The organism is Streptomyces sp. NPDC101151 (assembly GCF_044768335.1).
Lineage (GTDB): Bacteria > Actinomycetota > Actinomycetes > Streptomycetales > Streptomycetaceae > Streptomyces.
Map to the genome: position 1 here is coordinate 400,160 of NZ_JBIWPP010000004.1, position 55,575 is coordinate 455,734.

Here is a 55,575-nt window from a genome sequence, read left to right on the forward strand (position 1 = left end):
GCCGGTCGTCGGCCGCCTCCCGCAACGCCTTCAGGTACGCGCCGCCCGCAACCTCCCGGTCGCCCTGCTCCTCGGCCCGGCGGGCGGATCGGAGGAGGTCCTCGATCAGGGCCAGCCGCTCGGCAAGTTCCGTCCGCAGTGCGGCCATCGCCGGGTCGCCGCCGTCCGGGGGTATTCGGTCCAGCAGCGTACGCAGCCGGTGCAGCCGCAGCTGCTCGCGGGCGTCGGCGAGGGACTCGGCGGCAGCGCGCCCGCGCCGGTCGAGGACGGGCCGCAGCCGGGCGGCCGCCACCAGACCCGGGATCTCGTCGCGGTGCAGCCCCGACTCGGCCGCGGCTCGGGCGCGCTGGGACGCGGGGAGGTCCTGCAGCAGGCCGATCAGCTGGTAGAGGACGATCCGGCGCAGGGCCTGCGGATCACGCCGGTGCAGCCCGGCCAGCAGCGCCGCGAGCGGGGCGCCCGGGCCCGCCCCCTGGGCGAGACCGTCCAGGAACAGCCCGTCCACCCGGTGCCGGCCCCGCGGCCCCGCGGACACATAGAGCCCGTCCAGGACCCGTAACTCCCCGAGGGGGGCGCCCAGGACCTCGCCGAGGTGACGTAACCCCGCCGCGTGCTGGGCGGCGGCGAGGGTGCCGTAACCGGGCACGAGGGGGCTCAGCGGCAGACCCGAAAGGGCCCTGGGCAGCCCCAGGTGATGCCCGAACTCCTGACCGGCCACGCGAACCGTTCTCCCCCGATAGTGCTTCGAGGGACCATCCCAGCAGATCCGGACGGGACCAGGAAGGGGTTTCGGGGAAACCGAGCAGGTCGGGGCGTACCGCGACCGGGCGGGCGGCGATCAGGCGCCGATTGCCGCCCGTACCGGCAGGCTCGCCGCGTCGTACCGCTCCAGCAGCAGCCGCGCCACCTCCGGCGCCGGGCCGAGCACGTCCGCCAGCACGTTCGCCCCGGCCGCGCCGCGCGCGATGCGGTCCGGCAGGAAACCGGGGGCCAGCACGTAGGGCGCGACGGCCACCCGCTCGCAGCCGAGGGCGCGCAACTCCCGTACCGCGTCCTCGGTGCGGGGAAGAGATGCGGAGGCGAACGCAGGCCGCACGGCGCACCAACCGGTGTGCCACCACTCCCGCGCGATGTCGGCGATCACTGCGATCGCCTCCGGGTCGGAGGACCCCGCCGAGGCCAGCACGACCCCGGTCGAGGACTTGTCGGCGGGCGTCAACCCCGCCTCGTACAGACGCCGTTCCAGGGCTGACAGCAGCAGCGGGGACGGGCCGAGCACTTCCGCCTGACGGATGCGGAGTCGTGGTGGCGCGTCCCGGAGCACGGCCGGGATGTCGGCCTTCGCGTGGAAGGCGCGGGTCAGCAGCAGCGGCAGGGCGACGACGTCCCGCACGCCCTGCGCCGCCAGCGACTCCAGCACCCCGTGCACGGAAGGGACGTTGAAGTCCAGGAAGCCGGTCTCCACGCGCAGCCCGGGCCGCAGCGACCGTACGCGCTCCACGAGGGCGTGCACGGTCGCGGCGTGCCGCGGGTCGCGGCTGCCGTGGGCGATGACGAGGAGGACCGGCTTGCTGTGCATCATTTTTTCAGCTCTTCACCAGCAGACCGCGGCTGCGCAGCACCCACCGCTCCAGCGGGCTGAAGATGAGCAGGTCGATGGCGATGCCGACGAACAGGATCAGCAGGATCGCCTCGAACACCATGGCCATGTCGAGGGCGTTGCGGCCGTTCTCCAGCAGCTGGCCGAGGCCCACACCCAGGTCGGGGAAGGACGCGATGATCTCGGCCGCCATCAGCGAGCGCCAGGAGAACGCCCAGCCCTGCTTCATGCCCGCCACATAGCCGGGCAGCGCCGCCGGCAGGGTGACGTGCCAGACACCCCGCAGGCCGGAGGCGCCCATGGTGCGGCCCGCCCTCAGGAACAGCGGCGGCACCTGGTCGACACCGGACACCAGGCCGTTGGCGATGGAGGGGACCGCGCCGAGCAGAATGACGGCGTACATCATCTTGTTGTCCAGGCCCAGCCAGATCACGGCCGGCGGCACCCACGCCACCGACGGCAGCGACTGGAGCCCGGACAGGATCGGGCCGATGGCCGCGCGCACGAACTTCACCCGCGCCACCAGCAGCCCCAGTGGGGTGCCGATGAGCAGCGCGAAGAGGAAGCCCAGCAGACCGCGCGAGACGCTGGTCCAGATGTAGCCGAGGAGCTTGCCCTCCAGCCAGTCCTTCTGGATCGCGTGCCACACCGCGGAGGGCGAGGGCAGTTTGGTGGGGTCGTCGACGATCTTGAGGGATATCAGGCCCTGCCAGACCGCCAGGACCACGAGGATCGCGGTGATCGGCGGGATGATCTTGTCGACGAAGGTCCTGCGGAACGGCGTACGGCCGGACTGCGCGGTCTCCAGAGCGTCGAGGCCCGCCTCCACGCTCCCCGTCTCGGGAGCGGTCGTCGTCTCAGTGCTGGCCATGGCGGCGGATCTCCCCACGCAGGACTTCGGTGATCTCGAGGGACAGTTCCGCCACGGGCGCGTCCTCGATGCGGCGCGGCTGCGGAATGTCGACGCTCCACTCGCGGGCCACCCGGCCCGGACGGGAGGACAGCAGCACCACGCGCTGGGCGAGCCGCACCGCCTCGCGCACGTTGTGCGTCACGAACAGCACGGACACACCGGTCTCCGCCCAGATGCGGGTCAGCTCGTCGTGCAGCACGTCCCGGGTGATGGCGTCGAGGGCCGCGAACGGCTCGTCCATCAGCAGCAGGTTGCTCTCCTGCGCCAGCGCGCGGGCCAGGGCGACGCGCTGCCGCATACCGCCCGACAGCTCGTGCACGCGCTTGCCGTGGGAGCCCTTCAGCCGGACCAGTTCGAGCAGCTCCTCGGCCTTGCCGCGTCGCTCGCCCTTCGGAACTCCCCTGAGTTTCAGGGCGAGCTCGATGTTCTTCCCCGCGGTCAGCCAGGGGAACAGAGCGTGCTCCTGGAACATCAGCGCGGGGCGGCCGTCCCTGGCGATGGATCCGGCGGTGGGCCGGTCCAGGCCCGCCACCAGGTTCAGCAGCGTGGACTTTCCGCAGCCCGAGGCCCCCAGGAGGGTGACGAACTCGCCGGGCGCGACATCGAGGCTGATGTCGTCCAGGACGAGCTGCTGCCCGCCCGGTCCCGCGAAGGACTTCGAGACGTGCTCAAGACGTGCGGCGTACTCGACCGACTGGTCGGCCTTGACGAGAGTCGTGGCCATGGTCGTCACCTCCTGGGAACTCATCGGGGACTTGCGTCAGCTGGTGCCGAGACCGGCGGCGTCGAACGTGCTCTCACCCTCGGCCTTGAGGACCTTGTTGAGGATCGTCAGGTCGTAGATCCCCTTGAGGTTCGGCTTGTCCAGCAGGCCGGCCTTGACCGCGTGCTCCGCCTCGGTGTTGAGGGTGGAGGCGAGGGGGTCGTCGGTGATCTGGATGGACTTCCACGCCGGGTCGAGGACGTTCGCCGGGAGCGCCTTGCCGGAGTCCGACTCCAGCTGCTTGTTCGCCGCCGCCTTCGCCTCGTCGGGGTTGGCGTTGATCCACTTGTTGGTCTCGACGGAGCCCTTCAGCACGGCCTCGACGACCTTGGGGTGCTCCTTGAGGAACTTCTGCGACACGATGATGTTCGTGATCACGAACTTCTTGTCGGGCCACAGCGCCGACTCGTCGAGGATCTCCTTGCCGCCCTCGGCGACCAGCTTGGACGCGGTCGGCTCCGGCACCCAGGCGCCGTCGATGGACCCGGCCTTGAACGCGTCCGGGGTGACCTTGTTGTCGCTGCGGACGACCGTGACATCGCCCTTGCCGCTCTGCGGGTCGACCTTCCAGCCCTGCTCCGCGGCCCAGTTGAGGAACGCCACGTCCTGGGTGTTGCCCAGCTGAGGCGTGGCGATCTTCTTGCCCTCGACGTCCTTCAGGGACTTGATCTTCTCCGGGTTCACGATCAGCTTGACGCCGCCGGACGCCGAACCACCGATGATCTTCAGGTTCGTACCGTTGGACTTGGTGTAGCCGTTGATCGCCGGGGACGGGCCGATCCAGCCGATGTCGATGGAGCCGGAGTTCAGCGCCTCGATCTCGGACGGGCCCGCGTTGAAGGTGGCGTAGTCGGCCCTCGTGGCGCCGAGCTCCTTCTGGAAGAAGCCCTTCTGGTTGCCGACCAGCGGGGTGGCGTGGGTCAGGTTGCCGAAGTAGCCGATCTTGACGGAGCCGAGGCCCTCGATCTTCTTGGACCCGGCGGCGACCTTGGCGGTGCCGTCCTTGTCGGCCTCGGAGCCGTAGCCGCAGGCGGCGAGGGTCAGCAGGGGGAGTGCGGCGACCGCGGCGATGCCGCGACGGATGAGCGTGGAGCGGTTGGCAGGCACGGGAGGCTTTCCTCTCGTTGGCCCGGCGGTCACGGTCTCTCAGGTCGTGGCCGGGAGGTCGGCAGGTCTTCGTCGTCGCATCCGGGACGTCGGGTGGGGGGACGGGGCGCGCAGGCAGTGCGCGTACGTCAGCACACACATCGCGCCACTCCGCCCTGCCCGCTGCCGAGGGCGCCGCTGCCGACGCGGCCGCCCTCCTTCGCGAACGTGGAGTAGAAGTCGTCGGAGTTCATCTCAGAAGTCCCAACCGTCGTCTTCGGACTCGTCCTTGACCGGTTCGGGGGCCGCGAACGACTCGCCGACCATGCCCGCGGTGAGCGTGGTGCCGTCGCTCGGGTCGATCAGGATGAAGGAGCCGGTGCGGCGCGAGTCGGCGTAGGAGTCGACCGGCAGCGGCTCGGCGGTGCGGATCTTCACCCGGCCGATGTCGTTGGCGACGAGCTGTCCCGGGTGCGGATGCAGGGACAGGTCGTCGAGCGTGAGCCGGGACGGGATGTCCCTGACGATCGCCTTGACCGTGCGGGTGCCGTGCTTGAGCAGCACCCGGTGCCCGACCGTCAGCGGCTGGTCGGCGACGTGGCAGACGGTCGCCTCCACATCCTGCGTGGTGGCCGGCGCGTCCTTGGTCGGCACGATCAGATCGCCGCGCGAGACGTCGATGTCGTCCGCCAGCAGCACGGTCACCGACTGTGTCGTCCAGGCCACGTCGACCGGCTCGCCCAGCAGGTCGATGCCGGAGACCGTCGACGTACGGCCGGACGGCAGGACCGTGACCTGTTCGCCCACCCGGAACGTACCGGCCGCGATCTGGCCCGCGTAGCCCCGGTAGTCCGGGTGCTCGGCGGTCTGCGGCCGGATCACGTACTGCACGGGCAGCCGGGCGTGGCAGTGCGCCAGGTCATGGCTGACCGGGACGGTCTCCAGGTGCTCCAGGACGGTCGGGCCGCCGTACCAGTCCATGTTCGCGGACGGCTCCACCACGTTGTCGCCGGCGAGCGCCGAGATCGGGATCGCGGTGACCTCGGGGACGCCCAGTTCGGTCGCGTACGCCGTGAACTCCTCGGCGATCGCGGCGAAGACGGACTCCCGGTAGTCGACGAGGTCCATCTTGTTGACGGCGAGAACCGCGTGCGGGACGCGCAGCAGCGCGGCGATCGCCGCGTGCCGGCGGGTCTGCTCGACCACGCCGTTGCGGGCGTCGACCAGGATCACCGTCAGCTCGGCCGTGGAGGCACCCGTCACCATGTTGCGGGTGTACTGCACATGGCCGGGTGTGTCGGCGAGGATGAAGCGGCGGCGGGGTGTGGCGAAGTAGCGGTAGGCCACGTCGATGGTGATGCCCTGTTCGCGCTCGGCGCGCAGGCCGTCGGTGAGCAGCGCGAGGTCCGGGCCGTCCTGGCCGCGGCTCGCGGACGCCCGCTCCACGGCCTCCAGCTGGTCGGTGAGGACCGACTTGGAGTCGTGCAGCAGCCGTCCGACGAGGGTGGACTTGCCGTCGTCGACGGAGCCGGCGGTGGCGAACCGCAGCAGGGTGGTGGCCGAGAGCGTCTCGGTCGTGGTCGTGCTCATGGCTAGAAGTACCCCTCGCGCTTGCGGTCTTCCATCGCGGCCTCGGAGATCTTGTCGTCGGCGCGGGTGGCGCCGCGCTCGGTGAGCCGGGAGGCGGCGATCTCGGTGATGACGGCGTCCAGGGTGGTCGCGTCGGAGTCGACGGCACCCGTGCACGACATGTCGCCGACGGTGCGATAGCGGACCTGTCGCTTCTCGACGGTCTCGCTCTCCTTGGGCCCGCCCCACTCGCCGGCCGTCAGCCACATCCCGGCCCGCTGGAACACCTCGCGCTCGTGCGCGAAGTAGATCTGCGGCAGGTCGATCTCCTCGCGGGCGATGTACTGCCAGACGTCCAGCTCAGTCCAGTTGGACAGCGGGAAGACGCGGACGTGCTCGCCGGGGGCGTGCCGGCCGTTGTACAGGTTCCAGAGTTCGGGGCGCTGGCGGCGCGGGTCCCACTGGGAGAACTCGTCCCGCAGGGAGAACACCCGCTCCTTGGCCCGCGCCTTCTCCTCGTCGCGCCGGCCGCCGCCGAAGACGGCGTCGAACTTCTCGCTCTGGATCTTCTCGGTCAGCGGAAGCGTCTGCAGCGGGTTGCGGGTGCCGTCGGGGCGTTCCTTGAGCACACCGCGGTCGATGTAGTCCTGTACGGAGGCCACATGGAGGCGCAGCCCATGTGCGGCCACCACACGGTCCCGGTACTCCAGGACCTCGGGGAAGTTGTGTCCTGTGTCCACATGGAGCAGCGAGAAGGGGATCGAGGCCGGGGCGAACGCCTTCAGCGCGAGGTGCAGCATGACGATGGAGTCCTTGCCGCCGGAGAACAGGATCACCGGGTTCTCGAACTCGCCCGCCACCTCGCGGAAGATGTGCACCGCCTCGGACTCCAGCGAGTCCAGATGCGAGAGGGCGTACGGGCTGTCCGTCCCCTCGTCGCCGTCCGTGACCTTGGCGACGGTCGTCATGCCAGTCCCCTCTCGCTGAGCAGGGCGAACACGGAAGCCGCGGACTCCTGCACGGTCTGGTGCTGCGATTCGATCCGCAGGTCGGGCGTCTCTGGCTCCTCGTAGGGGTCGTCGACCCCCGTGAGGCCCGACAGCTCGCCGGCGGCCTGCTTGGCGTACAGCCCCTTCACGTCCCGCACCGAGCACACCTCGACCGGGGTCGCCACGTGGATCTCCACGTACGAGGTCCCGTTCTCCTCGTGCCGCCCCCGCACCGCCTTGCGGCTGTCCGCGTACGGCGCGATCACCGGGACGAGCGCCTTGATGCCGTTGCGGGCCAGCAGTTCGGCGAGGAAGCCGATGCGCTGCACGTTGGTGTGGCGGTCCTCGCGGCTGAAGCCGAGGCCCGCCGAGATGAACTCGCGGATCTCGTCGCCGTCGAGCACCTCGACGCGGTGGCCCTCGGCCCGCAGCCGGCCGGCCAGCTCGTACGCGATGGTGGTCTTGCCGGCGCTCGGCAGACCCGTGAGCCAGACGGTGGCTCCGGTGGTCACGTGGTTCTCCTGTGTCTGGTCGTCCGTCATCCGTGCAGTCCGCACTCGGTCTTGCCCCGGCCCGCCCAGCGGCCGGCCCGCGCGTCCTCGCCCTCCAGGACCCGGCGGGTGCACGGGGCGCAGCCGATGGAGGCGTAGCCGTCCATCAGCAACGGGTTGGTCAGTACGCCGTGTTCGGCGACGTAGGCGTCCACGTCGTCCTGGGTCCAGCGGGCGATCGGGGAGATCTTGACCTTCTGCCGCTTCTCGTCCCAGCCGACCACCGGGGTGTTCGCCCGGGTCGGGGACTCGTCGCGGCGCAGGCCGGTCGCCCACGCCCGGTAGCCCTTCAGGCCCGCTTCGAGGGGCTGGACCTTGCGCAGCGTGCAGCACAGGTCGGGGTTGCGGTCGTGCAGCTTCGGGCCGTACTCCGCGTCCTGCTCGGCGACCGTCTGCCGCGGTGTCAGGGTGATGACGTTGACGTCCATCACGGCCTCCACGGCGTCCCGGGTGCCGATGGTCTCCGGGAAGTGGTAGCCGGTGTCGAGGAAGACGACGTCCACGCCCTTCTGCACCCGGGAGGCCAGATGGGCGACCACGGCGTCCTCCATGGAGGAGGTGACGCAGAAGCCCTTGCCGAACGTGTCCACCGCCCACCGGAGGATCTCCAGCGCGGTGGCGTCCTCCAGGTCACGGCCCGCCTGTTCGGCGAGCCGCTTCAGCTCCTCGCTCGTACGCTCTTCCTGAGCCGTCGTCATATCCGGTCGTCCCCTCCGTTGTCGGCTCGCTGAAGACCCCGGGAGAGCAGCCCGAGGAACTTCAGCTGGAATGCGCGGTTGCACGCCCCGCACTCCCAGGCGCCGTGGCCCTGCTCGCTCGGACGCAGGTCCTCGTCACCGCAGTAGGGGCAGTAGAAGGGCGCGGCCCGCTCGCTCACGACAGCGCCTCCTCGGAGGCCCGCGCGGCCCACGTGGCGAACCGCTCGCCGGCCTCGCGCTCGGCCTGGTAGCGCTTGAGGACGCGCTCGACGTAGTCGGGCAGCTCCTCCGAGGTGACCTTCAGGCCGCGGACCTTGCGGCCGAAGCCCGGCTCCAGGCCGAGCGCGCCGCCGAGGTGCACCTGGAAGCCCTCGACCTGGTTGCCGTCGTCGTCCACGACCAGCTGGCCCTTGAGGCCGATGTCCGCCACCTGGATACGGGCGCAGGCGTTCGGGCAGCCGTTGATGTTGATGGTGATCGGCTCGTCGAAGTCCGGGATGCGGCGCTCCAGTTCGTCGATCAGGGAGATGCCGCGTGCCTTGGTCTCCACGATGGCGAGCTTGCAGTACTCGATGCCGGTGCAGGCCATGGTGCCGCGCCGGAACGGCGACGGGCTGACGCTGAGGTCCAGCGCCTCGAGACCGGCCACCAGGGACTCGACCTGTGCCTCCTCGACGTCGAGCACGATCATCTTCTGCTCGACGGTGGTGCGGACCCGGCCCGAGCCGTGTCCCTCGGCGAGGTCGGCGATCTTGGCCAGCAGGGCGCCGTCGACCCGGCCGACACGCGGTGCGAAACCGACGTAGAACCGCCCGTCCTGCTGCCGGTGCACACCGACGTGGTCGCGCCAGCGCTCCACGGGCTGCGCGGGCGCCGGACCGTCGACCAGCTTGCGCCCGAGGTACTCGTCCTCCAGTACCTGACGGAACTTCTCCGCGCCCCAGTCGGCGACCAGGAACTTCAGCCGGGCGCGGGTGCGCAGGCGCCGGTAGCCGTAGTCGCGGAAGATCGAGATGACACCCTCGTAGACGTCCGCGACCTCGTCCAGCGGGACCCAGGCGCCGAGCCGGACGCCGATCTTCGGGTTGGTGGACAGGCCGCCGCCGACCCACAGGTCGAAGCCGGGGCCGTGCTCGGGGTGGTCGACGCCGACGAACGCGACGTCGTTGATCTCGTGCGCCACGTCCAGCAGCGGCGAGCCGGAGATCGCGGACTTGAACTTGCGGGGCAGGTTCGAGAATGCCGGGTTGCCGATGATCCGGCGGTGGATCTCGTCGACGGCCGGGGTGCCGTCGATGATCTCGTCCGCGGCGATGCCGGCGACCGGCGACCCGAGGATCACACGGGGCGTGTCGCCGCAGGCCTCGGTGGTGGACAGGCCGACCGCCTCCAGCCGGTCCCAGATCGCCGGCACGTCCTCGATCCGGATCCAGTGCAGCTGGATGTTCTGCCGGTCGGTGACGTCCGCCGTGCCCCGCGCGAACTCCTGCGAGATCTCGCCGATGACCCGCAGCTGGTCCGTCGACAGCCGCCCGCCGTCGATCCGCACCCGCAGCATGAAGTACTTGTCGTCCAGCTCCTCCGGCTCCAGGATGGCGGTCTTGCCGCCGTCGATCCCGGGACGACGCTGGGTGTACAGCCCCCACCAGCGCATCCGGCCGCGCAGGTCGTTCGGGTCGATGGAGTCGAAGCCGCGCCTGGAGTAGATCGTCTCAATGCGTGTCCGCACATTGAGACCGTCATCGTCCTTCTTGAACTGTTCGTTGCCGTTGAGCGGGGTGAAGTGACCCGCGGCCCACTGACCCTCACCGCGGTGACGGCTCACCTTGCGGCGGGGCGCGGACGCAGCGGGATTCTGCGGGGTGGCGGCCATGGTTCTACGTCCTTCGGACAGGCGGAAAGCGGCTCTGACCTGCGCATGCGCGCGCACGCGGGCATGCGTGCGCGTCCTTGCGCAGCAGGAAACAAGTACGGGAAGTCGGCAGTGCTGGGGCGGTCAGCTCGCCGGACAGATGGCGCTGGACATGCGGCCGAGGTCGACGTGCCGCCGACTCACCAAGGCAATTCCAGTTCCAGACATGACGGAAGCGTGGCACGGAGATCTGGACACAGTCCAGCTTTGTCCATCATGCGGACACCCTTGTCCCGAGATGTGGAACAAGGGTGTCGTCGGTCACACGCGCTGCGCGAGAGCTTGTCCCGGCAGGTCAGGCGAGGTGGGCCCCGGGCCAGGGGCCGGGCGTGGGTACCTCGGCCTCCTCCTCGACCTTCGTGTCGAACAGCTTGAACCCCCGCCGCAGGTAGTTGTCCATGGCGAACTCGCCGTCCTTGCTGCACGTGTGCAGCCACACCCGCTTCGTCGGCGTCCGCTCGGGCCACCGCTCGCCCAGGTCCCAGGCGCGGGCCGTGCCGGACGCGAGCAGATGGCCGCCGATGCGGCGGCCGCGGAAGGCGGGGACCAGGCCGAAGTAGACGATCTCGACCACGCCGTCGTCCTGTGGCTCCAGCTCGACGTATCCGGCGGGGGTGCCGCGGTCGTAGGCCACCCAGCTCTCCACACCGGGACGGTCCAGGTGTTCCTGCCACCGGGCATAGGTCCAGCCGAGCCGGTCCGTCCAGCGGATGTCGCCGCCGACCGAGGCGTACAGGTAGCGGCTGAACTCGGGGGAGGGGACCTCGGCGCGGACGATGCGGACGTCGCCCTCGGGGGCGGCGGCCGGCAGGAGATCGGCCGGCGAGGTCTGTTCCAGGGACCAGGTGGTGACGGGCGCGCTGCTCATGCGGGCCAGGGAATCATCCCGTCCGGCCGTCTGTCGATCGCCCAGGTCACCCCGGCCGCCGCCGCGACGGCCGTACGGTCCGCCCGCCCATCGCTCAGCTCAGCGAACGGTCGAGCACCGCCAGGGGCACCGCGAACAGCATCCGGTCCGACAGGGACCACACCTCGCCCGTCTCCTGCCAGTAGGACAGGGAGCCCGCGGACGCGGCCCAGCAGCGGTGTGAGGCGTCCGAGCCGCACCGTGCCGCCTTCGCACCCTTCGTGTCCTGCCGCCACAGTCCGCCGTGGCCGTCCACGGAGCCGGACACGCGTCCCACATACCAGGACGATCCCGCGGCCCCGGCCCGCCGGTACGACAGCACGCCCCGGATCCCGGCCGCCCGGGTCCGGTAGGACTCGATGGCGTCCACCCGCCCGGCGGTGCCGGTGGCGAGCAGGCCGCTGCGTGCGGGGTCGGTGCTGAACGCGTACCGCCACAGCCGGGCGCGCCGGTCGCTGCCGGGGGCGGTCCGCTCACCGGCGACCAGGCTGTCGGGTGCCGTGCCGCGGTCCAGGGAGAGGGCTGCGGTGCAGGGCGGGCCGGCGGCGGTGCAGCGGCCGGCGGCGAAGCGGTAGGAGCCGACGGCGGGCATCACGTACCGGTAGCCGTCGGCCGACCAGCCGCCGGGCACCCGGCCGATCGCGGTGGTGCCCACCGTGGTGCGCTGGATGCGGTCGAGGTCGTAGACATGGAGCGCGTCGGCACTGCCGGTCGTGGTGGTGACCAGGAGCTTGTCCTGGTACCAGACCATGCCGGAGATACGGGAGGCCAGTGCGCGGTAGTCGCGGCCGCCGTCGACGGGCACCACCAGGAGCACCCAGCGGTAGACCGGGCGGCCGGGGTCGTCGGCGTCGACGAAGGCGACCCTGGCCAGGCCCCGCTCGGCGGCGGGCCCGGTGGTGGTGCTGTGGGTCCAGCCGGTGAGGATCACCCGGTGGGCGCCCCAGACGCCGTCGTCGTCGGCGTCCCCCGACGTGGTCACCGAGGCCGGCCGCCAGGCGCCCGTGGCCGCATCGGCCCGGTCCCAGCAGTAGGCGCGGGTGGCGGCCGGGGAGACGGGCAGGGACGCGCGGTCGTCGGAACTGCAGTCGGCGCCCACGCGCAGCGTACGGTCGGCGCTCTTGAGTACGGCGTCCACGCCGACCGGCCGGCCCATGGAGGTGGCGAGCCGGTTCAGCGTGCGGGCGGGCACGAGGTGCTCCTGGAGCCGCAGCGGGCGGGTGTCCGCCGGGGAGGTCATCGGCTTGAGCGCGCCGGGGCTGTCGGGGACCGTGGCCTGTGAGGCGCTGATCAGTGTGGCGGCCGCGGTGAGCGCCAGCGCGGTCCCGGTGAGGACCGCGCGCAGGGCCGCGCCCCGCCTGCGCCGGCGATGTCTGCCGCGATGCTTCATGTTTCCTCCCGGGGCGGGCCAACTGCGCCTGGTGGTCCGTGCGTTGACCAAGGAGCAGGTGGGGAGGCCCACAGGGATGCTACGGCAGTAACGGGCGCCGTACCCCCAAGACCCGCAAATATGCGGAAGACACCCGCCCGAAGGGTGCCCGCGGGGAACGCGGCCCGTCAGTCGGCGCCCGGCTGCGCCCTGCGCCGTGCCACGGCGGGTGCCGTCGACTGGGGGAGCAGGTCACGGGGGTTGTCAGGGAGGAGCACCTCGATCTCCGTCTCCTCGCAGAAACGATACGGCCGATGTTGCAGAAGGTCTCCGAGATACCGGCGAATTCTGGACATTTCCGCCCTTACGGTCACGGTTCTGGAGGGGTCGCCGAACAAGTCCTCGGCGAGGCCGGCCGCACCCCGACCGGACCGGTGTTCGGCGAGCAGATAGAGCAACTCGGCGTGCCGGGGGCTGAGTTCGCGGGACCAGGTGCCTGTCGCGCGGGCCACGGTCACCGAGGTGTGACCCGGCCGGCTCAGGTCCAGCAGGATCCGGGTGGCGCCGGTCGGCAGCGGTTCGTCGGCCACCCGCAGCAGCCAGCCCCCGGCCAGCGGCTCCACCGCGCAGGTGCCGAGCGCGGGCAGCCACCGGCGGCCCGGCGTCAGGGACTTGGGCAGCGCAAGGCGCCGCAGGTACGGCATCCCGGTCACGGTCGCCGTCCAGCCGTCCCGGTCCACCACCAGCGCCCTTCCGTCCAGCCGGGCCAGTACCGGCGCGGCCACCGCGCGCAGTCGCTCCAGCGAGGCCAGGTGCAGCTCCCGCAGCCGGGCCTCGGCGAGTTTGGCCACCGAGTCCACCCACGCGAGGGTCGCCGGATGCATGGTCTCCAGCGGGCCGCTCACGTCCACCACTCCGATGAGGCGGCCGTCCCTGGGGTCGGTGATCGGGGCGCCCGTGCAGGTCCAGGAGGCGTGCGAGCGGACGAAGTGCTCGGCGGCGAAGACCTGCACGGGCCGCCGGACGACCGCGGGGGTGCCCACGCCGTTGGTGCCGACGACGTCTTCGCGCCAGTCCGCGCCGAGTTCGAAGCCGAGTCCGTCGGCCTTGCGCAGCACCGGCGCGGATCCCTCCCGCCACAGCACGCGGCCCTCGCCGTCCGCGACGACCATGATGTGCTGGGCGACGTCCGCGACCGAAAGCAGACCCTGGCGCAGCACCGGCATGATGTGCCGCAACGGTGACTCGTCCCGTCTGCGCCGCACCTCGTCGGCGGGCAGCGGGCTGGATCTGAAGTCGTGGTCGGGATCGACCCCTCTGCGCAGCATCCGCCCCCAGGACTGCTCGATCACCGGCCGGGGCGCGATCCGCCCACGTTGTCCGGCGAGTGTGGCCTCGCGCAGCTCGCTCAGCACCCGCGCCGCCTGCGCCGCGTCCACGGCGACCAGGCGCGCCACGTTCATCGGCGGGTTCACCACTGGGGTCCTCCCGGAAGGGGCAATCGAACAGGCTTGTCAAGTCGTCCCGGGGGCGGTTTCCGGTCCGGCTGTTCCTCACATACTGCCGTTTGGCGCATGCCGGAGGCACAGAGTCCGTGCACTGTCACCAACAAGTTGCAACCCCCTGCAACCCTGGTGAATCGCACGAGGGTGGCTGAGACTTGACGACGACGCCGCCTTCGAGCGGCGTTCGTGGCCTCGAACGGGCCCATGAGGCGGGGGTGGTGCCGTGTCGGCGCAGCACCACCCCCTCCGGGCGGCGGCGCATCCGCGACAGGGGGATGCGGTCTGAGGCGTATCGGCGTCTGCGGGTCCATGGTGGCTGAGTGCCCCTGCGCGGTGGAATTGCACATGCGCTGCGCGGCTTCGGCCGGGACATCGTGGCCTGTGCTGGTTGCGGCGGCATTGGGTGACACCGGGCGGGTGTGTTGCCGGTGTCGGTGTCAGGACCGGTGCGTCGGGGGGTGCGGTCTGGTGTGGGGTGGCGCGCGGCGGTTGTGTGTGGCTGGTCGCGCAGTTCCTCGCGCCCCATTGGGCGGAAGATCGTGGCCTGTGCCGCGTTGTGGGTGTCATGGCGGTGGTGTCTGGCTGGTCGCGCAGATCCCCGCGCCCCTTCGGGTGAGGCGTCTCAGGACACTGGGCGGGCCCGTTCCACCACTGATGTGAGGTCCAGCGCCGTCGGCAGGGTGCCGAAGGCCGTGCCCCGGTCGGCGCCGAAGCGGGAGGCGCAGAAGGCGTCGGCGGTCTCCGGCGGGGCGTGCCGCACCAGGAGGGACCCCTGGAGTACGAGGGCGAGGCGCTCCGCCACTCGCCTGGCCCGGCCCTCGATGCCGTCCAGGTCGGCGAGTTCGGTGAACAGGTCCTTCACCGCCCGGTCCAGCCGGTGGTCGGCGCCGTGCGCCTGCCCGATCTCGGTGAGGCAGGCGTCCAGCGCGCCCGGCTCGCGCTGCAGTGCCCGCAGCACATCCAGCGCCTGCACGTTTCCGGCGCCCTCCCAGACGGAGTTCAGCGGCGACTCGCGCACCAGCCGGGGCATCCCCGACTCCTCGACGTACCCGTTGCCGCCCAGGCACTCGGCAGCCTCCACCACCACCGGCGCGCACCGCTTGGTGATCCAGTACTTGGCGGCCGGCACCGCGAGACGCAGGAAGGCGCGCGCCTGCTCGCCGCCGTCGTCGTAGGCGGCCGCGAGCCTCAGGGTCAGCGCGGTCGCGGCCTCGGACTCCAGCGCGAGGTCGGCCAGCACATTGCGCATCAGCGGCTTGTCGATCAGCTTCCCGCCGAACGCCTCCCGGTGGTCGCAGTGGTGGACGGCCTGCGCCACCGCCTGCCGCATCAGCCCGGCCGAGCCGAGCGCGCAGTCCAGCCGGGTCGCGGCGACCATCTCGATGATGGTGCGCACCCCACGCCCCTCGTCGCCGACCCGCTGCGCCCATGTCCCGTCGAACTCGACCTCGGCGGAGGCGTTGGACCGGTTGCCCAGTTTGTCCTTGAGCCGCTGGACGAGGAACACATTGCGGGCGCCGTCGGCGAGCACGCGCGGGACGAGGAAGCAGGTGATCCCGCCCGGGGCCTGGGCCAGGACCAGGAAGCCGTCCGACATCGGCGCCGAACAGAACCACTTGTGCCCGGTCAGCACGTACGTCCCGGCCTCGGCGAGCGGCCGGGCCTCGGTGGTGTTCGCCCGTACGTCGCTGCCGCCCTGTTTCTCAGTCATGCCCATGCCGAAGAGGGCGCCGGGCTTCTGCGCGGCGGGCCGCAGTCCGCGTTCGTAGATCGTGGACGTCAGCCGGGGCTCCCACTCGGCGGCGAGCGCGGGGTCGGTCCGAAGCGCGGGCACGGCCGCGTGGGTCATCGACAGCGGGCAGCAGTTCCCTGCCTCGACCTGGGTCCAGACCAGGAACGCGGCCGCCCTGCGCACATGCCCGGACGGCCGGGTCCAGGCGCTGGTCAGCCCCGCCGAGACGCCCTTGCCGAGCAGCCGGTGCCAGGCCGGGTGGAACTCGACCTCGTCGATCCGGTGGCCGTACCGGTCGTGCGTGCGCAGCCGCGGCGGGTGCTCGTTGGCCTGCACCCCCCACTCCTGCACCTGCGCCGAACCCGCGGCCCGGCCCAGCGCGGACAACTCGTCGCGCACTTCGTCCAGCACGCCAGGACCGGTGTGCCGCTCGACCGCCTCCATGAGGGCCCGGTCGGCGGTGAAGAGGTCGTATCCCACCAGCCAAGGCGGCTGGTTCGTCACGGTGTGGGTGGAGTTGCCTGCCATGATTGCGAACCTACCCGGGATGGCGGCGACGGGGCCTCCAGAGTCGCACAGGACCCCCGCGGGCGCGCCGTTCCCGGCCACGGGCCCCGGAAGGTGAGGGCGGTCCCGTACGGCGGATACCGTTAGGTCGTGCAGCCAGGAAGTGAAACCCCCGAGCGGCCCGCCGGCCGACTCCACCGGGCCAGAGCCCTCTATCGGAACGTCTCCAAGCGCAGGACGGTCTGGCTGCTGCTCAAGGACACCGTCAACTCCTGCATGGAGTACCGCATCCTGGGCCTGGCGGCCGAGGCGGCGTTCTTCACGCTGCTGTCCGTGCCGCCCCTGCTGCTGAGCCTCATCGGGCTTCTCGGCTACGTGGATGCCTGGACCGGCGCGGACACCATCCGGAGCCTGGAGAACAACATCCTGGAGGCGTCCCGCACGGTCCTGTCGGACAAGGGCGTGAAGGAGATCGCCGAGCCGATCCTGCACGACGTGATGAGGGGCGGCCGGCCGGACGTCATCTCCATCGGCTTCCTGTTCGCCCTGTGGTCGGGCTCCCGCGCGGTGAACGTCTTCATCGACACGATCACCGTCATGTACGGCCTCGACGGCGTCCGCGGCATCGTCAAGACCCGGATCATGGCCTTCCTGCTGTTCATCGTGGCCCTGCTGATCGGCTCGGTCGCGCTGCCGCTGATGGTGGCAGGACCGGACGCGGTGGTGCGGTTCGTGCCCTGGTCGGAGACGGCCGTCCAGGTCCTGTACTGGCCGGTCGTCATCGTCCTGTCCATCGTCTTCCTGACGACCCTCTACCACGTGTCCGTGCCCGTCCGCTCGCCGTGGATCGAGGACGTGCCCGGAGCCCTGGTCGCGCTCGCCATGTGGGTCCTCGGCAGCTTCCTCCTGCGGATCTACCTCACCAACACCATCGAGGGCGCCACGATCTACGGCTCCCTCGCGGCCGCCGTGGCCGTCCTCCTGTGGATCGGCGTGTCGGCCTTCGCCGTGCTCGTCGGCGCGGCGGTGAACGCCGCCATCGACCGGGTCTGGCCGGCCGCCGCCACGGCCGCCGCCCGCGCGGCCAACGAGCGGGTGCGCGAGGCCCAGGTCGCCGAGTACGTCGCCCGCGCCGCCGCGGCCCGGGAGTCCGACCCCGACGACCCCGACATGCCCTCCGAGTTCCCCGAGCGCTGGTCCCGCTTCCTGCCCCCCGAGGACGTCACGGCCCGTCTGCGCACCCACGCGAAGAACCCGCACCACACGCACAAGGCGCACGGGGTCAACGGGGACGCGCCACCGCACGGGAAGTGAGGGGGGCCGGGGCGCACCCGCCCCGCTGCCTCAGCCCTTCCACACCCCGGCCCCCGCGGCCTCCCGGACGAAGTCACCGAAGTCCCGCGGCTCGCGGCCCAGCACCTGCCGTACACCGTCCGACAGGTGGGCGTTACGGCCGTCGAGCAGGGATCCGAAGAGGTCCACCAGGTAGTCCGCCTCCTCGCGCGGCACCCCGAAGCCGGCCAGCCGCTCGCCGTACCGGGGTGCCGGCACCGCCCGGTACGACAGCTCGCGCCCCGTCACCGCGGCGATCTCGGCGACCGCCTCGCCGAAGGTCAGCAGCCGCGGCCCGGAGACCTCCAGCACCTGCCCGGCGTACCGGTCCCCGTCCGTGAGCGCCGCCACCACCACGTCCGCGATGTCCCGCACGTCGACGAACGGCTCCCGCACCGCCCCGCCCGGAAACACCAGCTCCCCATACTCCCGCAGCTCCGCCACCAGCGGGCCCTCGCTGAAGTTCTGCGCGAACCAGGCGGCCCGTACGACCGTCCAGTCCGCCCCCGACCCGCGCAGCGCCTCCTCGGTGGGCAGCGCCTGTTCCTCGCCCCGCGCCGACAGCAGCACCAGCCGCCGCACCTCCTGCCGGACGGCCTCGCGCGCCAGGTGGCCGACCGCTTCGGCCGCCTCCGGCGCCCCCACGTCCGAGGGGTACACCAGGTAGGCCGCGTCGGCGCCGCGCAGCACCTGAGCCCATGTCGACCGGTCCCGCCAGTCGAAGCCCTGCGTCCGCGACGCCGCCCGGACCGTCATCCCCGCCGCCCGCGCGGCCTCGGCGACCCGGCTGCCCGTACGGCCGGACGCGCCGGTCACCACCACCGTCGACCCCTGTGCACTGCCCGTGTTCTGTGTCATGTCCGCCAGTCAACTGCGGCCCAGGGCAAGGGACCATCGTCGAACGGCTCACTCCCATGCGCGCGCGTCTACGCTGACCCCCATGGACGCTCTCGCAGGCCTGCTTGACGGCCCACGCGCGCGCGGCGCCTTCATGATCCGCGCCTGCTTCGAGCCGCCCTGGGCGGTGCGCGTGGAGGACCGCGCCCCGCTGACGGTGATGCTGATGGCGCGCGGCGACGCCTGGATCACCCCCGACGGCGACGGCGAGCAGGTGCGGCTGCGTCCCGGCGACCTGGCGATCGCGCGCGGCCCCGCCCCGTACACCTGTGGCGACACCCCCGGCACCGCCCCGCAGGCGCTGATCCTGCCCGGTGGCGAGTGCCGCTACCCCGACGGCAGCGCCCTGAACGGCTCGATGGACCTCGGCGTGCGCACCTGGGGCGACCGCCCGGACGCCCCGACCGTGATGCTGATCGGCACCTATCTGATGCAGGGCGAGATCAGCGGCCGCCTGCTGGACGCCCTGCCGCCGCTGCTGACCCTCCCGGCCCAGGTGTGGCAGTGCCCGCTCACCCCGCTGCTCATGGAGGAGGTCGTCCGCGACGAACCCGGCCAGGAGGTCGTCCTGGACCGCCTGCTCGACCTGCTGGTCATCAGCGCGCTGCGGGCCTGGTTCTCCCGCCCCGACGCGGCCGCACCCGCCTGGTACCGGGCCCTCGGCGACCCGGTCGTCGGCCGCGCCCTGCGCCTGATCCAGGACGATCCGGCCCACCCCTGGACGGTGTCCACGCTCGCCGCCAAGGCGGGGGTGTCCCGGGCTGCCCTGGCCCGCCGCTTCACCGAACTGGTCGGCGAGCCCCCGATGGCCTACCTCACCGCCTGGCGCCTCGCTCTGGCCGCCGACCGGCTCCGCGACACCGAGGACACCCTCGCCGCCATCGCCCGCCGGGTCGGCTACGGCAGTGCCTTCGCTCTGTCCAGCGCCTTCAAGCGGGTGTACGGGGTCAGCCCCCAGGAGCACCGCGCGCGGGCGGCGTAGCCTGGCGTACGTGTACGAGGAGCGGCCGTCCCGGCTGACCGGCGCGGTGGTGTGGCGGCGCACCCCGGAGGATCCCGCGGACCGGCCGGTGCTGCCCGACGGCTGCATGGACCTGCTGTTCAGCGAGGGCCGGCTGCTGGTCGCCGGACCCGACACCCGCGCGTACGTCCCCGGGGGCCCGCCCCGCGCCTGGGCGGGCATCCGCTTCTTCCCCGGCACCGCGCCCGCCCTGCTCGGCGTGCCCGCCCACGAACTGCGCGACGCCCGCGTCGAGTTGGCCGACCTGTGGCCCGCCGACCGGGTCCGCAGGCTGCGCGGGCGCATCGCCGCGGCACCCGATCCGGCCACGGCCCTGGAGGACATCGCCCTGGACCGGGCCGGACGGACGACAGCCCCGGATCCGCTGCTGCACCGGCTCGTGGAGTGCCTGGACGCGGGCCGCCCGGTGGCCGCGACCGCCGGCGAACTCGACATCGGAGCCCGCCAGTTGCACCGCCGCTGCCTGACCGCGTTCGGGTACGGCCCCAAGACCCTGGCCCGCATCCTGCGCCTGCAACGCGCCCTGGCCCTGGCCCGCTCCGGCGTGCCCTACGCCGAGACCGCGGCCCGGGCCGGATACGCGGACCAACCACATCTCGCACGTGACGTACGGGAGTTGGCGGGAACGACGCTCCGAGAGCTACTCCGTGGCCAGCGGCGCGAACAGGTCGACGCCGTTGCCGTCGGGGTCGTGCACGGTGGCGTACCGCTGACCCCAGAAGGCGTCCCACGGCTTCAGTTCCCCGTGGTGGCCGGCGCCCACCAGATCCTCGTACACGGCGTCGACCTCGGCCGGCGAGCCGCACCGGAAGGCGAGCCCGACCCGGCCCCCGCCGACGGGCGCCCGCCACCCGGAGTGGAACGACCGGACGGTCTCCTCGGTGTCCAGCGCGAGCACCAGCCCTCCGGGCAACTCGGCCTCGACATGCGGCTGCTCCTCGGCCCCGTCCGGGAAGACCAGTCCGAGGCGACGGTAGAAGGCGAGCGAGGCAGCCAGGTCGGAGGCCACCACGCCGATCACGGCGAATCGTGGAGTCATGGGTGCACCGTAGGCAGGGGCCGGTCACCCGGTCTTGAAGGAATCGGACACGGCGGCCCGGGCGGACCAGCGGTTGCACCAGTCTTTCCACCGGCGTAATGATCCGGGAGAGAGGGGGGTCTTGTTCGTGCACACGCCGGCCGGCTCCCAGCCGTCCGGGAGCCCTGGCTGCGCGAGATCCACGACCGGGTGTCCACGGACCACCGCGTGTTCTGAGGGCTCAGCCGAACGTCACCGGCCCCCGAGACGTCTCCACGGTGAAGGAGAAGCCGAACGGCCCCTCGTCCAGAACGAGTTCGGTGCCCAGTGCCGTCAGCAGGGGCCGGACCTCGTCCGGGTCGGGCACCGTGGCCGTCACCTCGAGCAGCGGGGTGACGGGCAGCCCCGAGGCCGCCGGGTGCAGTGACTCGCCCCAGTCGATGAGAAACGGGACCGGTCCGGCAGGGGGCCCGCTCCCGCTGTCGGTCAGCCGCCACTCCAGCAACGTGCCGTCGGGTGTGCGGCGGCTCATCGGGTGGATGGGCCCGGGATCGTAGCCACGCGCATGGGCGGACGCGACCGCCCCCTCCAGATCGGGCGGACAGATCGCCCAGGTCACCGTCCGCGGACCGGCCAGCCGGTCGACCCCGAACGGCCGCAGCTCCACCGGCTCCGGCTGCTCCGGATCCGGCCCGATGATCTCCAGGTAGCTCCTCCCGCCCAACGAGACCAGGTAGTTCCGCGTGCCAAGCCCGACATGCACCCCGCCGGGGGCGGGCGTCACACCGGTCCGCCGGGCGAACTCGGCGACGGTCGCGGCCAGATCGGGCGTGGCGAGGACCAGATGGTCAAGCAGCGGTGGAATGGGCTTCATTCCGCGGGAGGCTACCGCCCGCAGAGGTTGTTGGGCAGCTTGAGGAAGGCGCTCCAGGCGGAGGGGGTGACGGTGTGGTGGGGCGGTGGGGGTCGTGGAGTCGCGGATGTGGATGGCGCTGGGGTGGAAGGCGACTTCGGGACAGGCTCCGCCCTCGGTGTACGCCTCCCTCCCGCCCAATGGTCCCGCAACGCGGCCTCCCGGATCGTCCGAGGAACCTCGAAACTCGCTCACATGACTCCTCGCCTCCTCGTCTACACCCGCACCACCGACTACCGCCACGACTCCATTCCGGACGCCGTCGACGCCATACGCGGGCTGGGGGAGTTCACCGTCGAGCACAGCGAGGACGCCGCCGATCCGGAGCGCCCGCTGGGCGGATTCGCGGCCGTCGTCTTCCTCTCCACCAGCGGTGACGTGCTGACACCCGCCGGACGTGAACGGCTCGCCGAATACGTCGAGTCGGGTGGCGGCTTCGTCGGGGTGCATGCGGCGGCCTGTACCGAGTACGGGTGGCCGTACTACGGCGAACTCCTCGGTGCCCGCTTCGAGCGGCATCCGGAGTACCAGCCCGGCAAGGTGGTCGTGGAGGACCCGGGCCATCCCGCGACCCGGCACCTGCCCCCCGTCTGGGAGTTCACGGACGAGTGGTACGACTTCCGGTCCAGCCCGCGCGGCCGGGTGCGCGTGCTGCTGCGGGCCGACGAGGCGTCGTACGAGGGCGGCGGGATGGGGACCGACCATCCGCTGGCCTGGTGTCGGCGGAAGGGGAGCGGACGGGTGTTCTACACGGGCCTCGGACACGCCGCCGACGCCTACCGCGACGCGGATTTCACGGCTCACCTCGGCGGTGGGATCGCCTGGGCGGTGCGGCTGTCCGAGTGACGTTTCTGCGGTGAACCCGTTCCGCCATTGGGGTGAGTAAAGCTGGCGTAGGGCGCAGGTCACGGGCATACCTAGAGATGCTCTTGTCTTGGCAAAGGGCGTCGAGACGCGGTGGCGCAACCCCCTTGCCCCGCGTCACCCACCCACAGGAGGAGCCGGACCTTGACTTACGGGAAAAAGCTGCGCGAGCGCATCGCCGGGCCCGGGACCACACCGCTGATCGGCGTGTACGACATGTACTCGGCCTCGATCGCGGCCAAGCACTACGACGGGATGTTCGTCTCGGGCTTCGGCTTCGCGGCCTCGTACTACGGACTGCCGGACATCGGCTTCATCGCCTGGCCGGACATGGTGGCCTTCGTCCAGCGGCTGCGGGGCGCGTTCCCGCATCACCATCTGCTGGTGGACATCGACGACGGGTACGTCGACCCCGAGGTCGCCTGTCACGTCGTCGAGGGACTGGAGCGGATCGGCGCCTCCGGGGTGATCCTGGAGGACCAGAAGCGGCCCCGCCGCTGCGGTCACGCCGACGGCAAACAGGTGCTGCCGCTGGACGAGTACCTGGAGAAACTGGAGAAGGTCCTGGCCGTCCGCCAGGACCTGGTGGTCGTCGCCCGCACGGACGCCACCGACGAGCAGGACATCCTGCACCGTGCCGAGCGGCTTGCCGCGACCGGCGCCGACGTGGTCCTGGTCGACGGGGTGCGCAGCGTCGAGTGGATCAAGCGCATCCGTGAGGTCGTCGGGGACAAGCCGCTGCTGTTCAACCAGATCGCCGGCGGCAAGTCGCCCCGTCTGTCGCTCGGTGAGCTGTCGGACATGGGCGTCGACGTCGCGATCTACAGCACTCCCTGTCTGTTCGCCGCGCACGAGGCGATGGACTCGGCGCTCTCCGGGCTGAAGGCGGCCGACGGCCGGCTGCCGCAGGTGGACCCGGCCAGCGGGGTCGGTGTGAAGGCGTCGACCAGCCTGCTGGAGCGCAACATCGCCCGTGACCGGCAGCAGCCCGAGGGCGTGGTCGTGTGAGGGCTGTCCTGACCCGGCTCGGGGCGGCCTTGGTGCTCGCCATGGCGCTCCTCGGGGCCGGTGCCGCAGCCGCGGCCGCCGACTCGGGCCTGATCACCCTGATCGACGCATCGGAGACCGGCACCGACAACTCGGAAAGGGACGCGGTCGTCGAGATCGACCGTACGGCCAACGTCCAGACCGGCAGCGGCACCGCGGGCAGCGACCACGACGGCAGTGCCGTGGACGTGGTCGAGGCCATCTTCGGGGCTGACGACAAGGACGGGGACGACTGAGGAGAGAAAGACGGGCCGACGGCCGGGCACCCCGTGCGGGAGGTGTCCGGCCGTCGCGCTCGCACTCCCCGCACGGACCATGAGGAACCCGCCTCTCCGACCCGCCCTCGGGCCACCGAAGTTGCGGCCGGCGCTGTTTCCGCGGTCTGCTCACCGATCACGCAGAAAGTGCTTCCTGCGACAGGTGTGCGTCAACACGGCGTGAAGACATGGGAATTCACGGGACGGTGACAGGTGGGGTTTTCGAGACTCGGGACAGAGTGGCGATGTGGGCTGCGCAGATGTCGTACCGATCATGCCCGGTGCCGCCGGTGACGTGCTCGGTCGCGGTAGGCGGCGGCCGCGATCCGGACGAACGAGCGGATCAACGGATTCGTGTCGCCCTGGTTCCATGCCGCCAGCACGCGGCTGGGCGGCATGTCGATCAGCGGCACCACGGTGAGCCCCTCTCCCGGCTCGTGGTCCACGAGAGTCATGCCGACCGTGCCGTTCCACAGAACGGCTTGCCGGCATTCCTGGACGGCGCGCACCACCGGACCCTCGCGAGGCTCCCCGCCGTTCCAGTACGACTGCCAGACGGGGTCGGTGCCCTCCGGGAACAGAAACCAGCGGCGGTCGGCCAGGTCGGCCAGCTTCAGGCGGTCGTGGCGGGCCAGCGGATCGTCGGCGCGCAGCAGTGCGCCCACCGGGTCGGTGCGCAGCTCGTGCACCGTCAGACCGGTCTCGTCGAACGGGCCGCGGGTCAGGGCGACGTCGACCAGTCCGGCGTGCAGCCCGCAGGTGGGATCGGTCAGGTCGGTCTCACGGATGCGGACCTCGACATGCGGGTGCCGTCGGCGGTAGGCGCCGGCCAGCCGGGTCACGCCCGGGTCGGTGCTGTCACCCAGGAGGCCGACGGTGAGGGCCGAGGCGCCGGCCGCCGCGGCCACGCGTACGCGCAGCCGGTCGGCCTGGTCGAGCAGGGCGCGGGCCTCGCCGAGCAGCACCGCCCCCACGGGAGTGAGCGTGACACCGGCGGACGAACGGTCGAACAGCGCGGCGCCGGCCTCGGACTCCAGCTGTCTGATCGCCCGGCTCAGCGGCGGCTGACTCATGTGCAGCCGGGCGGCGGCCCGGCCGAAGTGGAGTTCCTCGGCGACCGCCACGAAATACCGCAGCGTGCGTAGCTCCATGCTGCGACGATACCCGTACGGTATCGAGGCCACAGGACGGGTCTTGGACAGTCGCAGTGCCCCGGCCCTGCAATCGAAGCATGACTGACGAACCGAAGACCCGTGAGCCGGCCGCCGACCCCGCCGTATCGGTGGTCGGTCCGGGCGAGGGCGAGACGATCGTTCTGGGGACCACGCGCCTGCGCGTCCTCGAAGACGGCAGCAACACCGGGCACCGCCTCGGGCTTGCCGAGTCCGTCCTCGCACCGCACACGCCCGGACCGCCGCAACACCGCCACGCCCAGCACGACGAGGGTTTCTACATCATCTCCGGCACGGTGCGGTTCACGGTCGGGGACAAGGACCACGACGCGACCGCGGGAACGCTCGTCATGGTCCCGCCCGGAGCCCCGCACACCTTCGCCAACGTGACCGACCGGCCGGCCGTCATGCTCAGCACGTTCACCCCGGACCTGTACGTGCAGTACTTCCGAGACCTGCGGGACATGATCGCCGGCGGCCGGCCGCTGACTGCACAGGCGAACATCCGGGCGATGAGCGGCTACGCCACCGAGCCCGCCACCGACTTCGCCCGGAGGGACGCAGGGAAGTGCTGAACGTCGCCTACTGGATCGCCGCCGGCCTGCTCGCTCTCTTCTACCTCTACGGGGGCGGGGTGAAGGTGGTCCGCAGCCGTGACCGTCTCCGGCCGATGATGGCCTGGGTGGACAGCACCCCGATGCCGGCCGTCCGGGCCATCGGGGTGATCGAAGTACTCGGCTCGATCGGGCTGATCCTTCCGCCGCTGACCGGCACGGCGCCCTGGCTGGCCCTGGCGGCGGCCATCGGGTTCGTCGTCCTGCAGATCGGCGCGACCAGGGTTCACCTGAGCCGCGGAGACCGTCGGATCGCCCTCAACGTCACGCTCCTGCTCGGTGCGGCCGTGACCGTCTGGCCGGCCACGACATGGCTGTGACGCGTCGCCCGAACGGACCAGCACGGGGTCTGTGCACCGGAAAACATCCGCGTCATGTGGTGCTCTGATGTGAACGGTGCACGACACGGCGAAGGGCTGGTGGGCGATGGCGGCAGACCGGACCGGCCCCGTGGTCAGGACGCCCGACGGGACCGTACGCGGCCGGTACGAGCGAGGCATCGCGGTGTTCCGGGGCATTCCCTACGCCGCCCCGCCCTTCGGTCCCCGGCGGTTCCGGCCGCCCGAGCCCCCCGAGCCCTGGGACGGGGTGCGCGACGCCGGAGCCTTCGGGCCGACCGCGCCGAAACCGCCGTACTCCGAGGCGTTCGCCGAGTACCTGTCCGACCCGGTCGTCCCCGGCGACGACTGTCTCAACCTCAACGTATGGACCCCCGAGCCGGGCCGCGGCGCCCGGCTCCCGGTCCTCGTCTGGCTGCACGGCGGCGCCCTGACCAGGGGATCCTCGGCCGTGCCCGTCTACGACGGAGGCACCTTCGCCCGCGACGGAGTCGTCTGCGTCTCGGTCAACTACCGGCTGGGCGTGGAGGGCTACGGACTGTTCCCGGAGACGCCCCCCAACCCCGGTCTGCGTGACCAGCTCGCCGCCCTGCACTGGGTGCACGAGACCATCGAGGCCTTCGGCGGCGACCCCGGCAAGGTGACCCTGTGCGGACAGTCGGCCGGCTCGATCAGCACCGGCGCCCTGCTCGCCACGCCCCGGAGCCAGGGCCTGATCCGGCGCGCGATCCTGCAGAGCGGGCCACCGGAAGCCTCGGACCGCACCAAGGTACGACGCATGGTGCGCCGCATGGCCACCCGGCTGAAGATCCCTGCCACCGCCGAGGCCTTCGCCGCCGTCGACCGGGACCTGCTGCTGCGCACCCAGGCCGAGGTGGGACGGCTGAGCAGCCCCGTCCTGGGCGGGCCCGCCTTCGGCATCGTCATCGACGGAGACCTCGTACCCCGCGACCCGCTGCAGGTTCTGATCGACGGCGAGGCCGCCCAGGGCGTCGACCTGCTCATGGGCTGGACCCGGGACGAGTACCGGCTGTGGCTGGTGCCCGGTGGACTCCTGGAGCGCGTCGACCGGCTCGGCCCGGTCGCCCTGGCCGGCGCCATGGCCCGCTGCCACGTCGGCCACGAGGTCCCGCGCGGCTACCGCGTCCTGCGCCCCGACGCCGGCACCGCCGAGATCGTCGGCCAGATGGTCACCGACCACCTGCTGCGCGTCCCGCTGCACCGGCTGGCCGACGCCCGCCCCGGGACCTCGTACCTCTACGAGTTCGCCTGGCCGTCGCGGCGCCCCGGCCTCGGCGCCTGTCACGCCCTGGAACTCGGGTTCGTCTTCGACACCGGCGACGTCCCGGAGTCCGCCAAGCTGGCCGGCGAGGGAGCCCCGCCGGAGCTGAGCGACGCCATGCACACGGCCTGGGTACGGTTCGCCGCGACCGGGGATCCCGGCTGGCAGGCCTGGGACGCCACGCATCCGGTACGGATCTTCGACGACGGTGCACCGCACACCGCGTACGGCCCAAGGGATTCGGAGATCGCCCTCTGGTCGGCCGTTCCCACCGTCCCGGAACCCACCCCCGCCTCCGACACGCGGGCCCCCCGAGCCGAACTCGTCTCGGCGGTACGGCGCCTGCGCCGCTCCGTGGGGGAGCGGCGCCGCTGACGAAAAAGGCGGGGCTCAGACCGCCCGCGCTATCGCGGCGATCGCCTCCGGCCCCACCCGACAGCACCCGCCGATCAGCCGCGCCCCCGCATCCCGCCACGCCTCGACCTGCTCGGCGCTGAACGTGATCCGCCCGTTCCAGGCACGCGCCTCGGCGTCCCACGCCTCCCCGCTGTTGGGGTAGACGACGACCGGCTTGCCCGTCACCCGGGCCGCTGCCCCGACCGCGTGCTCCACATCCCGCGGAGCACAGCAGTTGACCCCGACGGCGATCACCTCGTCCGCCTCGGCGGCCAGCGCGAAGGCCTCCTCCAGGGGCTGCCCGGCACGGGTGCGCCGACCGTCGACGGTGTACGAGAGCCAGGCCGGCACCCCCAGCCCGCGCACCGCCCGCACCAGCGCCGCCGCCTCGTCGGCGTCCGGGACGGTCTCCAGCGCGAGGACGTCCGGCGCGGCAGCGGCCAGGACCTCCAGGCGCGGCCGGTGGAAGCGCTCCAGCTCGTCGACGCTCAGCCCGTACCGGCCCCGGTACTCGGAGCCGTCCGCGAGCATCGCTCCGTACGGCCCGACCGACGCCGCCACCCACAGCGGCCGCGAGGCCCCGGCCTGCCGTGCCTGCCGTGCCGCCGCGCGGGCCAGTTCCACGCTCGAAGCCAGCAGCCGCGCCGCCTCCTCGTGGCCGATCCCACGCCTGCCGAAGCCCTCGAAGGTGGCCTGGTAGCTGGCGGTGATCGCCACGTCGGCGCCTGCCGTGAAGTAGGCGAGATGCGCCTCGGTGACCGCCTCGGGCCGCTCGGCGAGCAGGCGCGCCGACCACAGCTCGTCGCTCAGGTCGTGCCCGGCCGCCGCGAGCTGGTTGGACATGCCGCCGTCGAGCACGACCGTCCCGGCGGCGAGGGCTTCGGCGAGGCTGGGGGAGGTGTCGCTGCTCATGTCACGACGCTAGTCCAAGCGTGCGGACCGGCGTACCTCCATTTAGTTTCAGACGATACCGTATCGAATGAATGGGGTGGCTGTAATGTGACCCCATGACCGCCGACGCTCCCCGCCACACCACCGCCTCGCGTGCGACCGACCGCCCTGGGGACACCTCGCCCTTCGCTCTCGGTCTGCTGCTGCGCCGTGCGCACTGGCGCGCGGCCGCGGTGATGACGGAGGCGCTTCGGCCGCTCGGCGTCGAGTTGCGGCATTTCGCCGTGCTGATCGTGCTGGTCGACCGCGGGCCCACGGTGCAGCGGGACCTTGCGGCGGCGACGGGGACGGACAAGGCGGGCATCATGCGGGTCGTGGACGACCTGGAGCGCAAGGGGCTGGCCGTACGCAAAGCCGTTCCGGGGGACCGGCGGGTGCGGGCGGTGGAGATCACGCCGCAGGGACTCGAGCTTTTCGACGCGGCCCATGTGGCGGCCGAGCCGCTGGCCGAGCGTCTGGTGGCCGAACTGGGGGCCGGGGAGCCCGAGAAGCTGACGGATCTGCTGACCCGGTTCGCCCATCCCGCGGAGGGTGAGGCGTAAGCACGCCCGCGCGGCGTCCGGGCCCCGTCGTCGACGGAGGCCGGGCCGACCGCACCGCTGTCGTGCCGCATGGCCGGCCCGGCGGTGTGTTTCTCCACCTTCGCCCCATGTCCGGCGACCTTCGCCCCATGCCCGGCGACGACGACGGCCGGAGTGCCCTGGACGGAGGGGCCTCGCCGCGGGCATCCGCCCTCTCCTGCGCCTCGACGAGCATCCCGCGTGCAGTTGCACGCCGCGGACCGCTCCGGGGTGCGCTCGAACGGCGTGGCCGTGGACTTTCCGCGACCGGCTTCTGTCCCGAGGAGGGCAATCAGCGGCTGAGGTGTGCATCGGAGATGGTTCAACGCGAGATGGTATTGACTGATACTGTCGTGAGTGGGAAGGTAGTAAGTGTGTTAAGTAGTCAGGAAGGCGGATCATGGACGTCTATGAGGCGGTCTGGAGCCGACGAGCGGTGCGCGGGTTCACCGACCGGCACGTCCCCAGGGAAGTGCTGGAGCGCGTGCTGTCCGCCGCGGCCCGGTCGCCGTCCGGATCGAACCTCCAGCCGTGGCACGCCTACGTGCTGACCGGCCCGCCGCTGGCCGAACTCAAGAAGCGCGCCGGCGAGCGCTTGGCCATGGGTGACCCCTGGGACGAGCCCGAGTACGAGATGTACCCGCCCGTGCTGAAGTCCCCGTACCGCGAGCGCCGGTCCGCCTTCGGTGAGCAGCGCTACGGCGCACTCGGTATCGCGCGCGACGACCTGGAGGCGCGCCAGAGGGCCGCATCCGCGAACTGGGACTGCTTCGGCGCGCCCGCCGCCCTGTTCTGCTACATCGACCGCGACATGTGCCGGCCCCAGTGGTCCGACGCGGGCATGTATCTGCAGACCGTCATGCTGCTGCTCCGTGCCGAAGGGCTGCACAGCTGCACGCAGATGGCGTGGGCGAAGTACCACAGGACCGTCGCGGAGGTCCTGTCGCCCCCGGACGGGCTCGTCCTCTTCTGCGGCATGTCGATCGGGTTCGAGGACGTCACGATGGATCGCACCCGTACGGGGCGGGCGCCGCTCGACGAGACGGTCACGTTCGTCGACGGCCTCTGACGCCATCCGCCGTCCGTAATCCCCCCTCAGCCGCTCCAGGCGCCCATGCTTGCCGCGCCCACATAGTGGCTCATATGCCATATTGCGCACGTAAACCCGACGAAAGGTATGTCATGAAGATCGCAGTCATCGGCGGCACCGGGCTGATCGGGTCGCAGGTCGTCAAGGACCTGAACGCCGCCGGACACGAGGCGGTACCGCACTCGCAGTCCACCGGAGTCGACGTCATCAGCGGCAAGGGACTGGACGAGGCGGTGGCGGGAGCCGCCGTCGTCGTCAACCTGACGAATTCGCCGACCTTCGACGAAGCCTCCCCGGCCTTCTTCCGGACCTCGATGGACAACCTTCTGGCCGCGGCCCACAAGGGTGGCGTCGGCCACTTCGTCATCCTCTCGATCGTCGGTGTGGACCAGGTGCCTGAGCTGGACTACTACCGGGCCAAGGCGCTCCAGGAGGAGATCCTCACGGCCGGGCCGATCCCCTACTCGATCGTCCGGGCGACACAGTTCATGGAGTTCATGGACGCCGTCATGTCCTGGACCGCCGACGGTGACACGGTCCGGCTGCCCGCCACGCCGATCCAGCCGATCGCCGCCAAGGACGTGGCCAGTGCGGTGGCGGAGGTCGCCGCGGGCGCCCCGCTGCGGGGTATCCGCAACATCGCAGGTCCCGAGATCTTCTCCCTGGACGAGGTCGGCCGGATCACCCTGTCCCACAAGGGCGACGACCGCACCGTCGTCGTCGACCCCACCGCCGGCATGTTCGCCGCGGTCAAGGGCGACGTCCTCACCGACAAGGACGCTCGGCTCGCCCCCACCCGCTACAGCGACTGGCTCTCCTGACCGGCTCACGCCCCCTCGGGCGCGCGGACCGCAGAGGGCCAAGCCCTGGCCGGATGCGGTTGCGGGACCAGCCGTGCGCGGCATGCCGTCCGCGCGCGTGCTGACCCCGGCGGCCGACAGGGGGACCTCCTCTGTCGGCCGAACCGAGAACCGGCACCCGGGTGAAAGCGCGGTCACCGTCCATCCCCCGGTCCTGTAGGCCCCGTTGACCTCTTCGTGGCACGCGCTTACCTTTTCGGCGTTCGGAATGACCCGAAGGAAAGCCGCCGTCGTGATCGAACTGCCCGCCGCCGACCGCTCCGCGAGCCCGTACACCGGCTGCACCCGCGCCCACTGGGAGGCCGCCGCGGACGCCCTGCTCGCGGCCGTCGAGCCCTGTGCCAGCGCCGACCGCGCCCTCTACCACCTCCCCGGCGGCCATGTGAGCCACTCGGGCCACCTCTCCGACGGGCTGGAGGGGTACGCCCGTACGCTGCTGCTGGCCGCCTTCCGCCGGGACGAGACCACCCTCGGCCGGTACGCCGAGGGGCTTGAGACCGGCCCCGGCGGCGTCTGGCCGCGGGTCGCCGACCGCAGTCAGCCCCTGGTCGAGGCCGCCTCGATCGCCCTCGCCCTGAGGCTGACCCGACCCCTGCTGTGGGACCGGCTGGACCAGCCGGTGCGCGAGCGGACGGCCGCCTGGCTGACGGACGCGCTCACCGCCGAACCCTGGCCCTGCAACTGGGAGTTGTTTCCGGTCACCGTGGGCGGATTCCTCGCGGAGATCGGCCACGAACCCGAGGCGGCCCGCAAGGCCGTCGACCGCGGTCTGGAGCGCATCGAGGACTGGTACCGCGGCGGCGGCTGGTACACCGACGGCGACGGCCGCAAGTACGACTACTACAACGGCTGGGCCATGCACCTGTATCCGGTGCTGCACGCCTGGCTGGCCGAGGACGCCGAGCTGCTGGAGGTGTACGGCGGCCGGCTCGAACGCCATCTCGCCGACTACGCCCGTCTGTTCGGCGGCGACGGCGCGCCGATGCACCAGGGCCGCTCTCTCACGTACCGGTTCGCGACCGCGGCCCCGCTGTGGCTGGGCGCGCTCACAGGCCGTACGCCACTGACGCCGGGCGCGACCCGGCGGCTGGCCTCCGGGGCGCTGACGTATTTCCTGGACCGGGGAGCCGTGGACTCCCGCGGACTGCTGACCCTCGGCTGGCACGGCCCCGACGAGACCGTCCTGCAGAGCTACTCCGGACCGGCCTCGCCCTACTGGGCGAGCAAGGGCTTCCTCGGCCTCCTCCTGCCCCCGGAGCACGAGGTGTGGACGGCCAACGAGGAGCCGGGTCCGGCGGAGCGCACCGACGCGGTGACCTCGGTCGCGGGCCCCAACTGGCTGCTGCAGTCGACGTGTTCGGACGGCGTGGTCCGCCTGCACAACCATGGCAGCGAGGACGTCCGCTACGACCCGTACTACACACGGCTCGGCTACTCGACCGTGACCCGGCCCTCGGCGTCGTACGACAACAGCGTGCTCGTCGGCGGCGATCCGAGCCGGGCGGGGATCGTGCCGCTGGGCGTCGGGGACGGCTGGGCGGCCTCGCGGCACACCGTGCGGGAGGGCGTGACCGTGACCAGCCTGGTGGTGGCCGAGGGCGCCGTGGAGGTGCGGGCCCACCTGGTCGCCGGCGCGGCTCCCGGGACGCCGGTGCGGGTGACCGGATGGCCGGCTCCGGAAGCGGGCATGAGGGCCGAACTCGCCCCGGTGGCCGGTCTGTCGGAGGAGCTGGCGGGGGTGACGGGGGAGGCGCCGGGCACGCTGTTCGTGGCGCTCGTCCGGCTCACGGGGGAGCCGGACCCCTTGCCTCTCCCGGATCTGGTGACCGTGGAGGTCGAGGGGGAGCACGGCCTGACCGTCCGCTGGGCGGGCGGAGCGTCCGGCCGGTTCCGGTTCACGGCGTCGGACGGCCGAGCCGCGTCGTCGTGGTCGGTGACACTCCGGTGACCGCGGTGGCGCAGCCGCTCGGCGGCCGTCGGGCCGCGAAGAGGTGCCCATTCCGCGTTGCCCTTTCGCACACCGGTCGATGAGAATCCCGCACATGACTTCCAAGATCCGTCATGTGACCGTCGACTGCGCCGACGCCTACACGCTGGGCAGCTTCTGGGCGAAGGTGCTGGACCAGCCCTTGCACGAGGACGACCACCCGGGCGACGAGGAGGCCCTGATCGAAGCCGCGGGCCTGCTGTTCGTCACCGTGCCGGATGCCAAGACCGTCAAGAACCGGGTCCACCTCGACGTCCAGCCTCAGGACCGCAGCCGCGACGAGGAGGTCGACCGGCTGCTCGGCCTGGGCGCGACCCTGGTGGACGACCGGCGCAAAGCCGACGGCACCGGCTGGGCCGTCCTCGCCGACCCCGAGGGCAACGAGTTCTGCGTGGAGCGCAGCGAGGCCGAGCGCGGGCAGTAGCCGGGACCGGCAGGACCTTCGGCACTTCCGGGGCGGGCCGTTCCCGCACGGTTCGGCGGGTGCCGAACCGAGCGGGACCTAGCGTGGGCGCATGACCGCAGAGCCTGCCGTGACGACCTTCGCCGGACTCCACCACCGCCCCGGCGAGCCGCTGCTCCTGCCCAACGCCTGGGACCACGCCTCGGCCGCCGCCCTCGCGGCCCGCGGATTTCCCGCGATCGGCACCACGAGTCTCGCCGTGGCGGCGGCCGTCGGACTGCCCGACGGCCGGGCCGCGACCCGCGAGCACACCCTGAGCCTCGCCCTCACCCTCGGCTCGGAGCCCTTCCTGCTCTCCGTCGACGCCGAGAACGGCTTCGCCGACGACCCGGACGAAGTCGCCGCACTGGCGCAGCAGTTGTGGACCGCCGGGGCCGTCGGCATCAACCTGGAGGACGGGCTCGGACCGGACAGGCGGCACGCCGAGAAGATCGCCGCGGTGAAGGCGGCCGTGCCCGGCCTGTTCGTCAACGCCCGTACGGACACCCACTGGCTGGGCGACGGCGACGAGACGGACACGCTGCGCCGTCTCGACACCTACCGGCAGGCCGGCGCCGACGGGGTGTTCGTGCCCGGACTGACCGACCCCGGCCGGATCACGGGCCTCGTCCGGCGCGTCGACGCCCCGCTCAACATCCTCTACTCGCCCGCGGGACCCACCCTGGCTCAGCTCGCCGACCTCGGCGTCCGCCGCGTCAGCCTCGGCTCGCTGCTCTACCGGCGGGCGCTGGGCGCGGCCCTGGACGCGGTGACCGACATCGCGGCCGGGCGGGTGCCGGGCGGTACCACCCCCTCCTACGACGAGGTGCGCGCGCTGGAGAGGAACGTCTCGGCGAGCAGGTCGGCGAACTCCACCGGGTGATCCAGGGTGCCGAGATGTCCGCCCGGGAACTCCACCAGCGCACTGCCGAAACGGTCGGCGAGCGACTCGGCGGTCCGGTACAGGAGCCGGCCGCGCGAGTCGGTGCCCACGGCGAGGGTGAGCCGGTGCTCGGGGACGGAGAGGGCGGGGACGTGGGCGGTGAACGGGCGCAGGACATGGGCGAGGAAGACGCCCATCGGGGTCGCCGAGGCGCCCTCGGCGGGCGGCCGTCCGGGACCGTCCAGCTGACCGATCAACTCCTGCCGCCGCTCTTGGCCGTCCCGCAGTACCGTCACGCACGGCGGCTCGTGCGCCACCACGTGCGCCAGCCGGTGCGGGTGCCGGGCGAGCAGGTCGAGCACGGCGATGCCGCCGGAGCTGGTCCCGAACACATAGGCCCGCTCACCCGGTGGCAGCACCGCCTCCAGCACCCGGCTCGCCCCGTCGCTCCAGTCGGCCGGGCTCTGGTCCGGGACCGGCAGCCCGAGCCGGCCGGCGGCGAGGCCCAGCGGGTCGTACGTCACGACGGTGAAGCGACGTGCCAGCCGCTCGGTGAGCGGTTCCAGCCCCATGGGGTGCCCGGAGCCGCCCGGTACGAGGAGAAGGACGGGACCGCTGCCGGTGACGTCGTGGTGCAGGGGCTCAGTCATCGCTCTTCGTCTCCCGGGGCCAGTGTGCGAGGGCGAGGTGCAGGGCGTCGACGGCCTTGTCCCAGGAGGCCTGAACATCCCGGGCCGCACCGAAGCCGCCCGCGGACTCCAGGGCGCAGTAGCCGTGGAAGGTGCTGCGCAGCAGGCGTACGGCGTCCGTCAGGTCGGGCTCGTCCAGGCCGTAGGCGCGGAGCATGCCGTAGGTGATCTCGGCCGTGCGGCGCAGGGCGGGGGAGTCGGCGATCAGCGCCTGGTCGATGCGGATCTGGGTGGCCGCGTAGCGGCCCGGGTGTTCCAGGGCGTAGGTCCGGTAGGCGTCGGCGAACGCGGCCAGTGCCTCTTTGCCCGCGCGGCCGGCCACGGCCGCCGCGATCCGGTCGATCAGCTCGCCGCCCGCGTGCAGCGCGAGCCGGGTGCGCAGGTCGTTCAGGTTGCGGACGTGCGAGTACAGGCTCGCGTCCTTCACCCCGAAGTGCCGGGCCAGCGCGGACAGGCTGACGTTCGCGAAGCCCACCTCGTCGGCGAGGTCGGCGGCGGCCGCGACCAGCCGGTCGGCGGTGAGTCCCGCACGGGCCATCTGACACCTCTTCCTTGGTCCCCTAGAGGGAATCCTAGAGGATCTAGGTTCAGGTTGTCGCTCAGATGCCGCAGTGCCTGCCGCCGGCGGCGGCCAACTGCACGTAGCCCGACGGCTCGTGCGAACCGACGCAGGACATGACCGCGGTCGGCCGGCTGAACAGCCGCCGGCCGGCCGCGCGGGTGGTCAGGACCGGGTCGGTCAGCCGGTCTCCGAAGAGGGGAACTCCGAGAAGACGAACGAGAACCGCGTGGGCTCGGCCCGCAGGTGGTACTGCGGCAGCGGGCCGGGGCCGCAGGACTGCGAGCCGAGGCCGTGCAGTCCGTGGTCGAGATTGACCCACACCGTGTCGCCGGGGACCAGGTCGGTGCGATGGGCCGCCGCGTCCAGCTGCTCGGTGGTCCAGCGGCGGGCGGTGAGATAGAACTCCGGGTCGCCCTCGATGCGCAGGCCGCCGATCTCCACCCAGCGGACGTCGGCACGGGCGCCGTTCTCCTGCGGACGGACGTACGGCGTCTGCAGATCGTCCACGGTCGATCGGCGGCGGGCGATCACGGACGCCGTCCTGCTGTCCGGATACGCCTCGCCCGGGCCGCCGCCGAACCACTGCACACGGTCGGCCGCGGACAGCCCGAACCGGATACCGAGCCGGGGCAGCGGTACCGTCCAGTCGCCCTCCGGCGTCACGGACACGGTCAGCCGCAGACGGGATCCGTCCGACGTCCACCGGTACACGGTCGACAGTCCGGCCTCCCGGGCCGCCGACGCCACCCGGGTGCGGACCGTCAGCGCGTCGTCCCCCGGCTCCACCGCGTCCAGCCGGTGCCGCATACGGTGCAGGCCGAGCTTGCGCCACAGCAGGCCGTGGCGGATGTCGGTCTGCCAGGCGGCGCCGTCGTCGTTGTCGGTGGTGGCCCGCCACACGTCCAGCCGCAGCCCGGTGATGTCCACCCCGCCGATCGTCCGCAGCGCGCCGGTGCGGGCGTCGAAGGAGGCCGGGCCGAGGGTGATCGGCCCGTCGCCGAGCACCGGACCGTCGGTCGCCGCGACCGACGGCACCTGACGTGCGGACACGGCGAACTGGCCCCAGGCGACGACATGGTCCTTCGGCGCCCAAGGAGTGCCGGCGGCCGGCAGCGCCCGTACCGTCCAGTGGGCCTCGCCCGGCGGGGCAGCGGCCGGCGGCTCGGGCAGTTTCACCTCGGCCGACTCACCGGGCGCCAGCGCGGGCACCGAGAGGGCACCCGACTCGACCGTCTCGCCGTTCACCTGGTACGACCACGTGAACGCCAGCGCCGACAGATCGACGAAGTCGAACTTGTTGGTGATACGGACGGTGCCGCCCGTGCGGTCGCCCTCGATCGCGACCGGTTCGATCACCTTCTTGTACTCGACCAGACCGGGGGAGGGCCGGCGGTCCGGGAAGAGCAGGCCGTCGCAGACGAAGTTGCCGTCGTGCAGTTCCTCGCCGAAGTCGCCGCCGTAGGCGAAGCCGTACCGCTCGTCCTTGATGCCGTGGTCGATCCACTCCCAGACGAAGCCGCCCTGGAGCCGGTCGTGGGTCTCGAAGATCCGCTGGTAGTCGGCGAGTCCGCCGGGGCCGTTGCCCATGGCGTGCCCGTACTCGCAGAGGATGAACGGGAGTTCGCGGCGCTTCCGCGTGCCGCCGTCCTGGCCGCGGCCGATCCGCTCGACCTCGGCGTGGCCGGCGTACATCCGCGAGTACATGTCCGTGTCACGGCAGCCGAGGTCGCCCTCGTAGTGCACGAGCCGTGCGGAGTCGCGTCCGTGGATCCACTCGGCCATCGCGGTCAGACCGCGGCCGGTGCCGGCCTCGTTGCCCAGAGACCAGATGACGACCGAGGGATGGTTCTTGTCCCGCTCGACCATCCGGGCGGCGCGGTCCAGCAGCGCCGGAGTCCAGCGGTCGTCGTCGACGGGGTTGTCCCGCCACTCCTGCTCCGTGAAGCCGTGCGTCTCCAGGTCGCACTCGTCGATCACCCACAGGCCCAGCTCGTCGCACAGGTCGAGGAAGGCGGGGTGCGGGGGGTAGTGGGAGGTGCGGACGGCGTTGATGTTGTGCCGCTTCATCAGCAGCACGTCCGCGCGCATGGTCTCCGCATCGAGGGCGCGGCCCTTCTCCGGGTGCCACTCGTGCCGGTTGACGCCCTTGAGGAGAACCGTCCTGCCGTTGACCTTGATCAGGCCGTCCGACAGCTCCACCGTGCGGAAGCCGATGCGCAGCGGCACCCGCTCGCCCCCGGTGGCCAGCACACCGTCGTACAGCCTCGGACTCTCCGCCGACCACGGCTCGACGGGCACCGTCACCGGCTCGCCCGTCGCGATGTCGATGCCGAGGTCCAGGACGGTCACCCGGCCGTCCACGTCGGAGTCGACGCGCAGGGTGCCGGTCCCGGCGGCATGGTCGTAGGAGGCGTGCACGAAGAAGTCGAGGACGCTGCCCGCCGGGCGGTGCAGCAGGGTGACGTCACGGAAGATGCCGGGCAGCCACCACTGGTCCTGGTCCTCCAGGTACGAGCCCGCCGACCACTGGTGGACCCGGACCGCCAGTACATTGCCCGCCGTCTTCAGCAGATGGCCGACCGCGAACTCGTGCGGCAGCCGGGACCCCTTGAACTCGCCGAGGTCGGTGCCGTTCAGCCAGACGCGGGCGCAGGACTCCACGCCGTCGAAGCGGAGCACCGCCCCGCCGTCGGCCGGCCAGTCCTCGGGCAGGCCGAAGACGCGAAGGTGGTCGCCGGTCGGGTTCTCGGTCGGGACGCGGGGCGGGTCGACCGGGAACGGATAGAGATGGTTGGTGTAGATGGGGGAGCCGTGGCCCTGGAGGACCCAGTGGCCGGGGACCGACACCTCCGGCCAGGCACCGGTGTCGTACCCCTCCCGTGCGAAGGAGTCGTCCTCGGCGTCCGCCGTGTCCGACAGTCTGAAGCGCCAGCTCCCGTTCAGTGAGAGGGACTCGGCGTCCGAGGACGCGTACCAGGCCCGGGGCGGCAGGGCCCCGGATCCCGGCGAGACGTCCTCGACGTACTCGGTGCTCGTGCGAATGGACATCGGTCTCCTAGCTCAGCCCTTGATACCGGTCTGCGCGATCCCCTGAACCAGCCGTTGATGAAGGTGATCGTGGCGATCGCCGTGAAGAGGTTCAGCGAGTTCGGCACCACGACACGCCAGTACGCGCCCCAGTACCCGAGCCCGTCCACGCGCCGCCTCCTCCAGCTCCTTCGGGAACCCGAGGAAGTACTGCCGGAACAGGAAGCAGGTGAAACCGCTGAAGAGGCCCGGAATGATCAGACCCCGGTAGCTGTCCACCCGGCCGAGGGACGACACCGGCACGAAGCTGGGCACGAAGGTGACGGCGGCCGGGACCGTCTGAATTCCGAACGGGGGGTGGGGACAGGGAGATGAGGTCCGCCGGGTCACGGTGTGCCCGGCGGCCCTCGGTCCGGCGGAGGTGTGGGTTACTGCCTGGTCCAGGCCTCGTTGGCGCCGCCGTTGCAGCTGTAGAGGATCACCCTGCTGCCGTCGGCCGTCGCCTGCCCGCTCACGTCGAGGCACTCGCCCGTGGCCTCGCTGACGATCTGCCCGTTGGAGTTCAGCAGCCAGCGCTGGGAGCCGTCACCGGTCGCGGCGGCCGTCGTCAGTCCCGAACTGCCGGCCGTCAGATAGCCGTGGGACCCCTTGAGGGTGCCCTTCGCGTCGTACGACCACGACTGCCCGGCCGCGCCCGTGCAGGTGCCGATCGCCGCACCCGAGGCGTCCGCGGTCAGGCACTTGCCGGACTGCTTGCCCACCAGCGCCCCGGTCAGCGCCGAACTGCCGTGTCCCCGCTGGTCGAGGACGTAGGTGGTGATGGAACGGGCCGCAAGGGTCGCCGAGACCGTGCCGCCGCGGACGGCCGGCCCGGCGGCCTTCGCCCAGTTCTCGTCGGCCGAGGTGCGCACGGCCTGCCTGGCCCGCGCCGGCGTCCCGCTGTTGAAGTGCAGGTTCAGTGCGGTGTCGGTGGTGTTGTGGTTGTTCACCACGACCACCCACGTGCCGTCACGGTCGTAGGCGGAGACCTCGACGCCGTCCGGCACACCGGTCACGTTGTGGGCGACCGAGCCGGGCTCCACGAACTTGCTGTACTGGCCCAGCGCGTAGTAGCGCTTGGTGAAGTACAGGGTCTGGTTGCCGTTCGTGGCGTAGTTCGGGTCGTAGTAGATCAGGCCGTCGTTCCAGCCGTCGTCGTTCCTCGCCAGCGGGTCGCTGCCGGTCATCTCCGACAGTGCCACCCACCACTGGAACGCCGAGTCATGGGCGGTCGCGAAGTCCTTGTAGATGATCCGGGACAGGTTCAGCCCGCCGTCGATCGTCGGGTCGTACTCCTGTGCCCAGCCCGTGCCGCCCTTGCCGAAGCAGCAGATCTCCGTCGACCAGGACTTCTTGCCGGCCGCCGTGGAGGTCTCGTGGACCTTCGCGCGGTCCGCGTCGGACGGGTTGTCGTAGGTGTGATGGGCCAGCCTGGACACGTACCGGGCCGTGCCCGGCTGTGAAATCCACTGCGGGATCTCGGAGTTGAACCTGACCGTGCTGGTCGACTCGTCGGCGATGATGCCCGTGCGCCGGTGCCGGGCCCGCTGCTCGGCGCCGAGCGCGCGCACGATGTCGTCCCGCTGGGAGGGGTCGACCAGCATGCCCTCCTGGCCGCACGAGTCGAAGCTGTTCGTCGGCTCGTTGAAGGGGCTGATGTAGTCGAACTTCACGCCCTGCCGTGCGAAGTGATCGGTGACGTCGGCGATGTACCCGGCGAAGTCCTGCTCGTTCTCCGCCTTCAGATGGCCGCCGCAGCTCTTGCCGTTCGTCTTCCACGCGGCGGGCGCGCTGTTGACGAACGCGATCAGGTCCTGGACGCCGTACTTGGCGGCGGCGTACAGGAAGTACCGGCCGGCCTTGTCCTTGCTCCAGTCGTAGCCGCCGTCGGATGTCAGGAAGTCCTCGGGGGCCCGCGGCGCATAGGTCACACCGGTGCCGCCGCCGCCGATGTTGTAGCGGTACGCGCTCAGGTCCAGGCCCTGCTTCGAGAACAGCGACTCGGCGACCCGGGCCTGGACCCTCGGGTCGAAGTTCTCCAGGTCGTTGACCCACCAGGCGCCCGAGGCGCCGATGTCGTCGATAGTCTGGGCGGCGTGGGGGGACACCTCGGCCGTGGCGGGTCCGGCGGCGTCCGCGGCCGGGGAGGTGAGGAGCGATCCGGTGACAGCCAGTGCGGCAGCGGCTGTCAGCAGGACGGATCTTCTGCGGGTGGGAACGGTGCGGGGGTGAGACACGTGCATCCCTTCCGTCGTCATGAAGGCGGTGCGGTACGGCTCCTTGCGGGTGTGGTGGTGCGCTCGGCGGTGCCGGCCGGGTCGATCCCCTTGCGGGGCACCCCGGACTGCAGGGCCCCCTCCAGTGCGAACGTGGCCGCGCCCAGGGAGACCGGGTCGGTGGGGATCGGGGAGAGGACGATCTCGGTGGCGGCCAGCGGCCGTCGGAGTGCGTGCCGGGCGACGGCCGCGCGCACTTCGCCGAGCAGCGGCTCGCCGAGCCGGGACGCCACCCAGCTGCTGAGCACGACCACTTCGGGGTTGAGGAGGTTGATCAGATCGGAGATCCCGGCGCCCAGGTAGCGGGCGGTGTCCCGGACCACCTTGACCGCCACGGGGTCGTGCGCGGCGACCGCCCGGGCCAGCGCGTCGATGGTGGCCGTCTGGTCCCCGGGGTGCAACAGCGGGGACTGTGCGCTGAGTTCACGCAGGTTCTGCATGATGCCGGGCGCTCCCACGTACGTCTCCACGCAGCCGTGGTTGCCGCAGTGGCACAGCCGACCGTCCAGCACGAGTGTGGTGTGCCCCCACTCGCCGGCGCTGTTGCTCACGCCCCGGTGCAGCCCGCCGCCGAGGGCCAGGCCGGCGCCGACGCCGGTGCCGAGGTTGACCACCACGGCGTCCCCGCGGCCCCGCGCGGCCCCGAACCACAGCTCGGCGATCGCGCAGGCACGCAACGGATTGTCCAAGTACAGGGGGTAGGCGATGTGTTCGGCGAGGAGGCCGAGCAACGGCACGTCGTGCCAGTTCCAGTTGGGCGCATACTCGGCGATCCCGGTGTCCCGGTCGACCTGGCCCGGCACACTCACCCCGACACCGAGCACCCGGGCCGCCTCCACCCCGGCCTGCGCGACGACCGAGCCGACGGCGGCGGCGACACGGCCGACCACCTGCTGCGGGCGGCTCTCACCGGGCCGCATGTCCTCGTCGGCGCGTGCCAGCACGTTCAGAGCCAGGTCGAACAGCTCGACGTGGACGTACGTCTCCGCGATGTCGACACCGATCAGCGCGCCCCCCGACGCGTTGACGGCGACCAGCCCACGCGGGCGGCCTCCGGCCGAGTCCTCGAAACCGACCTCTGTGATCATGCGCAGATCCAGCAGCTCGCCGACGAGCGTGGCGACCGTGGCCAGGCTCAGCCCGGTGGCGGCCGCCAGTTCCTGCCGGGAGGTGGGAGACTCGGCGATGATCTGGCGCAGCACCTCGTAGCGGTTCGCGGTGCGGATGTCACGTGATGTGCGCTTCACGGAGCTGCCCCTTCCGTCCCGTCAGACCGGGCCGGGGCGGGCTGGGCACCGGCGCGACGTCAGGCTATGGGCTGGAACGGACTTTCGACAAGGGGTTAGGAAAGGGGGTGTAGAAAGTGCTTCCGCCCTCGGTGCCGTCAACCGCCCAGCACATCCCGTACGAAGGCGTTGGTGAACTTCCCGGTGGGGTCGAGGACTTCGGTCAGACCGCGGAAGTCGGCCAGACGGGCATACCGTCCACGGAGTACCGCCGGCGGCACGGTGAACACCTTCCCCCAGTGCGGGCGCGGACCGAAAGCGTCCAGAGCCTCCTCCAGCCGGCGGACCACCGGCAGCACGGCCGCCGTGTCCTCGATCCAGGTGAAGTGCAGGGCCACCGAGTCTCGGCCGTGGGCCGGGCCGAGCCACTGCGGGTCGGCGGCGACCGTCCGTACCTCGCAGGTCTGCAGCACGCCGGCGACCGCCGACCGGATCCCGTCGACCGCGGACAGCGCATCGACGGCGGCCGACCGCGGCAGCAGGTACTCCGACTGCAGCTCGTCTCCGCTGCTCGGTGTGAACTCCGCCCGGAAGTGCGGCAGCCGCTCGTGCCACGGCCCCGGCATCCCCAGCTGTTCCGTGCAGTTGACCGCCGGCATGCCCGGCACCGGGTGCAGCGCCGCGGTCGCGGCAGCGGCCCACGGGAAGTCCACCGGCGCCTGATCGGTGCGGCGCTTGACCCACACCTGCCGGAAGCCCGGCTCCCGCCAGTCGGTGAACAGGCTGACGCTGTACGCCGACGCCGCCACCGCCGCGTAGTCCAGTCCGGCCAGGGGCAGTTCGGTGAACACGTACTGCTCGACCTCGTACGCCGGCTCCAGGTCAAGGGTGAGCGCGGTGACCACGCCGAGTGCGCCGAGCGAGGTCACTGCCCCGTCGAAACGGGCGTCCCCCCGGCCGATCGACACCGTCGAACCGTCCGCCGTGATCAGCTCGACCTCCCGCACCGCCGCCGCGAGCGGACCGTTGCCCACGCCCGAGCCGTGGGTGCCGGTCGCCACCGAACCGGCCACCGAAATGTGCGGCAGCGAGGCCAGGTTGGGCAGTGCGAGGCCCTGGGCATGGACCGCGCGGGCGAGTTCCGCGTACCGGACACCGCCCGAGACGCGTACCGCACGGGCCGCGGTGTCCACGTCGACGACCGGCGGCAGACCGGCGATCGACACGAGCACTCCCTCGCTGCCGGGGTCGGCGATCCGGTTGAAGGAGTGGCCGCTGCCCAGCACCCGCACCTTCGCGCTGCCTGCCACCAGGGCCCTGAGCGCGTCGAACGTGTCCGGGCGGTGGAATGCCCCGGCCGTGTAGGTGATGTTGCGCGCCCAGTTGGTGACCGTCCGTGCCGACCGTGTCATCCCTGCAGTCCTTCCGAGAGTGCGTGTTCGTTGACCCTCTCATTGGCCGAGACCTACCGTAGAGAACGGTTTCTGTCCGCGCGTCACCGAGCCGGAAGGTCACTTCCTTGCCCGAGCGTCCCCCGGCGCTGTTCGCCATGACGGCCCAGAACGTGCCGCACCTCTTCCCGCCGGAGCTGCTCGCCCGGCTGCGCGAGCACGTGGCCGTCGATCCCACTCGGGTGGCGCACGACCTCACCGACCCCCGGCTGCGGGACACCCTCGCCCGCACCGAGGTCCTGATCACCGGCTGGGGCTGCCCGCGCCTGGACGCGGCGGCCCTGGACGCGGCGCCGAAGCTGCGTGCGGTGCTGCACGCGGCCGGCTCGGTCAAGGGCTTCACCACCCCCGAGGTCTTCAAGCGCGGCATCGTCGTCTCCTCGGCCGCAGCAGCCAACGCCCAGCCCGTCGCCGAGTACACCCTCGCCATGATCCTGCTCGCCGGAAAGGACGTCTTCGCCTTCCGCGACCTGCTGCGCACCCGCCGCACCTTCCCCTACGGCGACATCATTCCCGGCATCGGCAACCACGGCCGCCGCGTCGGCATCATCGGCGCCTCCCGAATCGGCCGCCGCCTCATCGAGCTGCTCCGGCCCCACGACCTCAGGGTGAGCCTCGCCGATCCGTACGTCGACGAGGCCGAGGCCGCCCGGCTCGGCGTCCCTCTGACGGCCCTCGACGACCTCCTGCGCACCTCGGACATCGTCAGCCTGCATGCCCCGCAGACCCCCGAGACCAGGCATCTGATCGGTGCCCGGGAACTCGCCCTGATGCCCACCGGAGCCGTGCTGATCAACACCGCGCGAGGCGCCCTGGTCGACCACGGCGCGCTGATCGGCGAACTGCGCACCGGACGCCTCGGCGCCGTCCTGGACGTCACCGACCCCGAGCCGCTGCCCGCCGACTCGCCCCTCTTCGGCCTGCCCAACGTCTTCATCACCCCGCATCTCGCGGGCTCCCAGGGCAACGAGGTGGCCCGGCTCGGCCGCACGGTCGTGGAGGAGGCCGAACGGCTGGTGTCCGGGCGCGAGTTGGCGTACGCGGTCGACCGTACGACGCTGGAGCGGTCCGCCTGATCGTCACCGGTGTGATCCGGGGCCCCGGGTGCGACTCGGTGGGCAGGCCGACTTCGGCGCAGCGGCGAAGGTGGCGAGGGATTTCGTTGTCTTGCATTCAAGCGAGTGATGAAATCGCTAGCCGTCTGGTGGCATGCATGCGATATCGGTAGCGTGCGGGTGCATGGTCCCGAAACCGCACCCATCCCTGCTCCCCGTCACCGACCGCACCCGTCACCGCCGCCTGCGCGAGCAGGGCAGTCTGGAACGGGCCGACCTGGAGGCGATCCTCGACGCCGGGTTCGTCTGCCACCTGGGCGTGGTGATCGACGGGCGGCCGGTCGTCGTGCCCACGGTGTACGGGCGGGACGAGCGGTGGCTGTATCTGCACGGGTCCGTGGCCAGTCGCAGCCTCACCGGTGATCTCCCGGTCTGTGTCACCGTCACCCACGTCGACGGGCTCGTCCTCGCCCGCTCCGTCTTCGAGCACGGGGTGAACTACCGCTGCGCCATGATCCACGGCGACGCCCGCAGGATCACCGACCCCGGGGAGAAGGTGGAGGGACTGCGCAGGCTCACCGAGCACTCCGCGCCGGGGCAGTGGTCGTATGCCCGTCGCCCCGACCGCAGGGAACTCGCCGCCACCACCCTGCTCGCCCTGTCCCTGGAGGAGGCCTCCGTCAAGATCCGTACCGGCGCCCCCGAGGACGGTGACGGCCCCGACGCGGCCCTCGGCCTGTGGGCCGGCGTCCTGCCGCTGGCCGCCGTCTGGGGCGAGCCCGTGCCCGACCCGGCGCTGCCTTACGGCACGGCCGTACCGGGGCACATCGCGCGACGTGCGGGGACCCGGCACGACTGACGCCGGGACGGGGGCATACGGTGAGAGGCGAACGCCTGAGCCGGGAGGAGATTACGGATGGGCAGCCGCACCGCGCTGGTCGAGGATCTGATGGAACGCTTCCCGCATGTGCCACGGGAGGCGGTCTTCAAGGAGGACCTGCTCCGCGGCGGCGTCGCCTTCGACCCGTCCGCCCTCAGTGACAACGAGAGCGGCGAGGTCAAGCCGAAGTCGTACTTCATCTTCTCGTTCGACCACGGCACCCTGCCGGAGCTGGGCGAGGCCGCGCTGCGCCGGCCCCCGGAGGAGATCATCCTCACCGGCGGCCCGTACGACCTGCGCCGTACGGTGGTCTCCGTGCGGGTGAACCCGGCCTCGCCGTACCGGGTCGCCGCCGACGAGGAGGGACTGCTCGGGCTGTACCTCGACGGGAAGCGGATCGCCGACGTCGGCGTGCCGCCGATGCCCGAGTACTACCGGCACACCCTCTCCAACGGGAAGTCCGTCATGGAGGTGGCACCCACCATCCAGTGGGGCTACCTGATCTACCTGACCGTCTTCCGGGTCTGCCAGTACTTCGGCGCCAAGGAGGAGTGCCAGTACTGCGACATCAACCACAACTGGCGCCAGCACAAGGCGGCCGGGCGGCCGTACACCGGTGTGAAGGACGTCGAGGAGGTCCTCGAAGCCCTGGAGATCATCGACCGCTACGACACCCAGAAGGCGTCCACCGCCTACACCCTGACCGGCGGCGCGATCACCAAGACGGTCGCAGGGCGGGACGAGGCCGACTTCTACGGCCACTACGCCAAGGCCATCGAGGAGCGCTTCCCGGGCCGCTGGATCGGCAAGGTCGTCGCACAGGCGCTGCCCAAGGACGACGTGCAGCGGTTCAAGGACTACGGCGTGCAGATCTACCACCCCAACTTCGAGGTGTGGGACCGGCGGCTGTTCGAGCTGTACTGCCCGGGCAAGGAGCGGTACGTCGGCCGCGACGAGTGGCACCGGCGGATTCTGGACTCGGCGGAGATCTTCGGCGCGCGCAACGTGATCCCCAACTTCGTGGCCGGCGTGGAGATGGCCGAACCGTTCGGCTTCACCACGGTCGACGAGGCCATCGCCTCCACCACCGAGGGCCTGCGCTTCTTCATGTCGCACGGCATCACACCCCGCTTCACCACCTGGTGCCCGGAGCCGACCACCCCCCTCGGCAAGGCCAACCCGCAGGGCGCGCCGCTGGAGTACCACATCCGGCTCCTGGAGGCCTACCGGGCCACGATGGACGACTTCGGCCTCTCCTCGCCCCCCGGCTACGGCCCGCCCGGACCCGGCCACGCGGTGTTCTCCGTCAGCTCCTTCATGGACAGCCTGCCCGCGCGCGATTCCGCCGGGGAAGCCGCGCAGGTGTAACCCTTTCCCGGCCGCCGGGCATAGGGGGGTGTCACGACGGACGGCGGACGGAAGGGGGCAGGTGTGCCCGATGACGAGGGAACACCTGCGAACGAGGACGTACCCGAGGGTGAGGAGAGACTCCGCGCGCTGTTCGCGGCGCACCACGGGCGCGTGCTGAGCTTCGCCCGGCGCCGCGCGGACGACACGGACACCGCGCAGGACGTGGCTGCCGAGACTTTCCCGGTGGCCTGGCGACGTATCGACAAAGTGCCCCGCGCGCCCGGGGAGGAACTGCCCTGGCTGTACGCCGTCGCCCGCAACGTCCTCGCCAACGAACAGCGCGGCCGGCGGCGCGGCGGCAGACTCACGGCCCGGCTCGGCCGTACGGCACCGGTCGTCGCGGCCGCACCCGACCATGCCGGGGCGGTGGTCGAGGCGCTGCATCTGCGCCGGGCGCCTGCCGGTCTGTCGCCGCGCGGCCAGGAGACGCTGCGCCTCGTGGGCTGGGACGGCCTGGACAGCGCGGCCGCCGCCCGGGTGGTGGGCTGCTCCGTGCGCACCTTCGCCGTACGGCTGCACCGTGCCCGGCAGCGGCTGGAACGGGAGCCGGCACGGCGGGAGGAACCGGGCGAACGGCTGGTGCGACCGGAGGGGGAACGGGCATGAGGAGCCGTGGGAGCACGACGGAGGCCGAGGCCCGAGTGCGCCGGCTGATGGGCCCGGCCGACCCGGTGAGCGGCGAGAGCGCGGCCGACGGGGCGGTCCTGGACCGATCCTCGCCACCGATCCGCACATGTGCCGCGGTCGCACCCGCCGGTACCGTCCACCCCGGCGGCGCCGGACGGTCGTGGTGACGGCGCTGCTGGTCCTCGGCGGGGGCGGGCCGGCCGCCCAGGCATCCGGGGGTCATCCCCGAGGGCGTCGTCCGGGGGCTCGACCGCGCCGGGGACGGGCCGGGCGGCGACGGCCCGGAGCCCGACCTGGACCGCGCGATGACGCTGTTCGACGGGCGGACACCGGGCGGGCAGCGCATGGAGTACTGGGGCGCCCAACCGGTCCGGCGGTGAGTGCGCCTGTCTCCGCGTCATCGACTCCAAGGTTCCGCCGAGGGCGGTGAGTCGGAATGCGGTCGCGGTCCGTACAAGAAGCCGGAGATGTGGGCCACGGTGGACACCACCTTGTTCCCGGACTGGGCCACGGTCCACGGTCACGTGCCCGCGTCGGCCGTCAACGTACGTGTCACCTGGGCGGACGGAGGTACCGAAGGGCCGGTGAAGGTCGCCCGCAACCGGTATTTTCGTGGCCTTCGCCCCGTACGACGACCGGCCGGACGAAGCCTGGTCGGTGTACAAGGCGGAGGCGCTGGACGCGCGAGGGCGGGTCGTGACGGAGTACAGGCCCGACGAACCGGCGGGTGACCCGCGACTGGACCGAGCGGATTTGAATACGCGGCTTGTCAGTTGTGTCGAAGACGTGAAAGGCTCCTGCCGCCGCGAGGTTCCCCCCAACTCCATTCCTTCTGTGGTGAGTTGACCTCGCTCGTGGATGCAGGAGTCCCATGCCCGACCTGCCGACCCCCCAGGACGCCACCGAGGCCGCGCTGTTCTCGGAGTGCTGGGACGCCGTGCTCTCGTACGCCGACCTGTGCACCTCCGGTTCCCTGACGGCACATCAACTGGCCACCGAGGCGTTCGCCCACGGCATGCGCGAGGTGCGCGCCGCCGGGACCGTGCCCGCGCGCGGTCCCGGCCGGCGCGCCGGCCGGCTGCCGATGATCCCGGAGCTGCTGACCGCCGTACGCAACACGGCGGCGGGCTGGGAGGCCGACGGCGAGGGACACAGGCTGGACCCCGAACTGAGGCTGTGGCTCAACTCCGGGCAGGCCGCCCGCTACGGCGGCCCGCCGCTGCAGCGCCCGGTCGCGCTGCGCGGCCTCAGGGACATGCAGGACGCGGACGCCTCGCTGTTGTGGCTCGCCGAGGCGGAGGCACTGCCCCTGCCGACCGTGGCCCGCCGGCTCGGCCTCGACCCGGCCACCGTCGCCGAGGAACTCGACCAGGTCCGGGCCCTGTTCCGGGACCGCTGCCACCGCGCGCATCTGGACACCCCGATGGATGCGCGGTGTCGCAGCTACGCCCGCCTGCTGGACGCGGTCACCCGCTCGCCGGCCGCCGACACGCCGGGCGACCTCTCCCGGCACCTCGCCACCTGTGTCCGGTGTGCCGAGGCCGCCGCCTGTCTGCGCCTGCACGGCGGCGGCCTGCCCGCCGCGCTGGCCGGCGGGGTCGTCGGCTGGGGCGGCCTCGCCTATCTGGAGCGTCGGCGCCGCGCCGCCGAGGTCCGGCTCGGCGTGGGACACCCGGGCGCGGCCGAGGCGCCCGGCGGCGACCCGGGGGAGAGCGCGGGCCGCAGCCGTGTCCTGCGCAACGGGCTGCTCGCCGCCGCCGTCCTGCTGTCGGTGCTGGCCCTCGGCGTGTCGATGATGCCGTTCGGAGACTCCGGCGGCTCCGGCGGTGACAGGACGATCGGCGCCCGCGACGCCCGTCAGCCGGTCGCCGATCCCGCCCCCTCCACCGCCGTCACCGGCCCGAGCCCTTCCGGCAGCCCCTCCATCACCCCTTCCGCGACGGCCACCAGGACCAAGTCCGACCGCAAGAACCCCGACCCCGAACCCCAGGGCACCTCCTCCGCCACCAGCGGCGCCCCGAGCCCGACGACCGCCCCGGCCGTCTCCTGCCGGGTGGCTTACAGCCTGGACAGCCAGTGGGCCGACGGCTTCCAGGCCACCGTCACCGTCTCCACCGACAAGGCGCTCACCGGCTGGCAGGTCGCCTGGACCTTCCGCGACGGCCAGCAGGTCGGCCAGATGTGGGACGCGACGGTCCACCAGAACGGCTCCCGCGTCAGCGCCACTGCGGCCGACTACAACAAGTCCGTGCCGGCCCACGGAACTCTGGCGTTCGGATTCCTGGCGTCCTGGCAGGGCAAGAACCGGCCTCCGTACCACTTCACGCTCAACGGAGAGACCTGCGCCGCGGGTTGATGCGGTCGGGGAGTGGGCGTACCCGGCGGCCCGGTCTTCCCCGCGGCCGGCGGCACCGTCCCTGCTCGCGCGCCCCGCGACCCGCCTTGATCGCCGAAATGGCGATTAATCACCGTCCCGTCACCATGTGACTACCTCGGCATCACGGTCTCGGCAGCGGAAAACCTGAGTTTTCGCCAAAACCTCCTCCCTGGCGGGGCCGCTCGCTGCAGGGAGTGACCGCGGGGTCATGGCGTGAAAGCTGCCTGCTCGGGCGACCTACCTGGCACTTCGGCAACTACCGGGCGGTACCCCCGATGTGGCGCAATTCACTCGCCTCAAAACGGCGCTCTGTCAGCATCAACGCCATCGCAAGGCGAGGCATCCGGACTGCGGCGGGGGGCGTGGCCATGGGGTTGCTCGGCAATGAGCTGGCATTCGCGCACGCGCTGACGGCCCAGGAGCGGGAGAGCGTGATGGCTCTCGGCAACCGGAAGCGCTACCCGGCCGATGACCACCTCCTGACGGAGGGGGACCGGTCAAGCCACGTAGTGATCATACTTCAGGGGTGGGTGACCGTTTCCGTGGCCACGGACCGGGGCGCCACCCGGCTGATCCTCGGGCTGCGCGGTCCCGGTGAACTGCTGGGCGAGATGGCCGCGTTGGACCCGCATCCCCGCAGCGCCACCGTGCGCGCGCTGGGCCCCATAGAGGCCCAGGTCATCGCCGGGGACGCGTTCCGTCGCTTCCTCGCCCTGCACCCCCGGGTCAGCGGTCTGGTGATTCGCCAGCTCACCTTCCGGCTCCGCAACGCCGACCAGGAGCGGTCCGCGCTCGCCTCGCTCACCGTGCTGCAGCGCCTGGCCAGCCGGCTCACCGAACTCTCGGGAGCCGAGCCGTCCGGCCCCTACGCCCCGTCCGGAGCGGGCCATACGCCCGGACTCCCGCCCGCCGGACCCGTCGTCCAGCTGGCCCAGGACGAACTGGCCGCAACCATCGGAGCAACCCGGGAAGCCGTCGCCAAGGCGCTGCGCCTGCTGCGCAGCCAGAAGATCGTGCGGACGGGCAACCGGCTGGTGGAGATCCTCGACCCGGCGCTGCTCGCCCTCCTCGCGGAGGGCCATCAGGAGTAAAGCACCGCCTCGCCATGTGTAAACGGCTACAGACGGCCTGCGTCCCGGGCCCGACGCTGATGGGACGAACCACCTCTTCGGCAAGCGGACAGGACTGCAGGGGGCACGGGTGAACCACGACGCACCGGAACTCGGTGAAGCTCACTACGAGTTGGTGATCAGCGTCGATGCCAGACGTTCCGGGGAGTACGACGACGTCGACAAGCAGCACATGCGCGCCCGGATCTACCGCGTGCTGGAGACGGCGCTGACCCACGCCAGGGTGGGCCGGGACGCCGTCCACCTGGAGGACCGCGGGGACGGCGTGCTGCTGTCGGTGCCGGGCCGGATCGCGGTCACCCGGCTGCTCGGCCTGTGGCTGATCGAGGTGCACGAGAAGCTGCGGGACGAGAACCGGGGCCTGCGCGTCCCGCTGGGGCTGCGGATCGGCATGCACGTCGGCCCGGTCCGGCACGACGACCGGGGCATCAGCGGGCGCGCCGTCGACCTCGCCTGCCGGCTGGCCGACTCCGCCGTCGCCCGGCAGCTCCTGGACGCCGAGAAGGCCGACCTCGTGCTGGTCACCTCCCAGTCCCTGTACGAGGACGTGGTCAGCAGCGGAGGCAAGTTCATCGAGCCCGCGCACTACTCCCCGGCCCGGCTGGAGCTCAAGGAGGGCGAGGTCACCGCCTGGTTCCACCTTCCCGGCCGGCCCGCTCCGGTGATCCCCGTGACACCGTCGCCCTTCGCCGCGGCCGTCGCCGAAGCCGCGGAGACCACCGCCGACTTCGCCGACACCAGGCCGAAGTCCGGGCCCGGGCCCGTAGCCGACCCCGGTCGGCGGCCCGACCCCGCCGGCACCCACTACACCGTGCAGGGCGACATGTCCCAGCACCACGACAACGTCTACCAACAGCCCGTGCACATCGGCCGGATCACCGACCGTGACACCGAGCAGCAGAAGGGGGGAGCCGAGTGAGCGACGACCAGCAGGCGGGCGGCGCGGCCGAGGACACCCCCGACAGGCCGGACGAGGCCCGGCCGCCCGAGTCCGAGGAGAAGAAGGACAGGGACGACCGGTCCCGGGACGACGACGCCAGGAGCGACGACGAGAAGGCCGGCGACGACGAGGCCGCCGAGCGGGAGAAGGAACGCGAGAGGGAGCGGGAGCGCGCCGCCGGGCGGTTCAAGGAGCACACCCGAGACCCCCTCGCCGAGGACCAGGGCGAGGACGGGCCCACCGATCTCGCCGCCGCCGCGCGGACGCGCCGCGCCACCCGGATGCTGTTCGACGCCGGCCGGGACCTGACCAGCTTCGACCGCTCGTACTTCCGCAGCGCCCACATCGGCGACCTCATCAACCTCCGGCTGGACGGCCGCCAGGCGGGTACGGGGATGCGCAGCGGGCCCGTGCCCGAGGAAGAACTGCGCAGGCTCCGCCGGGGCCATGTGGAGCCTGCGGGGTATCTGCAGCTGCGCAACGCGCTCCGCGCCCATCGGCTGCTGGTGCTCGGCGCCGCTCCGGGCACCGGGCGTACGAGCACCGCGCTCTCGCTCCTCGACGAGGCCACCACCCTCGCGGCCGGCCGCACGGACCCGGAGCCCGGACCCGGCTCCCGGGTGCGGCGGGTCGACCCGGACGGCGGGGTCCGACAGCTGGCGGCCTCGCTGGACGAGTCACGGGCCGACGAGGGCGAGAAGGCGCAGCGCGGTACCGGATACCTGCTGGAGCTGTCCCTCACCCGGCCCGGCGCGCTGCCCCCCGCCGAGATGGACCTGGACGAACTGGCCGCCGCCCTGCACCGCTGCGAGGCCTTCGCGGTGATCGTCGTCACGGTCGGGTCCGCGGCGAATCAGCTGCTCACCGGGCGGTACGGCAAGCTCTGCCCGCCCGCGCCCACCCAGGAACTGCTCGACACCCGGCTGAGCGAGCGGCTGGAGGGCCAGGCAACGACGGCACCGGACGGCAGTGGCGGAGCGGCCGACCTGCTGGCCCGCGCCGAGGAACTCTGGGCCCGTAAGGAAGTCAAGGACGCCGTCGGCCTGGACGACCTGCGCCCGGCCGAGGCAGAGCTGCTCGCCTCGCTGCTGGCCGGGCAGGTGCTGGGGGACGTCTCCTACGAGCAGTTGCTGTCCGGGTGCCGGAGCCTCGCCGCGAGCCAGGCGCAGGAGTGGTTCGCCGGAGTGGACCGGGCGCTGACGGCGCAGCCCGCGGAGGCGGAGAGCACCGGGGGACGGCCGGGCACGGCGACCCTGTTCCACCCGGTGGCGTTCCGGATCGCCCTCGCCGTGCTCGGGGGAGCCTCGCACAGCGCGGTGGCCGCCGCCGCCCACCTGCTGACCTGGGAACTGTCCGTCCAGTGCGACCCGGACAACACACCCGCCCGCCCGCTGTTCTGCGACGATCCGGAAGCCGACCTGGCCCTCTCGCGCGCCGAACTGACCGACGGCAAGGTCGACGTGGCCGGGGCCGAGGTGCCGGCACGGTTGATCTGGTACCGGGGTTCCGCCCTGCCGGCCGCCGTGCTGACCGAGCTGTGGGACCGGCACTTCCCCGTCCGGGCACCGGTGGTGCGCTGGCTGCGGCTGCTCGCGGACGATCCCCGCTCCCAGGTGTGGATGCGCGCCGCCGTGGCCGCCGGGGAGCTGTGCGTACGGGACTTCGACCACGGCTACACGGACTTGGTCCGGCCGCTCGCCGAGGCGGCCACGCCCCGCCGGAGGATCTTCGCGGCCACCACCCTGGACCAGGCCGGCGGCCACGACTCGCACCGCAGGACCGTCCACAAGCTGATCGCCGACTGGAGCCGCACCGGCACGGCGCCACTGCGCTGGACCGCGGCGATGGCCCTCGGCTACGGCAATTCCGCGGCCACCACGGAGGACGCCCTGGACACCCTGGCCCGGATCGGGGTCCGCGACGACGGGGACCAGCTCGCGGTCGCCTCCTTCAACGTCGTACGGCTGCTCGCCCTGCCCGACGGGGCACAGGTGCTGGCGAGGGTGGCCGAGTGGACCCACCACAAGCGCGAGCCCTACCAGGACCTCGGTCTGGTGACCACCGTCCGGCTCGCGCTGACCACGGTGGACGAGGTGCTCACGGACGACCCCGACTCCCCGCTGGCCGACCGCGGCGACTGGCCGCTGCCGCTCGCGCTGGCCGCCACCAGGCCCGAACTCGTCGGCCCCATGGCCGACTTGATGTGGACCGCGCTGAACACGGCACGCGCGAGGGACGTGGCTGTGGACGCGCTGGAGCGCCTGCTGCGCTCGGCCGTGCGCAAGGACGGCACCGAGTGGACCCGGCCCGGGCTCGCGGCACTGCTGCCCGCGCTGGCGCCCGAGGAACACGACCGGCGACGGCTGGACTGGCTGCTGCGCCGCATGATGAACGACCCCGAGAACCCCGTCCCCGACGCACAGGCGCGCGACTTGTGGTGGCTCGCCGTCACGCCGCCGCAGCGGACGCGCCGTGAGGACATCCGCGAGGAGGAGAGGCATGGCTGAGGACGAGGCGGCGGCCGGGGGCGTGGCGCCCCTTGGGCCGTTCCTGAACGAGTACACACCGACGGGGATCCCGCCGGTGAGCGCCCAGAAGGTCTCGGTGGTGTTCTACCGGAACGGCGGCTACAGCGTGATCACCGTCTCGGGGGTGCGGCACGTCGACAAGCGGGCACTGGCCCGGCCGTACACCGTCTGCGAGATCGCGCAGGGCACCTATGTGTCGACCCTCCAGCTGGACCTGCCGGCCGCCGGTGGCACCAGCTTCTTCAAGGCCGAGGTGGACATCGAGTGGGAGGTCACCGATCCCCACCTGGCCGCCGTCCAGGTCGTGACCGACGTCGCCAAACGCCTCACCGCCCCGGTACTGGAGCGGCTGCGCGAGGTCACCCTCACCTACCGCGTGACCGACGCCGAACAGGCCAACCGTGTCATCACGCGGGAGTGCGTCGGCGGACGCTGGAGCGACCTCGGCTCCGAACTCGGCCTGCGGGTACGGCTGTACGTACGCCTGGGGGTGGACGACGAGGCCATCGGGTACGCGAAGAAGAAGCGCGAGGTGCACGCCGACGCCGAGGTCACCAAGGTGCGTCAGGACTCGTTCCGGCGCATGCTGCAGGGCGGGGAACTGGAGCAGCTCAGCTTCATGCTGGCCGCCGACCCCGAAGGGGCCAAGGACTTCCTGGAGAAGATCCGTCAGGAGGGCCGGCAGGACGAGCGGGAGCGGGTCGACCGGCTGTACGGCATGGCGCTCCGGGGCGAACTCAACTCCATCGACGTGGAGACACAGGTCCTCAACCTCCTCAACAAGGACCACCGCAGCCTCCAGGGACCCATCGGGACGGTGCCCGCCCGCAGGGAGCCCCGGCAACTGGAGCCGTCCGCCGACGGACCGTTCACCCCGGAATGGGTCTCGGACGAACCGCCCCGGCGGCAGCCGTACCGGGGGGAGCCCGCTCCCGAGGGGCCCCGGCGCAGGGAGCGCTACCGCGGAGACGACACCGCAGCGGACGAACCGCCCTCCCGCACACCGCGCCGGTCCTACCGCTCCGAGCCCTACCCGTCGGACGATTTGGACCGGGAGACGTCGCGTGGCCGGGCGTATCGGCCGGAGGGTCATGCGGAGGGTTATCCGGGGGGCTATGCGGACGACGATCTCGACCGCGAGCCTCCGCGCGGCCGGTCCCACCGGGCGCAGGCGTACCCCGCGGACACCCCGGACCGTGAGTCGTCGCGTGGCCGGCCTCACCGCTCCGAGTCCTATCCGTCGGACGATTTGGACCGGGAGACGTCGCGTGGCCGGGCGTATCGGCCGGAGGGTCATGCGGAGGGTTATCCGGGGGGCTATGCGGACGACGAT

General features: G+C 71.9%; 51 protein-coding genes and 2 pseudogenes (1 of these 53 running past the window's edge). 25 read left to right on the forward strand and 28 right to left on the reverse strand.

Annotation, left to right across the window (positions count from 1 at the left end; all coding sequences use genetic code 11):
• From ACIRU3_RS10195 to ACIRU3_RS10270, 16 genes are all read right to left on the reverse strand, one after another.
• Positions 1 to 718: the start of a hypothetical protein gene (locus tag ACIRU3_RS10195; protein WP_404054113.1), read on the reverse strand. Its footprint begins 1,490 nt before the window's first position; only the first 718 of its 2,208 coding nucleotides appear in the window; its start codon is at positions 716 to 718; its stop codon lies off the left edge, out of view.
• A 120-nt stretch (positions 719 to 838) separates the two neighbouring features.
• Positions 839 to 1,579, reverse strand: a complete 741-nt coding sequence (locus tag ACIRU3_RS10200) for a sirohydrochlorin chelatase (RefSeq protein WP_404054441.1) — start codon at positions 1,577 to 1,579, stop codon at positions 839 to 841.
• Positions 1,580 to 1,586: 7 nt separating this feature from the next.
• On the reverse strand, positions 1,587 to 2,471 hold the full coding sequence (locus ACIRU3_RS10205) for an ABC transporter permease (RefSeq protein WP_404054116.1): 885 nt from the start codon (positions 2,469 to 2,471) through the stop codon (positions 1,587 to 1,589).
• Positions 2,458 to 3,261 carry an ABC transporter ATP-binding protein gene (locus ACIRU3_RS10210; RefSeq protein WP_404054119.1) on the reverse strand — a complete coding sequence of 268 codons (804 nt, stop codon included), beginning with the start codon at positions 3,259 to 3,261 and terminating at the stop codon, positions 2,458 to 2,460. Before ACIRU3_RS10210 ends, ACIRU3_RS10205 begins: the two co-directional genes overlap by 14 nt.
• Before the next feature lie 12 nt (positions 3,262 to 3,273).
• Positions 3,274 to 4,383 carry an aliphatic sulfonate ABC transporter substrate-binding protein gene (locus ACIRU3_RS10215; RefSeq protein ID WP_404054122.1) on the reverse strand — a complete coding sequence of 370 codons (1,110 nt, stop codon included), beginning with the start codon at positions 4,381 to 4,383 and terminating at the stop codon, positions 3,274 to 3,276.
• 234 nt (positions 4,384 to 4,617) lie between these two features.
• Positions 4,618 to 5,952 carry a sulfate adenylyltransferase subunit 1 gene (locus ACIRU3_RS10220; RefSeq protein WP_404054124.1) on the reverse strand — a complete coding sequence of 445 codons (1,335 nt, stop codon included), beginning with the start codon at positions 5,950 to 5,952 and terminating at the stop codon, positions 4,618 to 4,620.
• Positions 5,953 to 5,954: 2 nt separating this feature from the next.
• Positions 5,955 to 6,899, reverse strand: coding sequence for a sulfate adenylyltransferase subunit CysD (gene cysD, locus ACIRU3_RS10225; protein ID WP_404054127.1), 945 nt, complete (start codon positions 6,897 to 6,899; stop codon positions 5,955 to 5,957).
• The gene (gene cysC, locus ACIRU3_RS10230; RefSeq protein ID WP_404054130.1) at positions 6,896 to 7,432 is read right to left on the reverse strand and encodes an adenylyl-sulfate kinase; all 537 of its coding nucleotides are present in this window, start codon (positions 7,430 to 7,432) and stop codon (positions 6,896 to 6,898) included. The genes cysD and cysC overlap by 4 nt, the downstream gene beginning before the upstream one ends.
• Before the next feature lie 26 nt (positions 7,433 to 7,458).
• Positions 7,459 to 8,169, reverse strand: a complete 711-nt coding sequence (locus tag ACIRU3_RS10235) for a phosphoadenylyl-sulfate reductase (RefSeq protein WP_404054133.1) — start codon at positions 8,167 to 8,169, stop codon at positions 7,459 to 7,461.
• Positions 8,166 to 8,348 carry a hypothetical protein gene (locus tag ACIRU3_RS10240; RefSeq protein WP_404054135.1) on the reverse strand — a complete coding sequence of 61 codons (183 nt, stop codon included), beginning with the start codon at positions 8,346 to 8,348 and terminating at the stop codon, positions 8,166 to 8,168. The genes ACIRU3_RS10235 and ACIRU3_RS10240 overlap by 4 nt, the downstream gene beginning before the upstream one ends.
• Complete coding sequence (locus ACIRU3_RS10245) at positions 8,345 to 10,042, reverse strand: nitrite/sulfite reductase (protein ID WP_404054138.1); 1,698 nt, start codon at positions 10,040 to 10,042, stop codon at positions 8,345 to 8,347. Before ACIRU3_RS10245 ends, ACIRU3_RS10240 begins: the two co-directional genes overlap by 4 nt.
• A 123-nt stretch (positions 10,043 to 10,165) precedes the next feature.
• Positions 10,166 to 10,249: a putative leader peptide gene (locus ACIRU3_RS10250; RefSeq protein ID WP_309486338.1), complete on the reverse strand. Its 84-nt coding sequence runs from the start codon at positions 10,247 to 10,249 to the stop codon at positions 10,166 to 10,168.
• Positions 10,250 to 10,376: 127 nt separating this feature from the next.
• On the reverse strand, positions 10,377 to 10,949 hold the full coding sequence (locus ACIRU3_RS10255) for a GNAT family N-acetyltransferase (RefSeq protein WP_404054141.1): 573 nt from the start codon (positions 10,947 to 10,949) through the stop codon (positions 10,377 to 10,379).
• Between the two features lie 94 nt (positions 10,950 to 11,043).
• Positions 11,044 to 12,378: a hypothetical protein gene (locus ACIRU3_RS10260; protein WP_404054143.1), complete on the reverse strand. Its 1,335-nt coding sequence runs from the start codon at positions 12,376 to 12,378 to the stop codon at positions 11,044 to 11,046.
• Between the two features lie 167 nt (positions 12,379 to 12,545).
• Positions 12,546 to 13,820, reverse strand: a complete 1,275-nt coding sequence (locus tag ACIRU3_RS10265) for a GAF domain-containing protein (protein ID WP_404054146.1) — start codon at positions 13,818 to 13,820, stop codon at positions 12,546 to 12,548.
• A gap of 664 nt (positions 13,821 to 14,484) precedes the next feature.
• The gene (locus ACIRU3_RS10270) at positions 14,485 to 16,122 is read right to left on the reverse strand and encodes an acyl-CoA dehydrogenase family protein (protein WP_404054149.1); all 1,638 of its coding nucleotides are present in this window, start codon (positions 16,120 to 16,122) and stop codon (positions 14,485 to 14,487) included.
• Between the two features lie 129 nt (positions 16,123 to 16,251).
• On the opposite strand from ACIRU3_RS10270, the gene ACIRU3_RS10275 reads away from it, so the two are divergent.
• Positions 16,252 to 17,415 (forward strand): YihY/virulence factor BrkB family protein, encoded by a 1,164-nt coding sequence (locus ACIRU3_RS10275; RefSeq protein ID WP_404054152.1) that lies wholly within the window; start codon positions 16,252 to 16,254, stop codon positions 17,413 to 17,415.
• Between the two features lie 30 nt (positions 17,416 to 17,445).
• Here the strand turns inward: ACIRU3_RS10275 and ACIRU3_RS10280 are convergent, their stop codons facing one another.
• Positions 17,446 to 18,291, reverse strand: coding sequence for an NmrA family NAD(P)-binding protein (locus ACIRU3_RS10280; protein WP_404054155.1), 846 nt, complete (start codon positions 18,289 to 18,291; stop codon positions 17,446 to 17,448).
• A gap of 82 nt (positions 18,292 to 18,373) precedes the next feature.
• Here ACIRU3_RS10280 and ACIRU3_RS10285 point away from each other — a divergent pair, with 82 nt between their 5' ends.
• Both ACIRU3_RS10285 and ACIRU3_RS10290 read left to right on the forward strand, forming a co-directional pair.
• Positions 18,374 to 19,312 (forward strand): AraC family transcriptional regulator, encoded by a 939-nt coding sequence (locus ACIRU3_RS10285; RefSeq protein WP_404054158.1) that lies wholly within the window; start codon positions 18,374 to 18,376, stop codon positions 19,310 to 19,312.
• Between the two features lie 10 nt (positions 19,313 to 19,322).
• A pseudogene (locus ACIRU3_RS10290) lies at positions 19,323 to 19,997 on the forward strand (helix-turn-helix domain-containing protein); the annotation flags it as partial.
• On the opposite strand, the gene ACIRU3_RS10295 reads toward ACIRU3_RS10290, so the two are convergent.
• Together ACIRU3_RS10295 and ACIRU3_RS10300 are read right to left on the reverse strand one after the other, a co-directional pair.
• Positions 19,992 to 20,390, reverse strand: coding sequence for a VOC family protein (locus ACIRU3_RS10295; protein WP_404054443.1), 399 nt, complete (start codon positions 20,388 to 20,390; stop codon positions 19,992 to 19,994). The pseudogene ACIRU3_RS10290 and the gene ACIRU3_RS10295 sit on opposite strands and share 6 nt — an antisense overlap.
• A gap of 220 nt (positions 20,391 to 20,610) precedes the next feature.
• Positions 20,611 to 21,243 carry a VOC family protein gene (locus ACIRU3_RS10300; RefSeq protein WP_404054161.1) on the reverse strand — a complete coding sequence of 211 codons (633 nt, stop codon included), beginning with the start codon at positions 21,241 to 21,243 and terminating at the stop codon, positions 20,611 to 20,613.
• A gap of 234 nt (positions 21,244 to 21,477) precedes the next feature.
• On the opposite strand from ACIRU3_RS10300, the gene ACIRU3_RS10305 reads away from it, so the two are divergent.
• The 3 genes from ACIRU3_RS10305 to ACIRU3_RS10315 all read left to right on the forward strand — a co-directional run bounded on the left by ACIRU3_RS10305 (position 21,478) and on the right by ACIRU3_RS10315 (position 23,429).
• Entirely contained in the window at positions 21,478 to 22,128 is a 651-nt protein-coding gene (locus ACIRU3_RS10305) for a ThuA domain-containing protein (RefSeq protein ID WP_404054164.1), read from the forward strand.
• A 162-nt stretch (positions 22,129 to 22,290) separates the two neighbouring features.
• Positions 22,291 to 23,154: an oxaloacetate decarboxylase gene (locus ACIRU3_RS10310; protein WP_404054167.1), complete on the forward strand. Its 864-nt coding sequence runs from the start codon at positions 22,291 to 22,293 to the stop codon at positions 23,152 to 23,154.
• Entirely contained in the window at positions 23,151 to 23,429 is a 279-nt protein-coding gene (locus ACIRU3_RS10315; RefSeq protein ID WP_404054170.1) for a hypothetical protein, read from the forward strand. The genes ACIRU3_RS10310 and ACIRU3_RS10315 overlap by 4 nt, the downstream gene beginning before the upstream one ends.
• Positions 23,430 to 23,722: 293 nt before the next feature.
• Here the strand turns inward: ACIRU3_RS10315 and ACIRU3_RS10320 are convergent, their stop codons facing one another.
• A complete protein-coding gene (locus tag ACIRU3_RS10320; RefSeq protein WP_404054172.1) occupies positions 23,723 to 24,601 on the reverse strand; it encodes a LysR substrate-binding domain-containing protein in 879 nt (292 codons plus the stop codon).
• A gap of 80 nt (positions 24,602 to 24,681) precedes the next feature.
• Here ACIRU3_RS10320 and ACIRU3_RS10325 point away from each other — a divergent pair, with 80 nt between their 5' ends.
• The 3 genes from ACIRU3_RS10325 (at position 24,682) to ACIRU3_RS10335 (ending at position 27,231) form a co-directional block, all read left to right on the forward strand.
• The gene (locus ACIRU3_RS10325) at positions 24,682 to 25,197 is read left to right on the forward strand and encodes a cupin domain-containing protein (protein ID WP_404054175.1); all 516 of its coding nucleotides are present in this window, start codon (positions 24,682 to 24,684) and stop codon (positions 25,195 to 25,197) included.
• Positions 25,194 to 25,556 (forward strand): DoxX family protein, encoded by a 363-nt coding sequence (locus ACIRU3_RS10330; RefSeq protein WP_404054446.1) that lies wholly within the window; start codon positions 25,194 to 25,196, stop codon positions 25,554 to 25,556. The genes ACIRU3_RS10325 and ACIRU3_RS10330 overlap by 4 nt, the downstream gene beginning before the upstream one ends.
• A 106-nt stretch (positions 25,557 to 25,662) precedes the next feature.
• Positions 25,663 to 27,231: a carboxylesterase/lipase family protein gene (locus ACIRU3_RS10335; protein ID WP_404054448.1), complete on the forward strand. Its 1,569-nt coding sequence runs from the start codon at positions 25,663 to 25,665 to the stop codon at positions 27,229 to 27,231.
• 15 nt (positions 27,232 to 27,246) lie between these two features.
• Here the strand turns inward: ACIRU3_RS10335 and mmuM are convergent, their stop codons facing one another.
• Positions 27,247 to 28,164 (reverse strand): homocysteine S-methyltransferase, encoded by a 918-nt coding sequence (gene mmuM, locus ACIRU3_RS10340; protein WP_404054177.1) that lies wholly within the window; start codon positions 28,162 to 28,164, stop codon positions 27,247 to 27,249.
• 95 nt (positions 28,165 to 28,259) lie between these two features.
• On the opposite strand from mmuM, the gene ACIRU3_RS10345 reads away from it, so the two are divergent.
• The 6 genes from ACIRU3_RS10345 to ACIRU3_RS10370 all read left to right on the forward strand — a co-directional run bounded on the left by ACIRU3_RS10345 (position 28,260) and on the right by ACIRU3_RS10370 (position 34,025).
• A complete protein-coding gene (locus ACIRU3_RS10345; RefSeq protein ID WP_404054179.1) occupies positions 28,260 to 28,745 on the forward strand; it encodes a MarR family winged helix-turn-helix transcriptional regulator in 486 nt (161 codons plus the stop codon).
• 418 nt (positions 28,746 to 29,163) lie between these two features.
• On the forward strand, positions 29,164 to 29,832 hold the full coding sequence (locus ACIRU3_RS10350; RefSeq protein WP_404054182.1) for a nitroreductase: 669 nt from the start codon (positions 29,164 to 29,166) through the stop codon (positions 29,830 to 29,832).
• Between the two features lie 113 nt (positions 29,833 to 29,945).
• The gene (locus ACIRU3_RS10355) at positions 29,946 to 30,674 is read left to right on the forward strand and encodes an SDR family oxidoreductase (protein ID WP_404054184.1); all 729 of its coding nucleotides are present in this window, start codon (positions 29,946 to 29,948) and stop codon (positions 30,672 to 30,674) included.
• 274 nt (positions 30,675 to 30,948) lie between these two features.
• Positions 30,949 to 32,661, forward strand: a complete 1,713-nt coding sequence (locus tag ACIRU3_RS10360; protein ID WP_404054450.1) for a DUF2264 domain-containing protein — start codon at positions 30,949 to 30,951, stop codon at positions 32,659 to 32,661.
• A gap of 94 nt (positions 32,662 to 32,755) precedes the next feature.
• Positions 32,756 to 33,124: a VOC family protein gene (locus ACIRU3_RS10365; protein WP_404054187.1), complete on the forward strand. Its 369-nt coding sequence runs from the start codon at positions 32,756 to 32,758 to the stop codon at positions 33,122 to 33,124.
• Between the two features lie 91 nt (positions 33,125 to 33,215).
• Positions 33,216 to 34,025, forward strand: coding sequence for an isocitrate lyase/phosphoenolpyruvate mutase family protein (locus ACIRU3_RS10370; RefSeq protein ID WP_404054189.1), 810 nt, complete (start codon positions 33,216 to 33,218; stop codon positions 34,023 to 34,025).
• On the opposite strand, the gene ACIRU3_RS10375 is transcribed toward ACIRU3_RS10370, so the two are convergent.
• The 7 genes and pseudogenes from ACIRU3_RS10375 to ACIRU3_RS10405 all read right to left on the reverse strand — a co-directional run bounded on the left by ACIRU3_RS10375 (position 33,959) and on the right by ACIRU3_RS10405 (position 43,256).
• Entirely contained in the window at positions 33,959 to 34,675 is a 717-nt protein-coding gene (locus ACIRU3_RS10375; protein WP_404054192.1) for an alpha/beta fold hydrolase, read from the reverse strand. The genes ACIRU3_RS10370 and ACIRU3_RS10375 overlap by 67 nt on opposite strands.
• The gene (locus ACIRU3_RS10380; RefSeq protein ID WP_404054194.1) at positions 34,668 to 35,252 is read right to left on the reverse strand and encodes a TetR-like C-terminal domain-containing protein; all 585 of its coding nucleotides are present in this window, start codon (positions 35,250 to 35,252) and stop codon (positions 34,668 to 34,670) included. The genes ACIRU3_RS10375 and ACIRU3_RS10380 overlap by 8 nt, the downstream gene beginning before the upstream one ends.
• 201 nt (positions 35,253 to 35,453) lie before the next feature.
• Complete coding sequence (locus ACIRU3_RS10385) at positions 35,454 to 38,324, reverse strand: glycoside hydrolase family 2 TIM barrel-domain containing protein (RefSeq protein ID WP_404054197.1); 2,871 nt, start codon at positions 38,322 to 38,324, stop codon at positions 35,454 to 35,456.
• Positions 38,325 to 38,371: 47 nt separating this feature from the next.
• Positions 38,372 to 38,639 (reverse strand): annotated as a pseudogene (locus ACIRU3_RS10390) (ABC transporter permease subunit); the annotation flags it as partial.
• A 92-nt stretch (positions 38,640 to 38,731) separates the two neighbouring features.
• A complete protein-coding gene (locus ACIRU3_RS10395; RefSeq protein ID WP_404054200.1) occupies positions 38,732 to 40,585 on the reverse strand; it encodes a glycoside hydrolase in 1,854 nt (617 codons plus the stop codon).
• 11 nt (positions 40,586 to 40,596) lie between these two features.
• Positions 40,597 to 41,865 (reverse strand): ROK family transcriptional regulator, encoded by a 1,269-nt coding sequence (locus tag ACIRU3_RS10400; RefSeq protein ID WP_404054203.1) that lies wholly within the window; start codon positions 41,863 to 41,865, stop codon positions 40,597 to 40,599.
• Between the two features lie 137 nt (positions 41,866 to 42,002).
• The gene (locus ACIRU3_RS10405) at positions 42,003 to 43,256 is read right to left on the reverse strand and encodes an FAD-binding protein (protein ID WP_404054205.1); all 1,254 of its coding nucleotides are present in this window, start codon (positions 43,254 to 43,256) and stop codon (positions 42,003 to 42,005) included.
• Positions 43,257 to 43,363: 107 nt separating this feature from the next.
• Between ACIRU3_RS10405 and ACIRU3_RS10410 the strand changes: the two genes are divergently transcribed.
• From ACIRU3_RS10410 to ACIRU3_RS10455, 10 genes are all read left to right on the forward strand, one after another.
• On the forward strand, positions 43,364 to 44,371 hold the full coding sequence (locus ACIRU3_RS10410; protein ID WP_404054208.1) for a hydroxyacid dehydrogenase: 1,008 nt from the start codon (positions 43,364 to 43,366) through the stop codon (positions 44,369 to 44,371).
• A gap of 163 nt (positions 44,372 to 44,534) precedes the next feature.
• The gene (locus ACIRU3_RS10415) at positions 44,535 to 45,209 is read left to right on the forward strand and encodes a pyridoxamine 5'-phosphate oxidase family protein (protein ID WP_404054211.1); all 675 of its coding nucleotides are present in this window, start codon (positions 44,535 to 44,537) and stop codon (positions 45,207 to 45,209) included.
• 57 nt (positions 45,210 to 45,266) lie between these two features.
• The gene (locus ACIRU3_RS10420) at positions 45,267 to 46,598 is read left to right on the forward strand and encodes a radical SAM protein (protein WP_404054213.1); all 1,332 of its coding nucleotides are present in this window, start codon (positions 45,267 to 45,269) and stop codon (positions 46,596 to 46,598) included.
• 63 nt (positions 46,599 to 46,661) lie between these two features.
• Entirely contained in the window at positions 46,662 to 47,246 is a 585-nt protein-coding gene (locus ACIRU3_RS10425; protein WP_404054215.1) for an RNA polymerase sigma factor, read from the forward strand.
• Positions 47,243 to 47,434 carry a hypothetical protein gene (locus ACIRU3_RS10430; RefSeq protein WP_404054218.1) on the forward strand — a complete coding sequence of 64 codons (192 nt, stop codon included), beginning with the start codon at positions 47,243 to 47,245 and terminating at the stop codon, positions 47,432 to 47,434. The genes ACIRU3_RS10425 and ACIRU3_RS10430 overlap by 4 nt, the downstream gene beginning before the upstream one ends.
• Positions 47,435 to 48,138: 704 nt before the next feature.
• Complete coding sequence (locus ACIRU3_RS10435) at positions 48,139 to 49,623, forward strand: cellulose binding domain-containing protein (RefSeq protein WP_404054221.1); 1,485 nt, start codon at positions 48,139 to 48,141, stop codon at positions 49,621 to 49,623.
• Between the two features lie 389 nt (positions 49,624 to 50,012).
• Entirely contained in the window at positions 50,013 to 50,735 is a 723-nt protein-coding gene (locus ACIRU3_RS10440) for a Crp/Fnr family transcriptional regulator (RefSeq protein WP_404054224.1), read from the forward strand.
• Positions 50,736 to 50,844: 109 nt separating this feature from the next.
• Positions 50,845 to 51,693, forward strand: a complete 849-nt coding sequence (locus tag ACIRU3_RS10445) for a hypothetical protein (RefSeq protein ID WP_404054227.1) — start codon at positions 50,845 to 50,847, stop codon at positions 51,691 to 51,693.
• Positions 51,690 to 54,221, forward strand: a complete 2,532-nt coding sequence (locus ACIRU3_RS10450) for a hypothetical protein (RefSeq protein ID WP_404054229.1) — start codon at positions 51,690 to 51,692, stop codon at positions 54,219 to 54,221. Before ACIRU3_RS10445 ends, ACIRU3_RS10450 begins: the two co-directional genes overlap by 4 nt.
• The coding region (locus tag ACIRU3_RS10455) for a hypothetical protein (RefSeq protein ID WP_404054232.1) at positions 54,214 to 55,575 on the forward strand (1,362 nt) is incomplete at its 3' end. The genes ACIRU3_RS10450 and ACIRU3_RS10455, both read left to right, overlap by 8 nt.

Excerpts from the sequence above, each read along its gene's own strand:
- ACIRU3_RS10305 (WP_404054164.1), top strand. The coding sequence starts at position 21,478 with ATGACTCCTCGCCTCCTCGTCTACACCCGCACCACCGACTACCGCCAC.
- ACIRU3_RS10385 (WP_404054197.1), bottom strand. The coding sequence starts at position 38,324 with ATGTCCATTCGCACGAGCACCGAGTACGTCGAGGACGTCTCGCCGGGA.
- ACIRU3_RS10200 (WP_404054441.1), bottom strand. The coding sequence starts at position 1,579 with ATGCACAGCAAGCCGGTCCTCCTCGTCATCGCCCACGGCAGCCGCGAC.
- ACIRU3_RS10435 (WP_404054221.1), top strand. The coding sequence starts at position 48,139 with ATGCCCGACCTGCCGACCCCCCAGGACGCCACCGAGGCCGCGCTGTTC.
- ACIRU3_RS10320 (WP_404054172.1), bottom strand. The coding sequence starts at position 24,601 with ATGGAGCTACGCACGCTGCGGTATTTCGTGGCGGTCGCCGAGGAACTC.
- ACIRU3_RS10235 (WP_404054133.1), bottom strand. The coding sequence starts at position 8,169 with ATGACGACGGCTCAGGAAGAGCGTACGAGCGAGGAGCTGAAGCGGCTC.
- ACIRU3_RS10295 (WP_404054443.1), bottom strand. The coding sequence starts at position 20,390 with ATGACTCCACGATTCGCCGTGATCGGCGTGGTGGCCTCCGACCTGGCT.
- ACIRU3_RS10205 (WP_404054116.1), bottom strand. The coding sequence starts at position 2,471 with ATGGCCAGCACTGAGACGACGACCGCTCCCGAGACGGGGAGCGTGGAG.
- ACIRU3_RS10405 (WP_404054205.1), bottom strand. The coding sequence starts at position 43,256 with ATGACACGGTCGGCACGGACGGTCACCAACTGGGCGCGCAACATCACC.
- ACIRU3_RS10260 (WP_404054143.1), bottom strand. The coding sequence starts at position 12,378 with ATGAAGCATCGCGGCAGACATCGCCGGCGCAGGCGGGGCGCGGCCCTG.
- ACIRU3_RS10280 (WP_404054155.1), bottom strand. The coding sequence starts at position 18,291 with ATGACACAGAACACGGGCAGTGCACAGGGGTCGACGGTGGTGGTGACC.
- ACIRU3_RS10365 (WP_404054187.1), top strand. The coding sequence starts at position 32,756 with ATGACTTCCAAGATCCGTCATGTGACCGTCGACTGCGCCGACGCCTAC.
- ACIRU3_RS10440 (WP_404054224.1), top strand. The coding sequence starts at position 50,013 with ATGGGGTTGCTCGGCAATGAGCTGGCATTCGCGCACGCGCTGACGGCC.
- ACIRU3_RS10415 (WP_404054211.1), top strand. The coding sequence starts at position 44,535 with ATGGTCCCGAAACCGCACCCATCCCTGCTCCCCGTCACCGACCGCACC.
- ACIRU3_RS10285 (WP_404054158.1), top strand. The coding sequence starts at position 18,374 with ATGGACGCTCTCGCAGGCCTGCTTGACGGCCCACGCGCGCGCGGCGCC.
- ACIRU3_RS10355 (WP_404054184.1), top strand. The coding sequence starts at position 29,946 with ATGAAGATCGCAGTCATCGGCGGCACCGGGCTGATCGGGTCGCAGGTC.
- mmuM (WP_404054177.1), bottom strand. The coding sequence starts at position 28,164 with ATGAGCAGCGACACCTCCCCCAGCCTCGCCGAAGCCCTCGCCGCCGGG.
- ACIRU3_RS10270 (WP_404054149.1), bottom strand. The coding sequence starts at position 16,122 with ATGGCAGGCAACTCCACCCACACCGTGACGAACCAGCCGCCTTGGCTG.
- ACIRU3_RS10370 (WP_404054189.1), top strand. The coding sequence starts at position 33,216 with ATGACCGCAGAGCCTGCCGTGACGACCTTCGCCGGACTCCACCACCGC.
- ACIRU3_RS10345 (WP_404054179.1), top strand. The coding sequence starts at position 28,260 with ATGACCGCCGACGCTCCCCGCCACACCACCGCCTCGCGTGCGACCGAC.
- ACIRU3_RS10325 (WP_404054175.1), top strand. The coding sequence starts at position 24,682 with ATGACTGACGAACCGAAGACCCGTGAGCCGGCCGCCGACCCCGCCGTA.
- ACIRU3_RS10245 (WP_404054138.1), bottom strand. The coding sequence starts at position 10,042 with ATGGCCGCCACCCCGCAGAATCCCGCTGCGTCCGCGCCCCGCCGCAAG.
- ACIRU3_RS10220 (WP_404054124.1), bottom strand. The coding sequence starts at position 5,952 with ATGAGCACGACCACGACCGAGACGCTCTCGGCCACCACCCTGCTGCGG.
- ACIRU3_RS10210 (WP_404054119.1), bottom strand. The coding sequence starts at position 3,261 with ATGAGTTCCCAGGAGGTGACGACCATGGCCACGACTCTCGTCAAGGCC.
- ACIRU3_RS10300 (WP_404054161.1), bottom strand. The coding sequence starts at position 21,243 with ATGAAGCCCATTCCACCGCTGCTTGACCATCTGGTCCTCGCCACGCCC.
- ACIRU3_RS10255 (WP_404054141.1), bottom strand. The coding sequence starts at position 10,949 with ATGAGCAGCGCGCCCGTCACCACCTGGTCCCTGGAACAGACCTCGCCG.
- ACIRU3_RS10420 (WP_404054213.1), top strand. The coding sequence starts at position 45,267 with ATGGGCAGCCGCACCGCGCTGGTCGAGGATCTGATGGAACGCTTCCCG.
- cysD (WP_404054127.1), bottom strand. The coding sequence starts at position 6,899 with ATGACGACCGTCGCCAAGGTCACGGACGGCGACGAGGGGACGGACAGC.
- ACIRU3_RS10265 (WP_404054146.1), bottom strand. The coding sequence starts at position 13,820 with ATGAACGTGGCGCGCCTGGTCGCCGTGGACGCGGCGCAGGCGGCGCGG.
- ACIRU3_RS10430 (WP_404054218.1), top strand. The coding sequence starts at position 47,243 with ATGAGGAGCCGTGGGAGCACGACGGAGGCCGAGGCCCGAGTGCGCCGG.
- ACIRU3_RS10350 (WP_404054182.1), top strand. The coding sequence starts at position 29,164 with ATGGACGTCTATGAGGCGGTCTGGAGCCGACGAGCGGTGCGCGGGTTC.
- ACIRU3_RS10375 (WP_404054192.1), bottom strand. The coding sequence starts at position 34,675 with ATGACTGAGCCCCTGCACCACGACGTCACCGGCAGCGGTCCCGTCCTT.
- ACIRU3_RS10380 (WP_404054194.1), bottom strand. The coding sequence starts at position 35,252 with ATGGCCCGTGCGGGACTCACCGCCGACCGGCTGGTCGCGGCCGCCGCC.
- ACIRU3_RS10335 (WP_404054448.1), top strand. The coding sequence starts at position 25,663 with ATGGCGGCAGACCGGACCGGCCCCGTGGTCAGGACGCCCGACGGGACC.
- ACIRU3_RS10250 (WP_309486338.1), bottom strand. The coding sequence starts at position 10,249 with ATGTCTGGAACTGGAATTGCCTTGGTGAGTCGGCGGCACGTCGACCTC.
- ACIRU3_RS10395 (WP_404054200.1), bottom strand. The coding sequence starts at position 40,585 with ATGCACGTGTCTCACCCCCGCACCGTTCCCACCCGCAGAAGATCCGTC.